The organism is Lysinibacillus sp. NPDC093190, from assembly GCF_050280425.1.
Taxonomy (GTDB): domain Bacteria; phylum Bacillota; class Bacilli; order Bacillales_A; family Planococcaceae; genus Lysinibacillus.
Genome location: NZ_JBNNVG010000040.1, coordinates 1 through 40,525 on the forward strand (window position 1 = coordinate 1; position 40,525 = coordinate 40,525).

The following is a 40,525-nucleotide window of genomic DNA, read 5'->3' on the forward strand; positions in this document are numbered from 1 at the left end:
CTATATCAACAACCGACCAAGAAAATGTCTTGGTTGGAAAACTGCAAACGAGGCTTTTAATGAGCAATTGTTGCACTTAATTTGACAAATCATCTGTTTAATAAATCCTTTCTTGACACTCCTCGAACCTTTCATAACTAAATTCATTGACACAGATTGCTTGATGGGAGCTACAAAGTCTTGTGTTAAGCTACTGGAGTGATTGAGAAAGCATAACAAAAGGACTTGCATATATGAAGATTAATCATACACGCTAGTCCTATTCTTATTAAGGAAGGCTTTCGTTTGTTTAAGAAAAAAGCCTCCAAGTGAATTTAAAAACAGGGTTTTATTGACTCCAAGATTAATAATTCTCGAATATGTTAGACTAAGAAATTACTATTCATAATTCCCCTCTAATACTTCTTCCGTTAATCTTTTCGCATATGGCATTAGTGGCTGAATAATACCTAAATTTCGATTACCGATAAACATAGCAATAACATCTTGTACGGATATGTGAGATACTTCATTTTTCTCGCCTGCTTCAAATAAGATACCAAGAAAGCTTACTTCACCATCTCGCTTGATTGTTCGAATTGAGCCATAATTAAATGCTCCACCAGTAATCAACTTCTTTAAAGCTTTATTTGCTTCATTCCAATCAGCAAATATTTTATCTAGTCGCCCAATTTCTGTTCCGCCATTTCTTCTACTAAATAATACAACCTCGTGAAATTCAACTTCATCTTTATAAGTAGGCTCTGAAAAATAACTTACTCCTATAATAACCCTCATTATACATAATTTGTATTTCGATTAGGATACCATAAAATTGAATGTATTTGTTAAACTAAGCTACGCTACGCTGTTAGAATAATTAGTTGTTTGATGAAGAGAAGCATGTTTGCAAGTGTTGGAGAGGGATGAATGTGTGTGGTACAACAAACACACATCGCTGTTACATTTTGAGCGATACGAGCGTGTTTAAATACTTTAGAAGCTTATTCATTAATTATCCATGATGACACACAGAGGAAACTTGAATAAATTGCCCTATTGGTTAGAGGTTCATAGAGTAGTATTTTGAAGGTCTAAATGTATCAAATTTAAAGTATGTGATTATGTGCAGATAATATAGTAGAGAAACTAGGGTCTTTTCGGCAGGATTTTGAATATTGCTAAGATAATGATGCGACAAGGAGTTATTAACCCAATAAATCCATTATAATGTAAAATAAGGTTTTGTTTTGGGAATTAAGGAGGATTAAGTTTTATGAACGAAAATCGTGTTTTAGTTTGGGTTACATATACTTCAATAGCTACATTGCTAACGTTAATTTTAATGATAGTTTATTTAACACTTCTATTTGTTTTAATGATTGATCCAACTTCTTTGACAGTTCATTATTTTGCTGATTTGAATGAGCCAATTGTTGCTCAAGTAATTGAATGAATCGTTCATTTTGGTTAGAAGACACGTTACCCACTGTATTCACCACATTTCGTTCAGTATAAGTCATGGATGATTATACCACTTTGGTGTATAGATTTAAAAGACACCTTTTTCTGATTTCGCAATTGCCTTTGGTTGCTGAAGTGATAAGCCTTCCAACAGCCAACGAAGCTCCTGTTGTGAAAGATTACGCACTTCCTTTTCATCTTTTGGCCATTGCAGTTTACCGTTATCTAATTGTTTATAAAGCATTGCGAAGCCATCACCATCAAAGTACAAACATTTATAGCGGTCTTTGCTCCACCCAGAAAATAAGAAGATGGAATCACTATATGGATCAAGTTTAAAAGAATCCTGAATGAGCGTTGCGAGACCGTCAATACCTTTACGCATATCGGTCTTGCCGCAAATAATGTAGATGTTCTGCACGCTCGTAAAATCATGCTTCATTGATTATTCAACTCCTTAAGGATCGTTTGGATGATGCGCTCATCTACGCCATTAAATAAGCAAATTTTAGCACCAGTTGTTTTAATGATGCAGCTCGGCTCAGGAGCATTTTGTGGTGAAGTTGTTGATGAGGAGTTGTCAGTGATAGGATCTAGTGTCACAGGGACAATTGTTAGTTTGGTAGTTGACATAAAGAAGCACCTCCTTTAATTGATACATTTATCGTACCGGAGGTGCCTGGTTATTTATATGCGTTATTTGATTACGGGCTTACTGTAAAACTTTATATCTTTCTCGAAATACTCTGATACTTGTTGAAATAAACTTTCTTTAATCAGCTTGATTTTTATGATGATTTTTACGATTAAGCTCAGAAAGATCTTTTATAGAAATTAATGAATAGTCATCTCTAATTTTCACTTCAAAAAAGTAATAATTTTTAGTTACTATATCTTTAACTTCTATTTCAAACAACGCCATTCCTCTTCGGTAATTGTTTTTTTTAGATTTTAAATCTTCTCTACCAATGCCATAGTTAGTTTCAATATAGTTTTCCACATAGTTGTATACGATAGCGTTTCGAGATTTAGAATTAAAATAATTGTAACTAACAAAAATAACTACTATACAAAATAATAGATTAAAGATAATTATTTTTTTTTTCATTTTCCTCTCCTTCCGCCATATCAAGTATCAAGACTATATTTATTAATAATTACAATTTTTTAAACTATAAAAATTCGATTTTAGTGTCTTTACCTACCAATTTAACAATAAAGAAATTTTATAATAATACAATTGAGTTAATTTCATAATTCTAATCCCTTTAGCATCAGGGGTTCTGAAACAATAAAAAACGGGCACCTCCCCAAATTCGGTATAATGATAGCGACGAAACTAACATACTGAATGAGGTGAATGCCCTATGACTATTGTAAAACAAATGAGCCTATTTGACATCCAAGAATTATTGGAAATGGAAAGTTCCCGTCGTTTTGATGCGATTTTTGCCACTTTCGACTTACAACCTATTTTTCAGTTATTTTTAAAAAGGACATTGCGTGGTGCCCCTCGTGAACTAAACTATGGTGCGATGATCCAATCACTGATTATTCGCATTGTCGAGCGTATTCCAACAATCAAGGATTTAATCAAACGTTTGGTCAATGACCCTTTATTCCGCTTAGATTGTGGTTTTCTTGTTTCAGATGTTGTGCCTTCTGAAGCGTCTTATTCGCGTATGATCGACGTCATTAGTCAATCAGATGTCCTCGATTACATGCAAGATACATTGATTGAAACAGCCTTTATAGAAGGGTTTCTTTGTGATGAGCACCTCGCGATTGATGCCACGCATTTCGAATCACGCGATGCAGCGAAACCTTCTGAGAAAAAAGAACCTACACCACCCAAAAAACGGGGACGGAAATCAAAAGAAGAACGCGAGGATTGGCTTACGAAACAAGCGGAAATCGAAGCCAATCAATCGACTTATGAAAAAGAAATCAGGCATCAACTCGATGCACCACTGGAGACACTGTGGCAAAATGCGCCCATCGAACCGAATTGGGGCATCAAAAAGAACAGTGACGGCAAAAAAACGTTTGGTTTGGCTTTAAAGGTCATCTCGCCGTGACAACAAAAGGGCAATATATCGTTGGACGCCTCATGACATCTGCCAATTTGTCAGATAGTAAAGCCGCGATTCCTCTTTTAAAGAAAGTAGAGAACCAATTTCCTGAACATTTCACGACCGCTATATTCGATGTAGGGTATGATTATGAACCAATGTACCGTCAACTACATAAGTATCAAATGCGTGCAGTCATTCCCTATAATGTCCGTAATGAAGGCGAATATCCTTGGATTTGATGAGAATTTCAGACCGACATGTGTACGTGAACATAGCTACCGTTACGACAGCTTCGATGAAAAGTACCGCACACTAAAATTCACAAGACCAAAGGAATGTGCAACCTGTCCGTTACGATGGTATAGAACATAATAACGAAAAACCACCTTCATATGAGCGATGTTTAGAATTATTAGATGTTGTATGGTACTTTTTAAAATCAACTGATTCGATGGTGCAATTTGCTGTAAAAGATTTAGCATTTGAGCTTGATGAGGAAAGTGATAAACCATATTATTTTGGCTTAAAATATGTGCAGCAGGAAAGAGATATATTTATTATTAATGGTAAGATACCTGAAAAGTTAATTTATGATGAACCTACACCTAATTCTATTAAAGTAGTATTGGGCGAAGTTAAGGGAGTTAAGGATATAGGTCTTTCTATGGCATATGCAGAAAAAGTACATGAACTACCTCTTGGTTCTATTCATGGAGAAATAATTCTTAGTGATTGCAAAAAAATAAGAATTATCAATAAATTCGCATTCCCCTATTGAGTGAGCAGATGTAAGTATAACAGAATTCTAGTGCAATGCCATAAAATGCCTTGTGAGCGTTTCTGTGAAGTCAACTGAACAATTGGTCAAGTTAGTTCTATTGAGCGTACAGAGCAGGCTCAAGTGTTAAGGAAGCAATAGAATAAGAGAAGCAAAGGAGCGAGGTAAACCAAGTGTCTATCTCGTTTTTTAATTTGAGATGAGTGGGAGCTAAATAAGAAGACGTGAAGAATCGCTCTTTTATTATCGTTGAAATACTTGCTGAAATTGTGTATAGTTTGGAATTAAGAAGGTAAAAAACTTAGTTCTAATTTAGTTTTTTTTTCGTTTATTTCGGAGAACCCATGATATTAGTGATTTCAGAGACAACCGTTAAAGTCTATTTTTTGGTAGCCACCCAGGAACAATCCGTGGTGACTATGCAACAACTGTTTCTCACAACATCATTCACGGTTCTGACTCTCTTGCTTCTGCAGAGCGTGAAATTGGCTTATTCTTCGGTGAAGATTTAGTTTAATTCGCAAAGTTTAATTTGCAAATAGATTAAGCAATCTCAATTTAGTTTGAAATTGCTTTTTTTGTGCTTCGAAATGGAGTGAAGGATAGCTTTGTTAAAGTAACAGATAGAACCCAAGAAACTAAAATACCTACTAAAACAGTGGATAGAATCTTCTAGATACATATAGAATTGTTAAATACTTCTTAGTCATGTAAAATAAAAGATACAATATTCTGATAATTAAGGTTTTTGAATAGTTTATTATTAAGAATATATTTCATAACATTTAAATACATTGGATGATAGGAAACGAGAGAATTGACAATGCAAAGGGGTTTTTTTATGAGAGAAGTAGTGATTGTATCAGCTGTTCGTACAGCAGTTGGCAGGAGTAAAGGGGCATTAAGCAATGTTCGAGCAGATGACTTAGCGGCAGATGTTCTGCAAGAAGTGGTGCAACGGGCAGGCATCAACAAGGATCAGGTGGAGGATGTTATTTTTGGCTGTGTGACGCAAACTGCGGAACAAGGAGCAAATATAGCCCGTACTGCTTTATTAATGGCAGGCTTTCCGGAAAGTGTCCCAGGTGTGACAATCGATCGTCAATGTGGCTCAAGTCAGCAGGCTGTACATTTCGCCGCACAGGCTATTTTAGCAGGCGATATGGACATTGTTATTGCTGGTGGAGTTGAAAGCATGACGAGGGTGTCAATGGGGTCTAACATGAAGGGTGCTCACGCGGGTAAACGATTACAAGACAACTATACAATTATACATCAAGGGTTATCAGCCGAGAAAATAGCGGAAAAATGGAACTTATCAAAGGAGCAACTAAATAACTATGCTTACAATAGCCATAGACGAGCATTAGCTGCAATTGAGGCGGGCCATTTTAAAGAGGAAATACTGCCTGTCCAAGTTATGCAAGAAGACGGCGCAGTTACAACGTTTTCTGTGGATGAGGGACCTCGGGCAGAAACGACAGTTGATAAATTAAATGGACTAAAAACCGTTTTCCAAGAAGATGGTGTGATAACAGCTGGTAATGCAAGTCAAATGAGTGATGGTGCCTCAGCAGTAGTTATTATGTCTTTAGAAAAGGCACAGGAGCTTGATATCCAACCGCTTGCTAAAATTGTTACAAGGGTTGTTGTTGGCTCGGATCCGACGTTAATGCTAACTGGTCCAATTGAGGCAACTAGACAAGCACTAGAACGTTCAGGTCTTACGATAGAGGAAATTGATACGTATGAAGTGAATGAAGCTTTTGCGCCAGTACCACTAGTTTGGTTACATGAAATTGGAGCAGATCAAAATAAATTAAATCCAGATGGAGGAGCAATTGCTTTAGGGCATCCATTGGGAGCGACTGGTACAAAACTGTTAACAACGATGCTATACAGAATGGAACGAGAAAATTTACGTTATGGCTTACTTGCAATTTGTGAAGGTATGGGAATGGCGAATGCCACTATTATAGAAAAAATGTAAAAGGGGTTGTGTTTGATGAATGAAGTAATAGCAGTTGTAACAGGGGGAGCATCTGGTTTAGGAGAGGCTACTGTTCGTAAAATTGTTGTGGAGGGTGGCAAAGCAGTAATTTTTGATCTTAATGACGAGCGAGGACATGCGCTAGTAGAGGAGTTAGGGGAGAATGTCCAATATGCACGTGTTAATGTCACAAAGGAAGCTGATGTAGCGGCAGGGCTTGAGCAAGCAGTAGCAAGATTTGGGTCCATTAATGTCACAGTGAATTGTGCTGGAATTGCTGATGCAAGTAAAGTACTTTCAAAGCGTGGTGTACATGCCCTCGATTTATTCGAAAAGGTAATTTCGGTAAATTTAATTGGTACTTTCAATGTTATTCGCCTAGCAGCTGAGAAGATGCAACATAATGAGCCAAACGAGGATGGTCAGCGTGGCGTTATTATTAATACTGCATCTGTGGCAGCATTTGATGGACAAATAGGACAAGCTGCATATAGCGCATCAAAGGGTGGTGTGACAGCGATGACGTTACCGATTGCCAGGGAGCTTGCTGAAATTGGTGTACGTGTTATGACTATTGCTCCAGGATTAGTAGAAACACCAATGTTTGCATCGTTACCAGAGCCAGCAAGAACAGCGCTTGCCCAAATGACTCCATTCCCTAAACGACTTGGGAAGCCATCAGAATACGCGCTATTAGTCGAAAGTATTATCCAAAATGGTTTATTAAATGGTGAAGTAATCCGCTTGGACGGCGCGATTCGTATGCAGCCGAAGTAGGGATAAACTTGAAGGTGCTCGACTCCAGCAAAATAAGCTAGATAAAAATGACCGAAGGCTAAAATCACCTTCCCGTGATTACGCCTTCGTGAAGCTCTGAAGTGAAAAGTGCTTGTCTGCGGATAGCGAGCCGAAAAAGTTAGCTTGTTTCGTATGTAATTATGGTAGTAGCAGTCAGCCTTGGACGATTCAAAAATTTATGAACAAAGGGGAGCGTTTTTATGCATATGATGGATACACCTTTATTATTAACAAGCTTTTTGGATCGAGCAGAACGATTTTTTCATGCGAAAAAAATATATTCGCGGACAAGTCCTACAACAATTCACGAGTTTACTTATAAAGAATATGTAAAACGAACTCGTAAGCTAGCAGATGCCCTTACAAAGCTGGGAATGGAGCGAGGTATGAAGGTAGGTACCTTTGCTTGGAATCACCATCGCCATTTAGAAGCATATTTTGCAGTACCATGTGCGGGAGCTGTATTGCATATGATTAATATTCGATTAGCACCTGAGCATATTGCTTATGTTATTAATCATGCAGAAGATGAAATATTACTAATTGATGATAACTTAGTACCACTTATTGCACCAATTGTCTCACAGCTTAAATCGGTTAAGCATTTTATCGTAATGGGAGATGCTGTCAAGCTAGAAAACATCCCATTACCGAATGCTCTTTCTTATGAGGCATTACTCGAAGAGGCGAATGATAATTTTAGATTCCCAGAAGATTTAGATGAAAATACACCTGCTGGCATGTGCTACACAAGTGCAACTACAGGAATGCCAAAGGGTGTAGTATATACTCATCGTAGTATTGTCCTCCATACTATGGCAGCAGGAATTTCCGATAGTATTGCAATAGGCGAGGCTGATGTTTTACTACCTGTCGTACCAATGTTTCATGCGAATGCGTGGGGATTTCCGTTTGCTGGTGTATTATTTGGTGCTACACAGGTGCTTCCTGGGCCAATGTTTACACCGCAGCTATTACTTGATTTATTTGAAACATATAAGGTAACGTTGACTGCTGGAGTACCGACAATTTGGCTTGGGGTATTACAGGAGCAACGCAAAAATCCTCGTGATTTGTCTTCAATACGGTTGATTGTATGTGGTGGTTCAGCATCGCCGCTCGGTCTAGTTCGCGGCTTTGAGGAGGAGCTAAAAATTCCTTACATGACGGGCTACGGTATGACCGAGACGTCGCCACTTGTTAGCGTATCGACGTATTTAACACATATGCAAGATTATACGATGGATGAAAAAATGGACGTTCGTATTACGCAGGGAATAACAGTGCCGCTTATTGAGACACGCGTAGTCAATGAAAACGGTGAAGTACCTTGGGATGGCAAAACAATGGGCGAATTGACAATTAAGGGCCCATGGATTGCTGCAGAGTATTATAACGATGAACGAACAAATGAAGCCTTTAAAGATGGCTGGCTCTACACTGGTGATATTGCTGTAGTGACAGTAGATGGTTATATCAAAATTACAGATCGGACAAAAGATTTAATTAAAAGCGGTGGAGAATGGATTTCTTCAGTAGAGCTTGAAAATGCTTTGATGTCACATCCTAAAGTGTTTGAGGCTGCTGTTATAGCCATTCCTCACGAAAAATGGATTGAACGACCTCTAGCATGTGTTGTACCAAAGCCTGAATTTAAGGATTCCATTACGAAATCAGAGCTACTAGAAGATTTACGATCGCAATTCCATAAAACATGGATTCCTGATGATGTTGTATTTTTAAATGAAATACCGAAAACCTCTGTAGGAAAATTCATGAAGGTAAAATTGCGAGAAGAATTAAAGGATTATAGAGTAGAGGTTTAGGAGACTAAAAAATTTTGAAGGTGGTGACTAACTACCTTCATTTTTTACGTAAAAATTTAGGGGATATAGGCTCATCACGTTTAACAAATGGCAATGAGAATATTTTAGCTAAATTAATGAAAGAATGAAAAGAAAAATGAAACTATTTTTTCCATATTGCCGTATAATCATTATTAATGAGAGGATGTGGATGTATTGTCAATTGCGACGATTGCGATTATTGGAGGAGTAATTATTAGTTTAGCAGGGATTTTTACAGATGCACATACAAAAAAACAAAAAATTAAATTAAAGGCTATTGAGATGGAAGTAGAGCTAGAAAAGCTTAGATTAGAAACGTATACGGTGGAGACAGAAAAAATGCGTCTAGAATTAGAGCAGTCCAAAGTGTTATTATTAGAGGAAAAACAAAACTCAATTAAGTAACTTGGATTACATGTGAAAGACTATTTCAGGAATGGCACTTTTCCGCTATAATGGAAATACGTCGTTAGAGGGGAAGAAGACCGCATGTCTGATTATGAACAGTTTATAGAAGGTATAAAGCGCAAGACAGGAATAGATTTAGCGCTATATAAAGAAGCGCAAATGAAAAGACGATTAACATCTCTGTATGAGAAAAAGGGACATCGTAATTTTGTGGGCTTTCTAAAGGCGCTTGAACAAGATCGTGATTTAATGAATGAGTTTTTAGATCGCATGACGATCAATGTTTCCGAATTTTATCGCAATGGGAAGCGTTGGGAAGTGTTACAGAAAAAAATATTTCCGAAATTATTGCAATCTAATAAACGTTTAAAAATTTGGAGTGCTGCTTGTTCAACGGGTGAAGAACCATATTCTTTAGTCATGGTATTATCGCAATTAGTGCCATTATCTCAAATTCAAATCATTGCAACTGATCTAGATGAGAATGTCATTCAAAAGGCGAAATTAGGTGTGTATCCAGAGCGCTCATTAGCTGAAGTGCCGAGTGATATTAAAGCCAAGTATTTTGAGCAAGAAGGTTCCTTTTATAGGGTCAAGGACGAGGTTAAACGTTGTGTGACTTTTAAGAAGCATAATTTACTTAATGATCAATACGATTCTAATTATGATTTAATTGTCTGCCGCAATGTTATGATTTATTTTACTGAAGAAGCGAAGGATCAGATTTATACGAATTTTAGTAAAGCATTGCGCAAGGATGGGATTCTATTTGTTGGATCAACAGAGCAAATCTTTAATCCATCTCGTTATGAGTTTGAAGTCGAAGATACATTCTTCTATAGACGAAAATAGTTAATAATATGAGAAAAGCATTCGTACAATAGACAATATGAATGTCATGTACATATTTTTAAAGCTTTAGACATAGATGAATCGTACGCTTTTCGCTTGTTTTAAGCAAAAAGCGTATTTTTTATTAGTTATCTCGCAACAATGGGCAGTAAGACTCCAACCTCAAAATTTAGCGAAAGCTTAGGTAGGGAATTAACTGATCGGTGAAGACTAATAATAAGTGATGAGATGAAGAATCTATCTTTTTTCAAACAAATCGTTCAGAATATTCTAATTTAATGAAGTGCACTAAAATAACTTCAAAAATGATAGAAGTTGCTGGAATAATTCGAAATTTGCGAACAATTAAAACGAGTCTTAAAAGACATTTGCAAAAGGACTGTTTTTTTAGAGAATATATGTTATAGTGAAAAATACATACTTTAGCGAGTTGAAGGGAGAAAGTGTTTATGCGTTACTTAACAGCGGGAGAGTCACATGGACCCCAATTAACAACAATTATTGAGGGCTTACCATCGCTCTTACCAATTACAACAGAAAAAATTAACCACGATTTAAAACGTCGTCAAGGAGGACATGGACGAGGTCGCCGGATGCAAATTGAAACAGATACAGTGGAAATAGTCGCTGGTGTTCGTCATGGACAAACACTTGGTTCTCCCGTAGCACTCGTAGTCACAAATGATGACTGGAAGCATTGGACAAAAATTATGGGAGCAGAACCGTTAGCAGAAGATGTGAATCCTGAAGATATTAAGCGTCAAATTTCACGCCCTCGTCCAGGACATGCAGATTTAGTTGGAGGCATGAAATACGGACACCGTGATTTACGTAATGTGTTAGAGCGTTCCTCAGCTCGTGAGACAACTGTACGTGTTGCAGTAGGTTCTGTTGCAAAAGCACTATTAAATGAACTAGGCATTTCCATTGTGGCACATGTAACAGAAATCATTGGTATTAAGGCAGACACTTCCTTAGTAGAAGGAAAATCTGCAGATGAAATTCGTGCCATTGTTGAAGCAGATCCTTGCTATTGCGTTGACCCAGAGGCTTCTGCAAAAATGGTAGAGGCAATTGATGAAGCGAAAAAAGCGGGAGACTCAATTGGTGGTGTTGTTGAAGTCATCGTTGAAGGAATGCCAGCGGGTGTTGGTTCATATGTTCATTATGATCGTAAGCTAGATTCAAAATTAGCAGCTGCAATGCTATCTATCAATGCATTTAAAGGTGTTGAATTTGGTATTGGGTTTGAAATGGCACGCCGTAAAGGCTCTGAAGTACATGATGAAATCATTTGGTCAGAGGAAGAAGGCTATACACGTGCAACAAATCGACTCGGTGGTTTAGAAGGTGGAATGTCTACTGGAATGCCAATTGTCGTACGTGGTGTAATGAAACCAATTCCTACATTATATAAACCGTTGCAAAGTGTTGATATTGAAACGAAAGAGTCATTTAAAGCTAGTGTAGAGCGCTCGGATAGCTGTGCAGTACCAGCAGCATCAGTTGTTGCTGAGCACGTTATTGCCTGGGAAATAGCGAATGCAATATTGGAACAATTCCATAGCGATCAATTACCTCAACTAAAAGCTCAAATCGACGAACACCGTCGTTATACAAAGGGGTTCTAATATGCGAGTACCAGTAGCAACGAAATCGCACCAATATGAGGTTGTCCTTGGTCATAAATTTTTAGCAGAGGCAGTAAAAGCATTTGATGATAAGCTTCAAAAAGCGGATAAGCTCATTGTTTTTACGGATGCTAATGTATGGGCAGCGCAAGGAGATTATTTCAAGGCTAATTTCCCTTATCATTTTGAGATCTTTGTCTTACCAGGTGGTGAGGCATGTAAAACCTTCGAACAATACAATGCAGCACAAACATTTTTACTTGAACAAAAATGCTCGCGTAAATCATTTATTTTTGCATTTGGTGGGGGTGCTGTAGGTGATTTAACAGGCTTTGTGGCAGCCACTTATATGCGTGGAGTGCCGTTTATTCAAATCCCAACGACGATTTTAGCACATGACTCAGCAGTAGGCGGTAAAACAGCTATTAACCATCCACTAGGTAAGAATATGATTGGTGCGTTTTATCAACCTGAGGGAGTTATTTACGATACTGTATTTATCGAAAGTTTACCTGAGCGCGAGGTACGTTCAGGAACAGCAGAAGTGATCAAGCATGCGATGATTTCTAATGTAGCGTGGTTAGAGGAATTAATGGCTGCAGAGACAGTTATTCATTTCAACACAGAAGAATTAGCAAAGCAGCTTAGAAAAGGTATTGAAGTGAAGGCGCAAATCGTAGCAGAGGACGAAACCGAGCAATCCGTGCGGAAATTTTTAAACTTAGGCCATACTTATGGGCATGCCATTGAAGCGGCCGCTGGTTATGGAAAAGTAGCGCATGGAGAGGCTGTAATGATTGGTCTCGTATATTGTTTATTATTAAGTGAACGATACGGTGAATTAGACCGTAACTTCACTACAGCATTTTTGCAATTTGCAGTGAAGAATGGCTATCCATTTGAAGCTGTGAAAGAATATACCTTTGAACAGTTAACAGAGTATTTAATGAAAGATAAAAAAGCGGAGTATGGTATTTTACAATTTGTATTGCTGGATAAAATCGGTAAACCGTTCATACAACCAATTGATTTAGCAGAGTGCAGAGAAGTAGATGCCGAATTCCGACAGCTATTAGCGGAGGTGCTTGTATGATTCGTGGACTTAGAGGAGCAATTACAATTGAATCTGACAAGCCAGAGCATGTATGGGATGAGACAGCAAGGTTAGTGCGTGAAGTAGTAGCAGCAAATAATGTGGAAATAGATGATATTGCTTCTATACTAATATCCACAACACCTGATATTACGTCAGCATTTCCGGCACGTGCTGTACGGTTAATGGACGGATGGCAATATGTACCTGTCATGTGTACGCATGAAATGGACGTGCCAAACGCATTGCCACTTTGTATTCGTGTATTAATCCATGCGAATGTGGAAGTGGCACAAAAGGATGTAAAACACTTGTATCTCAATGATGCAGTGAAATTAAGACCAGATTTAGCCCAAGCTAAATAAATAGAGGAGATGTTTGAGATGAAATGGAAACAACAATTGGACGGTATGCAAGCATATAAGCCTGGTAAACCAATTGAAGAAGTGCAACGTGAATATGGCTTACAAGAAGTCGTAAAATTAGCATCTAATGAAAACCCATTTGGGTGCTCACCTAAGGTAACTGCTTATTTACAAAATAATTCAGTAAATCATGCTATCTATCCAGACGGCTATGCGCAAAATTTACGTACAGCTGTTGCAAATCATCTAGGTGTCAAAGAAACACAGCTTCTTTTTGGTAACGGCTCCGATGATATCATTGCAATTATTACTCGTGCATTGTTGTATCCAGGTGTAAACACAGTGATGGCAGACCCATCCTTTTCTCAATACTGGCACAATGCTGAAATAGAAGGCGCAGAGATACGTAAAGTTCCTTGTATCGAAGGTGCACATGATTTAGATGCAATGGTAGCTGCAATTGATGGTAACACATCGATCGTTTGGGTTTGTAGTCCAAATAATCCAACAGGTGTGGTGATACCTGATGTTGAATTGCGTGCATTTTTAGCTAAGGTTCCAAGTGATGTGCTAGTAGTATTAGATGAAGCATATATCGAATACGTAACGAATCCTGGTCACAAAGATACTCTACCGTTAATTGATGAGTTTCCGAATGTACTATTAATGCGTACATTCTCAAAAGCATATGGTCTTGCGTCTTTCCGAGTTGGTTATGCAATTGGGCAACAAGACGTGATTGCTAAACTAGATCCAGTAAGAGCGCCATTTAATAATACAATTTTAAGTCAAGCAGTTGCGACAATCGCGTTAAGTGATCGAGAATATATAAAAGCTTGCCGTGAAGCAAATGAAATAGGTAAAAAACAATATATTGAATTCTGCGAAAAACATAATTTGAAATACTTCCCTTCTGATACGAACTTTATTTTCTTTAATACGAATACTGATAGTGATGTTGTTTTCAATGAGCTAATGAAACGAGGCTTTATAGTCCGTAGCGGAAATGCGTTAGGATTACCTGGGTTTATCCGCGTGACAATCGGAACAGAGGCTCAAAACGAAGCGTTGTTAGGTCACCTTGAAAACGTCCTAAAAGAGCAAGGAGTTTTTGCATGACACGCAACGTGCTCGTTATTGGGCTAGGTCTAATTGGAGGCTCAATTGCCTTGGCATTGCAAAAGGCACCAGAAACAAAAATTATTGGCTATGATATGGATGCGAAAACACGTGAACATGCGAAAACATTAAATATTGTTCATGATATTGTGTCAGACCCCAGAGAAGTTGCAGCCGACGTGGATGTTATCATTTTTGGCACTCCCGTCAACGCAACACTTGAATGGATGGAACAATTAAAAACATGGCCGTTAAAAAATAAAGTAATCGTAACAGATACAGGCAGTACAAAAAAGATGATTATGCAAAAGGCTGGGGAGCTACGTGAGTTAGGCATTACCTTTATTGGAGGACATCCAATGGCAGGCTCACATAAAAGCGGTGTTTTAGCTGCAAAGGCTCACCTTTTTGAAAATGCGTATTATATGTTAACACCGCTCGCCGGTGAAGAAATTGTTAAAATGGCACAGCTTGAAAGTCTATTAAAGTTTACACATGCAAAGGTTGTAAGTGTATCTGCTCGTGAGCATGATCATATGACAGCTGTAGTTAGTCATTTTCCACATGTCGTTGCTGCTTCTCTTGTGCATCAGTTGGGCGGAGAAAATGGGGAATATCCGATGACACGTTCACTTGCTGCAGGTGGCTTCCGTGATGTAACGCGTATTGCCTCGTCCAATCCGATTTTATGGCGAGATATTACATTGCAAAATCGAGATGAGCTTATTGCACAGCTAGAAGGCTGGGAAAAGGAAATGAGTCGTGTAAAGGAGCTGCTTTTAAATGGTAGCTCGGATGACATAGAAACATACTTTGCGGTTGCCAAAGAAGTAAGAGATGAATTACCGATTAGTGCAGGAGCAATGTTCACATCATTTGACTTATATGTTGACGTTCCTGACTATCCAGGGGTTATTTCTGAGGTGACAGGCTTACTTGCAGACGAAGCGATTAGTATTACGAATTTACGTATCGTAGAGTCACGAGAAGACGTTTTCGGGATTCTTGTTATTAGCTTACAAAGCGAAAGTGACCGTGAACGTGCAGCAGCGTGTATACAAAATCGTGCTAATTATGAAACATATATTTCATAGGCAGCCTCGGAAATCTGAATAGGAAATAACAGTTTAAAAGAAAGCGTCGGAATTACGGCGCTTTCTATCTTCATATTGGAGGGAAAAAACCAATGAGTGAAAAAGTATTACAATATGATAAACCTTCCTTACAAGGGACTTTAACGATTCCAGGTGATAAATCTATTTCTCACCGTTCCGTTATGTTTGGAGCTATTGCAACGGGTAAAACGACAGTTGACGGCTTTTTATTAGGTGAGGATTGTTTGAGTACAATTGATTGTTTCCGAAAGCTTGGTGTAAAAATTGATGTGGAAGGAACAAATGTATCCATCGACAGCCCAGGTATTGAGGGTTGGCAAGAGCCTACAGAGGTACTATACACAGGAAACTCTGGTACGACGACACGCTTAATGCTAGGGATTCTAGCTGGATCTAATGTACATTCAGTGATGACAGGGGATGCGTCAATTGGAAAGCGACCGATGCGCCGTGTTATTGATCCGTTACGTCAAATGGGTGCTCACATTACCGGAAGGGCAGATGGGCAATATACGCCATTAGCCATTCAAGGTACGACAGTACAAGCTATTGATTACCACATGCCTGTTGCAAGTGCACAGGTAAAGTCAGCTATTTTACTTGCGGGTTTACGTGCTGAAGGTACTACAATTGTGCGAGAAACTGAAGTATCTCGAGATCATACTGAGAGAATGCTACGTCAATTTGGTGCACAGGTTGATGAGGTGGATGGTGTTATTTCATTAAAAGGAGGGCAAACTCTAACAGGGACGCATGTTTCTGTGCCAGGTGATATTTCATCTGCTGCCTTTTTCTTAGTAGCGGGAGCTATCTGTGAAGATAGTAAAATAACGTTAGAAAATGTCGGAATTAATCCTACACGAGATGGTATCATCGAAGTGCTTCATAATATGGGAGCATCTATAACACTTATGCCGAATGAAGTTAGCCAATCAGAGCCGACAGCAACAATTACAATTGAAACGTCAACATTAAAAGGAACTACAATTGCGGGAGATATGATTCCTCGTCTTATAGATGAAATCCCGATCCTTGCTTTATTAGCAACGCAGGCAAACGGTAAAACTATTATTAAGGATGCCGAGGAGTTAAAAGTGAAGGAAACAGACCGGATAACGGCTGTAGTGGATGAATTGAAAAAACTAGGTGCTAATATTGAAGCAACTGAGGATGGAATGATTATTGAAGGGCCAACTCAATTACGTAGTGCTAGCCTTCAAACCTATGGTGATCATCGTATAGGAATGATGGGCGCTGTTGCAGCACTAATATCAGATGGGTCTGTTACTTTAGATGACGCAGAATGTATTGCGGTTTCTTACCCATCGTTTTTCGAGCATATAGAGGAAGTAATATAAATCTATGCTTGACTCTCCAAGTCTTTTGGGGAGTTTTTTCTTGTTTCGAAAGAAAATGTTTTGTAGCATAAAGGTATTAATGAAAGAATAGGTGAATGACTGTGAACAATGCGATGACTGAAATGATGCAAGCACTTGAACAAGGGGACTTAGCATTAATTGAACAGCTACTTGAAACATTTTTAACGAAGGAGCTACCTGAGGAAATTTATGCGCTATCTGAAGTTTTTATGCAGTATGGATATATGAAGGAAGCTGACCGTGTACTGGAGCATTTACAATTTTTATTCCCAGAAGAGGCACAGTTAAAAATTGATCGTGCAAACGTCTTAATGGAACTTGGCGATGAAGATGAAGCGTTAGATTTTTTATTAGAAGTAGAGGAGTCATCTCCAGAATATCCTCAAGCATTATTAGTATTAGCGGATTATTATCAAATGCAAGGATTATTTGAAGTAGCAGAAATGCGCATCAATGAGGCACTATCTATATTACCAGAAGAGCCATTATTACAATTTGCTAAAGCGGAGCTTTTATTTGAAACGGGTCGTTTTTTAGAGGCTGCGAGATTGTATGAAGATTTGTATGAACAACAAGTTGAATTTGCTGGGGTAAGTCTTGTTGAAAGACTTGCTGAGGTGTATCGTGCAGGAGCTGCCTATGAAACGGCTTTAGATTACTATTTAAAAGCACTTGATGATGAAGTAAAGCCAGATGTTTTATTTGGTGCTGCATATTCAGCCTTTCAATCACAAAAATATGAAATGGCCATTAAACAATTAGAGGAATTAAAAGAATTAGACCCTGATTATTTTTCTGCCTATTTATTACTTGCTGAAAGCTATGCTATGACGGAGGACAATAAAAAAGCATACGCTGCCATTCTGGAAGGATTAAAGCGTGACGAATATGATAAGTCCTTATTCTTATTCGCTGGTAAAATGGCTTTAAAAACTGGCTTGCCAGCTGAAGGCGAGCAGCATCTACGTGAAGCCATTGCTTTAGATCCTGAATACATGGAGGCAGTATTAGCATTAATCTCCGTGTTGTCACAACAAGAGCGTCACGAGGATGTAATAGAATTATTTGAAACGTTGCAAAAAAATGATTTTGAATGGAGCACTTTATACCCATTTGCTGCGGTTGCATATGAAAATTTAGAATTGTACGACCGTGCATACGAATTTTACCGTTTGGCATATAATGATTTTAAGGAAGATGCAGTATTTTTGGAAAGATATGTTTATTTCTTATTAGAGGAAGGAAAGCGTTCAGAAGCTAAAGAAGTACTCGGTCAATTAATAACTATTCAGCCAGGTGAACTTGAGTGGCAAGAGAAGTTAGAAACCTTAGAATTTGAGTAAAGGAGGGAGTGGGTATGACTGCTTCTGTATCAGTTGTCGATAAAAAAGCATTTGTTAGATGGTTTTTAAAAAATTATCAATTGAAACGTCGTGAGTGTGTATGGATATTGAATTATTTATTAAGCAACGATGAGTTATTAACACGAATTCGATTTGTTGAAGAAGCCCACTATTGCCCTAGAGCAATGGTGATGTCAACAGTTGACTCAACAGGTGTGCCATTTCGTTTTTACAAAGGAAATGTAATGACAGCAGATGCCGAGAAATCTTTCCACGATTTACGCTTACATGAACATGAAGATATGTATATACAATTGAATTTTCCAAATGTACCACCAAGTGCACAATACTTAGCAGTTCTTGAAGAAAACCCTTATATGCCGGAAGCACTCATTGTCAGTGAAAAAGATCGTTTACTGGCAGAAGAGCTGCTTTCCAACAGCTTACTCGTATTCCAAGAAGAAAAATTACTCGCGCAAATTGATGAAGCCCTCGATCAGGGAGATGAAGAGCGCTTTTATGAATTGTCTAATTTGTTACAAGCTTTAAAGGAAACGGCTAATTTACATTAGTTTTAGGTAAAAATTGAATGTCCTTTATCTACCTCGATATGATAACATAACAAGTGAATGATTGTTTTCACTTTTTATTGGCTATCCTATTGAAGAGTGGAGAAGGGCATTTTTTTATCTTCATTCAGTGGTACCAAACACCTACTGAACGAAGATAACAATTACTCCAAGGGAAATTGATTTATGCAACATGAGGAGGTTTATGAGATGTATTTTAATGCAAGCGATGTGACATCGTTTATGGCACAGAAGGAATTTATCGATACAGCAATTGTCCCACTCGTAACCATCGATTTAACTTCTGAAAAAATGAAACAGAGTGGTACAGAGGCAGATTTTTTGTTATCGCTCACATCTTTTATCGAACAACAGTTTAAAGGCCGTCTATTACTGATGCCACCATTTTCGTATAGTGCAACATTAAAAAACGAAGATATGCCAAAGCAATTAGAGGCACAATTACATAATGCTGGTTTTAAGCATGTGTTCTTCATTACTTGTGACCATTTTTGGACAAATATTGGAGATGAAGTAAATGTTATTTGGCTACCAGCGATTCCGTTAGAAAGTATGGATAAAGGCGTGAAAAACTCCATTCTCGAAGATCAATTGCGACAAGTGATTCCGATGTTTTCGACCAAATGGGCACAGATTTAACAATTTGTTTCAATAAATGTTCACATTCTCCAGCTTTCCACAGAATGCTATATTGACCAAGCTATGGAGTTGATATATCATAGATATGTCCTAGTATTACTATTTGTAAAAGAATGTCCGTTGGACTGACCTTTAAGTTAGAGGGGGGAAAAAAATGAGTAATAATCGAGTTTCACGTCGTCAATTCCTAAGCTATACACTAACTGGTGTAGGTGGCTTTATGGCGGCAGGTATGCTGATGCCGATGCTTCGTTTTGCAGTTGACCCATTATTACAAAAACATGATGGTGGGAATTTTATAAAGACAGAGCATAAAATCGCTGATATTACTGACAAACCAGTTAAAGTTGACTTAAAATTTGAACAAGTTGACGCATGGTACAAATCAGAAGTAACAAACGTAGCTTGGGTTTACAAAGATGGCGATCAAATCGTTGCATTATCTCCTGTTTGTAAACATTTAGGATGTATGGTGGGCTGGGAGCAAGATTCAGCACATCCGAATCAATTCTTCTGTCCTTGTCACGCTGGACGTTACGAGAAAAATGGTAAAAACGTACCAGGTACACCGCCTACAGGTCCGTTGGATGAATACGAAGTTAAAGAAGAAGATGGTTACTTATCGCTTGGTCCAACTAAAGCAAATACTCTAGTTAAGTAAGGGGGTACAAAACAGTGCTAAATAAAATTTATGATTGGGTCGACGAACGCTTAGATATTACACCTATTTGGCGTGATATTGCCGACCACGAAGTGCCAGAGCACGTGAACCCTGCACATCATTTTTCAGCATTCGTTTACTGTTTCGGAGGATTAACTTTCTTCATCACAGTTATTCAAATACTATCAGGTATGTTCTTAACAATGTACTATGTACCAGACGTAGTGAATGCTTGGAAATCAGTTTATTATTTACAAAACGAAGTAGCATTTGGTGAAATCGTACGCGGTATGCACCACTGGGGAGCTTCATTAGTAATCGTAATGATGTTCTTACATACTCTTCGTGTATTCTTTACAGGTTCTTATAAGAAACCTCGTGAATTAAACTGGATGGTTGGTGTAGGTATTTTTGGTGTAATGATGGGTCTTGGTTTTACAGGATACTTATTACCATGGGATATGAAAGCATTATTCGCTACAAAAGTAGGTATCGAAATTGCTGCATCTGTACCGTTTATCGGTGAATGGATTAAAATCTTATTAGCGGGTGACTCAACTATTCTTGGTGCTCAAACGTTAACACGATTCTTTGCGATTCATGTATTCTTCTTACCTGCAGTATTGTTTGGGTTACTTGCAGCACACTTTATCATGATTCGTCGTCAAGGAATTTCAGGGCCGTTGTAATAGTTCTTGACGGTTCGATGATTTTTTAAAGGAGGGGACATAATGCATCGCGGAAAAGGAATGAAATTTGTTGGTGATTCTCGTATTAAAGCGAATCACAGAATGCCGAACGTTCCAAAGGATTATTCCGAATATCCAGGTAAGACGGAAGCTTTCTGGCCGAACTTCTTACTAAAAGAATGGATGGTTGGTGCTGTATTTTTAATAGCTTATTTAATATTAACAGTTGCACATCCATCACCTCTTGAAGGACCAGCTGATCCAACAAGAGCATACGTGCCATTACCAGACTGGTACTTCTTATTCATGTATCAATTATTAAAATACTCATATGCTTCAGGTCCATATAATGTTATTGGAGCAATTGTAATTCCAGGTCTTGCATTTGGAGCGCTATTATTAATGCCATTTTTAGATAAAAGTCCAGAGCGTCGTCCATCTAAACGCCCATTACCAACAGCGTTTATGTTATTAACTTTAGCTGCTATGTTCTACTTAACATGGGAGTCAGTTGTTAACCATGACTGGGAAGCTCAAAAAGCAATGGGTGCAATTATAGAAGAAGTTGATGTTGATATTGATGAATCACTACCAGGTTTTGCAATTTGGAACGGTGACTCAGGTGATCAAGCTAAAACTTGTATCGGCTGTCACGCTGCTGATTTAAACGGTGGCCCAGCTGCTCCAAAATTGCTTGGTAATACACTAACGGCTGATGAAGTTGAAGATATTATTCATAATGGTCGTGGTGGAATGCCAGCTGGTCAATTCCACGGTACAGACGAAGAAGCGAAGCAATTAGCTGAATTTATTGCGAGCTTAAAGGCTAAGGAATAAGATTTGTTTTAAAAGAGTCAGGAAACTGGCTCTTTTTTTCTGCTAGTCTAATATTGTGACTGTTACAGCTTCAAAAAAGTTCCCGCAAAATATATTTTAGTTCTATAATATTTATGAGGATATACATACTATTTAAGATAGAGGCATATGCCCTACCACTATTGCCGGAAAATTGGCGATTCAAGACCACACAGTGTTTGTGTGAACAAACCGAGGAGGCTAGGCAGTCAGTCGGCGATTATAGAAAAATTGTGGCAAATTAAAGACTAGTTTATACATAATAACAATTAAAAAAGGCATCTTAGTAAAGACAGAAGATAAAGGAGTTTTAATTATGCAAATTTCACGTGCTAACATCTGGTATCTCCTTACGCATAAGTCATTTTTAATACTATTACTTATTATCAATCTATTAGGTACTATTTACGGTTATTATTGGTATGGATGGCAGCTTGCCATCACGAAGCCAATTTTTTATATTTTTGTGCCGGATAGCCCAACAGCGAGCTTATTCTTTTGCTTTGTATTGATAGCTTGGATTATGGATAAAAAATGGCCGTTAATGGAAGTGCTAGCACTTATTACGTCGGTGAAATATGGAATCTGGGCTGATGTGATGAATATTTGGACGTTGATTGAAACTGGATCTATTGGTTGGCAAGGCTGGATGCTTGTGGGCTCGCATTTTGCGATGGCTGTCCAAGTAATTTTGTATCTCGGTAAATATGTTTTTTCATATTGGCATATTGCCGTGGCAGCGGTATGGACATTGCATAATGATGTGATTGATTATGTATTTGGCCAAATGCCTATATATCGAGATTTAGCAGATTATACAAGCTATATTGGCTATTTTACTTTTTGGTTATCAGTTACATGCATTTTCCTAGCCATCTTCTCAATTAGGTGGCGCAAATATTTGCCGAATTAGGTAATTGATTATAGAATTATAGTATCGAAGTTGAAAGGGGTTAGAAAATTGTCAACAAGTATGTATATTGTTTATTTTGCAATAATAATGCTACTACCGCTTTACGCACAGATGAAAGTAAAGGGTACGTACAATAAGTTTGCAAAAGAACGTACAATGAAGGGACAAACTGGTGCAGAGGTAGCGCGTGCGATTTTAGATGCAAACGGCTTATATGATGTACGAGTTGTTCCAACACAAGGTGTGTTGTCTGATCACTATAATCCGGCAACAAAAACAGTGGCTTTATCGGAAAGTAACTTCTACGAGGCGAGTATTGCTGGTGCAGCAGTTGCTGCCCACGAGGTTGGCCATGCCATCCAGCATAAAGAAGCTTATTCAATGCTGACATTACGAAGTAAGCTAGTTCCCGTTGCAAATATTTCATCAAATATGTCTTGGATATTTGTGATGATTGGTATTTTTGCAAGTAGCGCAAATATGTTACTTTTAGGTATCGTATTATTGGCAGCAGGTGTAGTTTTCCAATTAGTAACGTTACCAGTAGAGTTTGATGCATCAAAGCGTGCGTTAGTGCAGATGAATTCTCTGGGGATTATTACAAATGAAGAAGAGCGCCCAGCACGAAAAGTGTTAAGTGCTGCAGCATTAACATATGTTGCCGCAGCAGCAGTAGCAGTATTAGAATTATTACGTTTAGTATTAATTTTTACAAATATGCGAAATGACGACTAATTAATAAACTTGTTGTAGTGGTATTTCACTATAGCAAGTTTTTTAATCCGTTAAACAATGTTTACAATTGATTATATAAAAAAAGCCTACATCCATCGAAAAAGTAAAATGTTTTTTCGTGAGAGTAGGCAGGTTGTTAATGTTAATGGAGCGGTTGTTTTTGGTCGTCTAGCGTGAAGCCTTCTCCTGCAACATCTCGTACTTCTATAATAGATACGAAGGCGTGTGGATCAACCTCATGAACAATAGATTTTAAGCGTACAACTTCATTGCGGCCAATGACACAATAAATAACTTCTTTTTGTTGCTTTGTAAAATGGCCATGACCTTCAAGTATAGTAATGCCGCGTTCCATTCGTAAGGCAATCATCTCAGCAATGGTGCTAGATTTTTCAGAAATAATAAGTGCTCCGCGTGCTGCATATGCTCCTTCTTGAACAAAATCAATGACGCGCGCACCAACAAATACCGCAACGAGGGTATACATCATAGAACGTGCATCTAAAAACGTTAGCCATGATAGGATAATGACAATTGCGTCAAAGATGAACATCGTTTTCCCCATACTCCAGCCAAAATATTTATGCCCAAGGCGAGCCAAAATATCTACACCGCCAGTTGTACCACCGAAGCGAAAGACGATACCGAGCCCTAGTCCAACAAAAACCCCTGCAAAAAGAGCAACAAGTAACATATCGTCCTCTAAATGAATAGTAAATTGATACTTTTGGAAAACTTTAAGGAACACTGAAACAGATAAAGTTCCAACAAGCGTATAAATAAATGATTTTTTCCCAAGTAAACGATAACCAATAATAAACATAGGAATGTTTAAAAGTAAATTCATTAAGGCAGGGTCCCAGCCAAGTGTAAAATAAAGTATGAGTGTAATCCCACTTAGGCCACCTTCACCAAGTTGATTTTGCATGTTGAAGTGGACGAAGCCGAAGCTAAAAATTGCAGCTCCGAGCATTATTGCGATGATATTGCTGATTTTGATCTGTTTTAGCATATGACCTCCTGAAGTTCCAAACAAATGAAGTAGTGCTATCTATTATCTGATATTTTATTGTTTTTGACAACAATGGTGTAAATTTTATACGATGGTAAGTAGGAGTGTGATTTAGATGACAGAACAAGTGACAATGCATGCTTTACAGCAGCGTGTGGATGATTATATAGGACAATTTAAAGAAGGCTATTTCCCACCATTTGAATTACTGGCACGTCTAACCGAGGAGCTTGGTGAATTGTCTCGCGAGGTGCAGGACGTTTACGGGCAAAAGAAGAAAAAGAGTACAGAGGAAACAAACAGTATTGAAGAAGAATTAGGTGACTTTTTCTTTGTTTTAGTGTGCTTTGCAAATGCGCAGGGCATTAAATTAGATGAAGTACTTTTACGCGTTATACATAAATTTGAAACAAGGGATAAAGATCGCTGGACTAGAAAGGATGGAGAATAATGTCAATTCGTGTAGTAATAGCAGGACCTAGGGGAAAAATGGGGGCTGAGGCTGTACATACGGTCATGAAGCATGACAAAATGGAATTAGTAGCTGTACTAGATTATAAGGAAGTAGGAAAAACATTAGCTGATCTGGAGATGTTTCCGGCAAGTTATACGGCTCCAATCTTTACAGATATGTCTGAACTTGTAGAGGCGACTGCACCAGACGTATTGGTAGATTTAACAAGCCCACATGCAGTATATAAACATACTAAAGAGGCCTTGAATTTGAATGTACGACCTGTAATTGGTACAACAGGCTTTACAGATGAACAACTAGTGGAATTATCAGCAATTGCTAAAGAAAAAGAGCTAGGCTGTATTATTGCTCCAAACTTTGCGATAGGGGCAATCCTTATGATGAAATTTGCTAAGGAAGCGGCAAAATATTTACCTGATGTTGAAATTATTGAAATGCACCACGATCAAAAGCTGGATGCGCCATCTGGAACAGCTGTTAAAACGGCACAATTGATTCAAGAGGTGCGAGCACAAAAAATGCAAGGACATCCAGAGGAAAAAGAAACAATTGAGGGTGCAAGAGGGGCAGAATTTGATGGCATGCGTATTCACTCTGTTCGTTTACCAGGTTTAGTGGCACACCAGCAAGTGTTATTTGGCGGAGATGGGCAGCTATTAACAATTCGTCATGATTCGTTAAATCGTAATTCTTTTATGTCGGGTGTAGCATTCTGCGTAGAAGAGGTCATGAAAATGGATCAACTTGTATATGGTTTAGAAAACATCATCTAAAGATTGGGATGGAAGCATTATGAAAATCGCATTAATTGCACATGATCGTAAAAAAGATAATTTAGTACAGTTTGCTATTGCATACCGAGATATTTTAAATGAGCATAAGTTGTTTGCTACGGGTACAACAGGAGAGCGTGTTATTGAAGCTACAGGCTTAGAGGTCACACGTTTTCGTTCAGGACCACTCGGTGGCGATCAACAAATTGGCGCAATGATTGCCAATAATGATATGGACATGGTCATTTTTTTCCGTGATCCTTTAACAGCACAACCACATGAGCCAGATGTTTCTGCACTTATTCGTCTTTGTGATGTTTACCAAGTGCCACTGGCCACAAATATGGGAACAGCAGAAATATTACTAAAAGGCCTACGAGAAGGCTTTGTGGATTGGAGACTGATTCAAGAAAGACGAAATTAAAAAAAGACGTGATTTAGAAAGGATGATAATCGAATGAAAAAGCTAAAAATCGGCATTACCTGTTATCCAACTGTTGGAGGCTCTGGTGTTATTGCAACAGAATTAGGAAAAATGCTTGCAGAGAGAGGACACGAGATTCATTTCATCACCTCAAGCGTACCATTTCGATTGAATAAAATTTATCCAACCGTCTTTTTCCATGAAGTAGAAGTTAACAATTATTCAGTATTTCAATATTCGCCATATGATATAGCATTAGCGAGTAAAATGGCGGACGTGATTAAGGATGAAGAACTAGATGTGCTTCATGTGCATTATGCAATCCCACATGCTGTCTGTGCTGTTTTAGCACGTGAAATGAGTGGGCGTGACATTGGGATTGTCACAACGTTACACGGTACAGATATTTCGGTGCTTGGTCAGGATTCCACTCTTTCACAGGCAATTAAGTATGGCATTGACAAATCTGATATCGTTACGACAGTATCAGAGGCATTAAAGCAACAAACCTATGAGCTTATTGATACAGTAAAGCCGATTAACACGATTTACAACTTTGTTGATGAACGTGAATACTTCCCGCGCAATTCAGGTAACTTAAAGGAGCAATTTGGGATTCAAGAGGATGAAAAAGTGATTATTCACGTATCTAATTTCCGTAAAATTAAGAATCTGCCGCATATAATAGACGCCTTTATGAAGATTCGTGCAAACATGAAGGCAAAGCTGTTACTTGTGGGAGATGGTCCAGAAAAGCATCGTGTAATGGATCAAGTAAAGGAAAGTCCTTACGTGCAGGATGTTCTATTTTTAGGCAAACAAGAAAATTTGGCTGAATTGTATGCGATAAGTGACCTGAAATTATTACTATCACAGCAGGAATCATTCGGGCTAGTCTTACTTGAAGCAATGGCTTGTGGTGTACCTTGTATTGGATCAGCTGTAGGCGGTATTCCAGAAGTCATTGAGCATGGTATAGACGGCTATATAGTGGAATTAGGTGATACGGACGCAGTAGCAGAATATGCCGTGAACCTATTGAATGATGAAGAGAAATTACAACGTTTCCGAGAAGCAGCTATCCGTGCTGTTGATGAAAAATTCCATTCATCTAAAATTGTAGAACAATATGAAAAATTGTATGAAAAGGTTGCTGAAAGAAATCATGCAAAACAATAAAGAATGGCAAGCAGCCTATTCAGTTATTGAACAACTAGAACACGCAGGCTTTGAAGCAGTAATCGTTGGTGGTGCAGTACGAGATGCTATACTCGGTCGTCCAGCCCACGATGTAGATGTTGCAACAAATGCCATGCCAGACGAAGTAAAGTCTGTCTTCAATCACACGGTTGATATAGGGATTCAGCATGGGACGGTACTTGTTATCGTGCCAGCTGGATCGGTGGAGGTAACGACATATCGCACAGATGGTGAATATACGGATCACCGTAGACCAGAGGAAGTGCAATTTGTACGTTCGCTAAAAGAAGATTTACAGCGCCGAGACTTTACGATGAATGCCATTGCGATGCGTCGTGATGGCTCTTATGCTGATTTTTACGGAGGACGCCAAGATATTGAAGCTGGCGTAATTCGAGCTGTTGGTGACGCGCAGAAACGATTTTCGGAAGATGCATTACGAATGCTACGAGCCGTGCGTTTTTCGGCTCAGCTTGGTTTTCTAATCGAATCAGAAACCTTGAAAGCAATGAAGAACAAGGCTGATAATATTTCTTGGATTGCGAGGGAGCGCATAAAGGCAGAGCTCGATAAGCTATGGGTAGGGAAAGATGTTTTTAACGGTATAAGGAAGCTTGAGGAAAGTAGCTTAGTGAATTATTTGAATGGTACTTTTCAAGCTGATGACTGGTATGAATTTAACACGCAGGATAAGCTATTAGGCTGGGCATATTTTGCGGTTTTACAGGGTGATCATTGGCGAGAAGTGCTAGGTGACTATCGTTTATCGAATAAGGAGATGGCATTTGTAAAAGCTGTGTTAGAAGCTTTAAAAGCTTTAAAAAATGGCTGGACGAAAATGGATTACTTTTTATATACACAACAGGAACTAGAGACAGCTTGTTATTTTGCAAAGCTGAGACAGCTTGACGTTCAAATACCACAGCAAAGTATTCATGAAATACAGACGAAGCTTCCCATTAGACACAAGCGAGAGCTCATTGTAAGCGGTACAGATTTAATAAAATGGTCTGGAAAAAAAGGTGGACCATGGGTAAAAGAAGTGTTGCAGGCGATGCTTGAAGCAGTTGTGAATGGCAAGCTTGAAAATGACCGACAACAGATAAAGCATTGGATAGAACAAGATTATTTCAAAAAAGAATGATAAACCTTTATTTTTATCACTTCTGTATTACAAGGAGCCGTCTTTAAAAACAAATAAGACGGTTCCTTATTTATTTAAGCTCTATTTTTTGATTCTATAATATTTTTTTGCTTATCACCAAAAGTTGGAGGTGACATTTGTTAAAACCCTTACCATGAGTATAAGTTGATTGGAGTGGAGGCTGGGCGACTTCTTGGAGATTAGCAATAGAGGAACGAAGGCTAAAATCATCACGTCCTGTGATAACGCCTTCGTGACCAACATCGGTGCCGCTGCCGCTTCGTTAGCACTACGCTTTCGCGCAGAAAACATCTGTTGCCCCAAGCGGCTCATCGGACGCCCCCAGGAAGCTTTGCTCTGCGCGAAAGAGAAGCATCAGCGACAAAGTGCCTAGCCAGAACGGAAATCAACCATTTGTTATGACGGTGATCCAACGATAGTTAAAAATAACGAATAACTAGTGTGTAAAAGATATTTGTTGATAGATTGTGGTTAATTGTCATAATTTAAAGTATGATTAATACAATTGAATCAATATTATGTAAGCAAATAAAAATATAGCAGAGTTTAATAAAGGATTGATTAGCATGAGTATTTCTATGAAGGATGAAATTTTAAAAAGAATATTAGCTGCTAATGGTGAAGCGGTTTCGGGTCAGGAGCTAGCAGATTCTCTTGGAGTATCACGTACAGCTGTATGGAAACATATGCAAACACTGCAGGAGGAAGGCTATACATTTGAAACTGTAAAGAAAAAAGGCTATGTGCTGACTGGCGTGCCAAATAGCTTAAGTCCAACACAAATTGAACTATTTTTAAATACGGAACGTTTTGGACGTGAAATTCATTATTTTGATGTTGTAGATTCAACACAAACAATCGCCCATAAGCTTGCACAGGAAGGCGCTCCGCATGGCACGATTATAATCGGGGAGGAGCAAACTGCTGGTCGTGGTCGTATGGCGCGTCCATGGGAATCTGCAAATGGTACAGGTATTTGGATGACCGTTATAGTAAGACCGGATGTTACTCCTCAGCAAGCTTCATCGTATACGCTTGTCGTAGCAATTGCGGTTACGATGGCTATTAAAACATTATATAAACATATTGAACCAGCCATTAAATGGCCAAATGATTTACTCATTAACGGTAAAAAGTGTACAGGTATATTAACGGAAATGCAGGCTGAGGCAGACCGTGTACAAGCACTGCTGGTAGGTATAGGTATTAACGCAAACCAAGTCGAATCAGATTTCTCTCCAGAAATTACTGATATTGCGACATCTTTACGTTTAGAAGCGGGTGAGGAAATTAATCGTGCAGCCCTTGTTGCATCTATTTTACAATATTTAGAACAATTCACGGATCTATACGTGAAGGAGGGCTTTGCTAGCATTAAAAATCTATGGGAACAAATGTCATGTACCATCGGACAACGTATTGAAGTCACGACTTTACGCGAGCGCTTTGAAGGTATTGCCAGTGGGATTACGGATGAAGGTGTACTACAGCTAACAGAGGATAATGGCACAGTCCGGACAATTTATGCTGGAGATATAAAAATTTTATAGAACATAAACTACAAGCATACTCTGTAAATAGTAGTTGAGTACTTGCTTCTCTGTTTTAATTAAACAAGAACGTATATTATCGATCTGAGAATATACGTTCTTTTATATTTTTCGAGAAAAAAATATTTAAATAGCTCTCTATTTTATTTTTTCTGTAACTTTATTAACATCATTCCATACGTAAATAAGCTCTTCTACTATTTTTCCACCAATTTTTATTTCTATGTTATTGACATATTGTGCACCATAATATTCATAGAAATCACGTGTTTTATTTTCGGCTAATACTTCAACAAATACTTTTTCGTATCCTTTTTGTTTAAAATAGGCGAACATTTCTTTGAGTAGTTGCTTCCCGATTCCCTTTCCTTGATATTCCTCTAAAAGATATATAGAAGTTAAATCAGTTGCATTGGGTATTGAATTAGTTTTGCGCGTGCCACCAGTTGCAAAGCCGATTATTTCATTTTGTTCATTTTCTGCCACCAGTACATAATTCGTAGCATCTGAAATATTTTTCTTCCAAAGTTCTGTTCGCTGCTCGTAAGATAAGTTATTCAAAAAATCATCTGGAAGAATGCCTTTATAAGTTGTTCGCCAACTGTCAACATGTACTTTTCCGATACCTATAGCATCTTCAATGTTTGCTTTTCTAATTTTCATATTGATCACCTCGAAAGTCGCATTTTATTTCCAAGATGAGGGACGTATCTGACCCGATTCACCTCAGATTCTGCTTTAATTAAATATATATTTCTAAAATATGAGTATAGAATATAATAAACAGAAAATTCTTACTAACTTTTAGAGGGAAGAACTGAATCATAAAACTATAAAGGCAGAATCACAAGGGTATAAATTCTACCTTCATAGTGTTTAAAATCAAAATGGTCAAGGAAATCTTTATGATGTTGTGGCACTTTTAATGAGGTGAGTTCTGTCCTAGACTACTCACCATAATCGAACAGAAGTGACAATTAACAGTGACGCGAATATTGGCTACGCTTTTGCACAAAAAGACATCTGTTGTTGCTGTCGCTACGTTAGTACTACGCTTTCGCACAGAAAACATTTGTTGCCCCGACGCCCTCAGGATAGCACCTAGTCGGAACGGGAATCATCCCTTCTTTTTTGGGCTGAGCCATACAAATGCATTTCTGATATTTGGTCCATTATTGTACGTTTGGGATGACATTTTGACTAAAACCTATGTCATGTGAAAAAAGTTGAGTGGAGGCTAGGCGACTCCTCGGGGATTAGCGTCACAGATGAGACCCTGGAGCGAGCACATAGGGGAACGAAGGCTAAAACCATCACGTCCTGTGATAATGCCTTCGTGACCAACATCGTGCTGCTGACGCTTCGCTTTCGCGCAAAAAACATCTGTTGGCCCAAGCGGCTCATCGGACGCCCCCAGGAAGCTTTGCTCTGCGCGAAAGCGAAGCGTCAGCGACAAAGCGCCTAGCCGGAATGGAAATCAACTCCTCGTTTTGCCAAAGCCCTTTATTTTAACCTTAACTGTAAGTCACCGTGTGAAACTGTTACTTTTAGCTGGTTATCACCCTTATATAATTGTGATACTTTGTCGTTTTGATCTTTCTTATCAATTGTAAGATCCCCGAAGTCCGTTTGTAATTCAAAACCAAGTTCACTTTTTTTATTTTGTAAATGAAGTGTAGCATCTCCAAAGTTAGACGTAATAGTGGATTGACCATTTAATGTTCCATCAATGTTAATATCACCATGTTCACTTTCGGCAACGAAGCCATTACTTGAAAATTGTTGTAGCTTCATATCACCAAATGATTGTGTAATCTCTGTTTTATCACCAGTAGTGTCTTTAAATATAATGTCTCCAAAATCTTCAATTAGATTTAACTCCTGATATTTCAAACCACGAATGGTTGTATCTCCAAAATTACTATCAAGGACAACGATTTTCAATTTTACATCTGAAGGAACATAGATTTTGATGGAAGGAGATCTGAAGCTACCAAATCCGAACTCTAAACCATTCTTCTTCTTAGCCTTTGTTTCAACAGTTAATGTATTATCTTTAATACTGTACGTCACATCATCATTATTAATAACATTTGTTTCTAATGCAAAACGATCACTAGTAACAATTTCAACATCACCATAGTGATTGTAAACATTGAGATTAGTGAAATCATCTAGTTTATAGGAATTGTTTACTAGTTTATTGTTCTCTGGTAATTGAATGCCCTCATCATTTAACATAAAACTCCATTTCCCACCAGAGAAATAACCAACTAGAGCTAACAGTATACCAAAAGCAATCATAGTAATGGCAATATGGGTATGTCGAGACGTCATTAGTATCCCTCCTTCCGTTTCTTCATCATTTTATGGAATAGTTTACCTAATGCTTCAACACAAACAACAACGATTGTTTTGATCAAACGAGCAACGATTGGGAAAAGCAGAGTGCCCAGACCTGTTACAATAAAGCCAACGCCCATAAAGAGTAACGCTGTCGGCCAATGCTGAGTTAAAATGAAGAAACCTGAAATAAGTGCAACAATTCCACCGAAAAAGATACTCAATACAGTTGCGATAATCGCAATGATAACACTGAATATAACTGCTCCAAATGAAAAAATAAGTGCTATAGCGACTACAAGTAACGGTAATGAAAGTGGTGCAGATATTATAGCTAGAATGATAAGCCAAATCGCAGACACATTCTTCTTAGTCGAAGTTGAGGTTGCTTCTAAATCCTTTAATGCATAGTCCGCCATTATTTGTGATGCAACATGAGAAGGGGAGCCTAGTTGTTGAATGACCCGCTGTTCGTTTTCCTCTCCTGCTTCATCGAAATATTCCTCATAATAGGCAAGCGCAGCATCAACCTCATGCGCTGGAAGACGTTGTAATTTCCCCCGTAGCTTTTTCAAATAGCTTGCTCTATTCATCATATTTCCCTCCTATAAGTACACAATCAATCTTTTCTTTATACTGTTGCCATTCTTTTAAGAGTTCCAGTAATCGAACTCGACCTTGCTCGGTAATTTGGTAATATCGTCTATTTCTGCCTTGGTAGGGCTGATCGTAGGTTGTTAAGCAATTTGCTTTTTGTAAACGACGTAATACTGGGTACAGCGTAGATTCTGATATATCCATCACGGATTGTATTTGCTGTGTTAATGAGTAACCATAAGCATCCTCTTTATCGACGATGGCAAGTACACAAGCGTCAAGTAAAGCTGAGCCAAGTTGAAATGTCATCTTCTCTCACCTCACAATGTAATACCTATACAAGGTTTTATATTATATGCCGTATAGTATGGTGGAAGTATATTACATATCACATTGAATTGTCAAATTTTAATCAATTATACCTCGGCATAATTGCGTCCGAAATCGGCTTTGTGCTTGCACAAAGAACTCTTTTCCGATTTCCGTGACATCCGCCGGAGGCTTTAACTTCTTTCAGCGGATGTTTGTACACTTGCTGAAAGAAGTTAAAAAGTTCAAACGGAAATTAAAAATGATAGTAGTGTCATTTTTAAATTGACAATAAAAGGTATATGAATTACGATAAAAATGACAATGGTGTCATTTTAAATGTTTGGAGGTAGAAATAATGCCAAAGGTAAGCCATGAATATGTACAGGAAAAGAAAAACAGCATTTTAGAAGCAGCTATAACAGTATGTAAAGTTAAGCCACTTTATGACATTTCGATGAGGGATATTATTAAAGCGTCAGGAGTAAGTCAGGGTGGGATTTATCGTTATTATTCAGACCTGGATGAAATACTTATTGAGGTTATTAATCAAGTAAATGTTAATGCAGACTATAAACATATTATCGATGAAATTACGGATACGAGTAATTCTCCCACAAAAACAATCATTAAATTATTTAATTTTCTTGGAGAGTACATGAAGGAAAACGTATCAACAGTTGGCAAAATCCAATTTGAGCTTACAATTTTATTTGCTAACAATCCAGATAGAGAAAAGAAAATTTTATCGAGCATTTATGAGAGTGAAAGTGGGCAATATTTTATGCAACAAATTTTTCATTCAATCCATAAGGGTATTTCTTCAGGTTGTTTTCAACTTGAGATTTCGATAGAGGATCTATCTACTTTTATAATGACGTCCATTGATGGCATTGTGAGAGACGTTGTCTTGCAAAAATGTTACGGGGTGTTCTCGAATGATCAAGTGCAGTTTGATGAGATTCGTTTGATGAATACACTTTGCAAATCCGTATTATTACTATTGGGTACGAAAGAAGGAGAGGATTAAAGTTGGGAATAGAGGTAAGAAGATTTCTATTTTATACTTTTGCAACGTCTTGGATAATATGGGGCAGTTTAGCCTTCTTAACACAGCTAAATTTGCTGAAGTTTGGCAATGCAATATATATGCTATTGTTTATTCTCGGCGGAATTACTCCTGCAATTTGTGAGATTTGGTTGAAAAAGAAATATTCGACTAAGGAGGAGTTCAAATCATTTATCCATAATGTAAAAAATCTTAAGCATCCTGTATCTTGGTACATATTTGTAATCGGATTGGCATTTGCAGCTTTTTTTTTACCAACGCTATGGGGTGGAGCAACTATGGAGAATCCAATGTATCTGGCGTTACTTGAATTGCCGATCATGATTATTGGAGGAGGGGTAGAAGAAATCGGCTGGCGTGGTTTTTTACAGCCTACATTACAAAAAAGATGGTCTCCCTTCACGAGTACAATTATTGTGGGCGTTATTTGGGCAGTCTGGCATCTGCCATTATGGTTTGTCATTGGATCAAATCAAATGAACATGAACTTCCTATGGTTTTCTCTAATAACTTTAGCGTTATCCTTTTTATTGACGATCATTTACCTATCTACTAAAAGTATTTTTCTCTGTATTATTTTCCACGCTTTAACCAATTCATTTTGGGATGTTTATGTACCAGTTACAAACGTATCGTCTGGTTTATTCACATTATTATTTGCTCTGTTTCTATTTACAGTGTTTGAAGTTTATCGAAAATCAAACTTTCAGAAACGAATGGTTTGAATTTGGTAATAGTTATTGATCGTAATTATTAGAAAATAATATTTGAAGATTACTAGGGGAATCTGTTATAGTATGTGCGAAGGGCAGTATCCTTTTGTGAACGGCACCTTCAAAACGTAAGAACTATTTACAATAAATATCTGCCTTGATCTTTATATGACAGGGACGGAAGAAAACAAGCGTTCAAAAATATAACTTGATTCAATGGAATGGGCAATTCTCTCAAAGAGATTTGATTACGTATCCCATTATTAAGTTATGGCCTCTACTCAACAACAAGAGGTGATTTTTGATAACGAACGAAACACTACCCTTCTGTCCATTTTAGGAACAGAGGGGTTTTTCTGTTTTCTTTCCTTAAAAAAGGGGGACTACATGATGAAAACAACTTCAGATTTTTTAAAGATGAAGGCAGCAGGTGAGAAAATCGTTATGCTCACGGCATACGATTATCCTGCTGCAAAATTTGCCGAGGAAGCAGGCGTCGATATGATTCTAGTGGGAGATTCACTAGGTATGGTAGTACTAGGCTATGATTCTACAATGCCAGTAACAGTAGCCGATATGGTCCATCATGCAAAAGCAGTACGTCGCGGTGCAAAGGATACGTTTGTTGTTGTGGATATGCCATTTGGTTCGTACCACGGTGATGTACACGAGACGTTGAAAACGGCTGTATCCATGATGCAGGAAACAGGAGCAGATGCACTAAAGTTAGAGGGTGCAGACGATGTTCTACCAGCAATTCGTAAATTAACGTCAGCTGGCATTCCGGTGGTAGCTCATTTAGGTTTACTACCTCAATCAGCAGGAGTACTTGGTGGCTACAAAGTTCAGGGTAAAACAGCTGAACAGGCAACGAAACTCATTGAAGATGCAAAAAAATGTCAAGAGGCTGGAGCGTGTGCAGTCGTCTTAGAATGTATTCCGCATCAGCTAACAGAGATGGTATCCGCTAATCTCATTATTCCAACGATCGGCATTGGAGCTGGTGTAGAGGCTGATGGGCAAGTTTTGGTTTATCATGACATGTTAAGCTACGGTTCACATCATGTGCCAAAATTTGTGGAACAGTTTGCTAATATGGGCCAAGAAGCAAGTCGTGGAATTGCTAGTTACGTAGAAGCGGTCAAGGCAGGTACATTCCCTGCACCGAAGCATTTCTTCACGATGAAAGAGGAAGCATTGGATCAGCTATATGGGGGCGTAAAGTAATGAAAGTCGTAACTACAATCCAAGCACTAACCGTAGAAATCCAAGCAGCTAAGCAAGCTCAAAAAACTATTGGACTCGTTCCAACAATGGGTTACTTACATGAGGGCCATTTAACATTAGCGAAAACAGCTCGTGCCGAAAATGATTTAGTCGTTATGAGTATCTTTGTAAACCCAACACAATTTGGGCCAAACGAAGACTTTGAAAGCTATCCGCGTGATTTGCCACGGGATACTGCTTTGGCAGAGTCTGTCGGTGTAGATATTGTTTTCGCACCGAGTGTTGAAGAAATGTATTCGCATGATGGTGGTATTCGTATTCATGCGGGTGAACAGGCAACAATTCTTTGTGGAGCGAGCCGTCCAGGACATTTTGATGGCGTTTTACAGGTCGTATCAAAATTATTTCACCTAGCACAGCCGACACGAGCTTATTTTGGACAAAAAGATGCACAGCAGGTTGCTATTATTGCTACGATGGTACGCGATTTTAATTTCCCTTTAGAAATGCGAGTAGTACCCATTGTACGGGAGGAGGACGGTTTAGCGAAATCCTCTCGTAATGTGTATTTAAGTGAAGCGGAGCGTCTTGAAGCACCAGCAATTAATGAAGCGCTACAGCTTGCTCGTGATAGCTTTTTAGCGAATGGTGATGCAGCGAATGCGCTTGCTAAAGCAAAGGCACACATTGCAGCACGTACACATGGCCATATAGATTATATTGAACTATTAGCGTATCCGGATTTAATACCCGCAACTACTGAGACGGAGCAAGTGCTTTTAGCAGTAGCTGTCTATATTGGTAAAACTCGTTTAATTGATAATTGTATCTTTAATGTGAAGGAAGGATTGTAATATGTTACGAATGATGATGAACAGTAAAATCCACCGTGCTACAGTGACACAAGCAGATTTAAACTATGTTGGATCTATTACGATTGACAAGGATATTTTAGATGCAGTAGGGATGTTACCAAACGAAAAGGTGCATATCGTCAATAACAACAATGGCGCACGTTTTGAAACTTACATTATTGCTGGGGAACGTGGATCAGGCGTTATTTGTGTGAACGGTGCAGCAGCACGCCTAGTACAACGTGGAGATATTGTGATTATTATTTCTTATGTGTATGTAGATCATGAAGAGGCAAAAGATCATAAGCCAACAGTGGCCATTATGGGCGAAGACAATACAATTAAAGAAATGATTACCTATGAACCAGAAGCAACGGTGATGTAATAGGGAGGAAGCATGTACAAATTGTACATGCTTCTTTTTGTGTTCAATCTAAAGAGGCGAAGGGATGCCGATGAGCCAAATATGTGATAAAATTCATCTATCTAATGTGAACTGTGAGTTGAGATGTATGATGGAAAGTCAAAAGTATGCAATTGTTGATTTAGAGACGACTGGTCATTCACCGGCAAATGGGGACCGAATGATTCAAATAGCAATTGTTATTATGAAAGATTGGGAAATTGAGCGCACCTTTACGAAGTTTATTTATCCAGGTAAAGCTATTCCAACTTTTATTCAGGATTTAACGCATATTACGGATGAGGATGTAAAGGATGCCTTGCCGTTTGAGGCACATGCCGACTACATATATGAACTGCTTGCTGATTGTGTATTTGTCGCGCATAATGCGGATTTTGACTTATCCTTTTTACAAGCAGAATTCAAGCGTGCAGGTTTACCGAAATGGCAAGGTAAAAAGATGGACACGGTTGAGCTTGCCAAAATATTATTTCCAATGTCACTTAGCTTTAAGCTAGGTGATTTAGCGGCAGATTTAAATATAGAGCTAACAAATGCACACCGAGCTGATGACGATGCCCGTGCAACGGCTGAGCTCTTTAAACATTGCTGGAGGGAGCTACTCAGTCTCCCACAGCTAACTCTTGAACAAATGCATAAACGCTCATTCAGATTAAAATCAAATTTATCCCAGCTTTTCTTCGAGGCTCTTCAAATTAAACGACAGCATGTAACTGCTAATGAGAATGTCTCCTACTATCGCAATTTGGCCATTTCTGATGGACGAAAAAAGCGTACAAATAACTCGGACATTGTATCGTACCCGCAAACAGCAGCTGACAAAACAGCATTAATGACAAAGGCGATGCCAAATTTTGAGCAACGACCTGCACAATTCGAAATGATGGACACTATTTGGCAGGCGCTAAACGACAAAAGGGAGTGCGTGATAGAGGCCTCAACAGGTATTGGTAAAACAGCGGGCTATCTACTCCCTGCGATTTTATATGCTCGAGCAGTCGATAAAAAAATTGCGATTAGCACATATACGTCACACTTGCAGGAGCAGCTTGTTGAGGAAGAGCTCCCAAAGATTGAAAAAATCCTTGGTACTAAAGTAAATATTGCTGTTCTTAAGGGCATGCAGCATTATATTGACGTTGCACGCTTTGAGCAATGTATGGCTTATGCTGATGAAACTTATGATGATACATTTACGATTTTGCAGATTCTCGTTTGGCTGACCAAAACAGAAACAGGTGTGCTAAGTGAGCTTAATGTATCTGGTGGTGGACAACTATTTTTAGAGAAAATCCGCAAAATGCCCGATGAAAAACCTTCAAAGGGCTTTGATTTCTATGAGCAAGCGTTAAAAAATAGTGAATTTGCCGATTGCATTGTAACCAATCATTCTATGGTACTCAGTGATTTAGTCCGTCAAACACCAATCTTTACACAAATTGACGGATGGATCATTGACGAAGCACATCAATTTATACAATCTGCTATGCAGCAAGACGAAATTGTCTTCTCCTATACGCAGTGGAAGTACATTTTCGGTCAAATAGGAACGATGGAGGAAACTGCTTTGTTCCAGCAATTTAGCCAGGCAGCTAAGAAAAAACAACGTGTTTCTATGCAAAGCTTACAACGACTAGATGCACAATTTATACGCCTGCAACGGACATTCGATGACACTATTCAGCGGGCTGTTCAAAAAATGCAGCAACAAATAAAAGGAAAAAGGGCTAGTAGCAAATGCACTTTATTTTTAGAGGATGTATCGCTAGCAAAAGAACCGCTTTTACAAGTGAGTAAGCTTACACAGCAGTGGCTTGACCTTGCGACGGAAGTAGGGCAGGGTTTTGAAAATAATATTGAGCAACTAGATAAAAATGAGCTCTATATATTATCGGAATGGCATTATTGGATCCGTGAATTAAAAGTGAAAATCGCTGAATGGGAGGAAATTTTCCTATTGCCACAGGATGATAATTCAGTGTGGTTAGAATTTGATTTACGGAGCGTTCCAGGGAGTTTGCACGTCTTTAAAAAGCCTGTTAATATCACGCCTATCATTGAAAAAGTACTTGTACCACTTCGGAAGCAGGCAAGTATTGTGTGGACTTCAGGTACTTTAACTGTGCCAGGCAATGAACGTTTTGTGACGCGTCAACTCGGTATTTCTGATAGTGTGCAAGTAAGAAAGCTCCAAGCGCCACCATCCTATTATGCAGGAGCGAAGGCATTTATTGTCACAGATATGCCCGATATTCAACATGTGTCACAGGATGAATATATTGAAGCGGTCGCCCATGCCATTACACGTACAGTACGGATGACGGAAGGACGTTGTTTTGTCCTATTTACTGCACAGGACATGCTTCGAAAAACAGTGGAGCTTATTCAAGATAGTGAACTCCTTGATGACTATATGCTCTTTGCACAAGGCGTCACAGGTGGTAGTCGTATGCGAATCTTGAAATCATTCCAAAAGTTTAGTCACTCCGTTCTTTTTGGTACTAACAGCTTCTGGGAAGGTGTAGACGTTCCAGGTAATGCACTTGCATCGGTTATTGTTGTACGCCTGCCGTTCTCCTCACCAGAAGAGCCTGTATTTAAGGCACGAGCAAAGCATATTACAGCACAAGGTCGCAATTCCTTTAATGAGCTATCACTACCGGAAGCCATCATGCGTTTTAAACAAGGCTTTGGTCGTTTAATCCGTTCATCACAGGATAAAGGAGCCTTTATCGTTTTAGACCGCCGCATTTCAACAAAGTCGTACGGTAAGGAATTTGTCAAGGCGTTACCACCGATTGATGTTAAGAAATTGCAGCTACCTGAGTTGTTAAAGGAACTTAATAATTGGCAGAAATAGCTGGACCCCCTTTTAGCAGTTTTGTTAAAAGGGGTTTTTCGGATAGGTGGAGGTAGGGAGCGGAGCGAATAAAGAAATCCAAGCTGCAACCAGAGCATAAAAAAGCCCTCGACAAATTGGAGGGCACTGAAAAACTTACGTTTTCATAAAAGCGAACCTTTCTCAGATAAAAATAAGGCACTTCTTGTTCGATTTTGAACAGGAAGTGCCTT

At 38.5% G+C, this 40,525-nt stretch carries 45 protein-coding genes and 1 pseudogene; 36 read left to right on the forward strand and 10 right to left on the reverse strand.

The window, feature by feature from the left end:
- Window positions 1-378: 378 nt before the first annotated feature.
- A complete protein-coding gene (locus ACQKOF_RS22300; protein ID WP_427561895.1) occupies window positions 379-777 on the reverse strand; it encodes a hypothetical protein in 399 nt (132 codons plus the stop codon).
- Window positions 778-1,255: 478 nt separating this feature from the next.
- On the opposite strand from ACQKOF_RS22300, the gene ACQKOF_RS22305 reads away from it, so the two are divergent.
- Complete coding sequence (locus ACQKOF_RS22305) at window positions 1,256-1,435, forward strand: hypothetical protein (RefSeq protein ID WP_427561897.1); 180 nt, start codon at window positions 1,256-1,258, stop codon at window positions 1,433-1,435.
- Window positions 1,436-1,531: 96 nt separating this feature from the next.
- On the opposite strand, the gene tnpB is transcribed toward ACQKOF_RS22305, so the two are convergent.
- From tnpB to ACQKOF_RS22320, 3 genes are all read right to left on the reverse strand, one after another.
- On the reverse strand, window positions 1,532-1,885 hold the full coding sequence (tnpB, locus tag ACQKOF_RS22310) for an IS66 family insertion sequence element accessory protein TnpB (protein ID WP_427561900.1): 354 nt from the start codon (window positions 1,883-1,885) through the stop codon (window positions 1,532-1,534).
- Entirely contained in the window at window positions 1,882-2,076 is a 195-nt protein-coding gene (locus ACQKOF_RS22315; protein ID WP_427561903.1) for a hypothetical protein, read from the reverse strand. Before ACQKOF_RS22315 ends, tnpB begins: the two co-directional genes overlap by 4 nt.
- A 139-nt stretch (window positions 2,077-2,215) precedes the next feature.
- Window positions 2,216-2,551: a histidine kinase gene (locus ACQKOF_RS22320; RefSeq protein ID WP_427561906.1), complete on the reverse strand. Its 336-nt coding sequence runs from the start codon at window positions 2,549-2,551 to the stop codon at window positions 2,216-2,218.
- A 259-nt stretch (window positions 2,552-2,810) separates the two neighbouring features.
- On the opposite strand from ACQKOF_RS22320, the gene ACQKOF_RS22325 reads away from it, so the two are divergent.
- The 23 genes and pseudogenes from ACQKOF_RS22325 to ACQKOF_RS22435 all read left to right on the forward strand — a co-directional run bounded on the left by ACQKOF_RS22325 (window position 2,811) and on the right by ACQKOF_RS22435 (window position 23,318).
- Entirely contained in the window at window positions 2,811-3,521 is a 711-nt protein-coding gene (locus ACQKOF_RS22325; RefSeq protein WP_427561909.1) for a transposase, read from the forward strand.
- Entirely contained in the window at window positions 3,518-3,757 is a 240-nt protein-coding gene (locus ACQKOF_RS22330; protein WP_427561912.1) for a transposase, read from the forward strand. Before ACQKOF_RS22325 ends, ACQKOF_RS22330 begins: the two co-directional genes overlap by 4 nt.
- Window positions 3,758-3,855: 98 nt before the next feature.
- Window positions 3,856-4,296: a hypothetical protein gene (locus ACQKOF_RS22335; RefSeq protein ID WP_427561915.1), complete on the forward strand. Its 441-nt coding sequence runs from the start codon at window positions 3,856-3,858 to the stop codon at window positions 4,294-4,296.
- Window positions 4,297-4,687: 391 nt separating this feature from the next.
- A pseudogene (locus ACQKOF_RS22340) lies at window positions 4,688-4,813 on the forward strand (nucleoside-diphosphate kinase); the annotation flags it as partial.
- 324 nt (window positions 4,814-5,137) lie between these two features.
- Window positions 5,138-6,286: a thiolase family protein gene (locus ACQKOF_RS22345; RefSeq protein ID WP_427561917.1), complete on the forward strand. Its 1,149-nt coding sequence runs from the start codon at window positions 5,138-5,140 to the stop codon at window positions 6,284-6,286.
- Window positions 6,287-6,301: 15 nt separating this feature from the next.
- Window positions 6,302-7,063 (forward strand): 3-hydroxyacyl-CoA dehydrogenase, encoded by a 762-nt coding sequence (locus tag ACQKOF_RS22350; RefSeq protein WP_427561920.1) that lies wholly within the window; start codon window positions 6,302-6,304, stop codon window positions 7,061-7,063.
- Window positions 7,064-7,284: 221 nt separating this feature from the next.
- Window positions 7,285-8,910, forward strand: a complete 1,626-nt coding sequence (locus ACQKOF_RS22355; RefSeq protein WP_427561923.1) for a long-chain fatty acid--CoA ligase — start codon at window positions 7,285-7,287, stop codon at window positions 8,908-8,910.
- A gap of 195 nt (window positions 8,911-9,105) precedes the next feature.
- Window positions 9,106-9,336: a hypothetical protein gene (locus tag ACQKOF_RS22360; RefSeq protein ID WP_427561925.1), complete on the forward strand. Its 231-nt coding sequence runs from the start codon at window positions 9,106-9,108 to the stop codon at window positions 9,334-9,336.
- 84 nt (window positions 9,337-9,420) lie between these two features.
- Window positions 9,421-10,191, forward strand: coding sequence for a CheR family methyltransferase (locus tag ACQKOF_RS22365; protein WP_427561928.1), 771 nt, complete (start codon window positions 9,421-9,423; stop codon window positions 10,189-10,191).
- A gap of 449 nt (window positions 10,192-10,640) precedes the next feature.
- Complete coding sequence (aroC, locus tag ACQKOF_RS22370) at window positions 10,641-11,822, forward strand: chorismate synthase (protein ID WP_427561931.1); 1,182 nt, start codon at window positions 10,641-10,643, stop codon at window positions 11,820-11,822.
- A 1-nt stretch (window position 11,823) separates the two neighbouring features.
- The gene (aroB, locus tag ACQKOF_RS22375; protein ID WP_427561934.1) at window positions 11,824-12,915 is read left to right on the forward strand and encodes a 3-dehydroquinate synthase; all 1,092 of its coding nucleotides are present in this window, start codon (window positions 11,824-11,826) and stop codon (window positions 12,913-12,915) included.
- Window positions 12,912-13,280, forward strand: coding sequence for a chorismate mutase (gene aroH / locus ACQKOF_RS22380; RefSeq protein ID WP_427561937.1), 369 nt, complete (start codon window positions 12,912-12,914; stop codon window positions 13,278-13,280). The genes aroB and aroH overlap by 4 nt, the downstream gene beginning before the upstream one ends.
- A gap of 18 nt (window positions 13,281-13,298) precedes the next feature.
- Window positions 13,299-14,399 carry a histidinol-phosphate transaminase gene (gene hisC / locus ACQKOF_RS22385; protein WP_427561939.1) on the forward strand — a complete coding sequence of 367 codons (1,101 nt, stop codon included), beginning with the start codon at window positions 13,299-13,301 and terminating at the stop codon, window positions 14,397-14,399.
- Complete coding sequence (locus ACQKOF_RS22390) at window positions 14,396-15,493, forward strand: prephenate dehydrogenase (protein WP_427561942.1); 1,098 nt, start codon at window positions 14,396-14,398, stop codon at window positions 15,491-15,493. The genes hisC and ACQKOF_RS22390 overlap by 4 nt, the downstream gene beginning before the upstream one ends.
- Before the next feature lie 92 nt (window positions 15,494-15,585).
- Window positions 15,586-16,872: a 3-phosphoshikimate 1-carboxyvinyltransferase gene (gene aroA, locus ACQKOF_RS22395; protein ID WP_427561945.1), complete on the forward strand. Its 1,287-nt coding sequence runs from the start codon at window positions 15,586-15,588 to the stop codon at window positions 16,870-16,872.
- Between the two features lie 95 nt (window positions 16,873-16,967).
- On the forward strand, window positions 16,968-18,236 hold the full coding sequence (locus tag ACQKOF_RS22400; RefSeq protein WP_427561948.1) for a tetratricopeptide repeat protein: 1,269 nt from the start codon (window positions 16,968-16,970) through the stop codon (window positions 18,234-18,236).
- A gap of 14 nt (window positions 18,237-18,250) precedes the next feature.
- The gene (locus tag ACQKOF_RS22405; RefSeq protein ID WP_370047958.1) at window positions 18,251-18,808 is read left to right on the forward strand and encodes a ReoY family proteolytic degradation factor; all 558 of its coding nucleotides are present in this window, start codon (window positions 18,251-18,253) and stop codon (window positions 18,806-18,808) included.
- A 207-nt stretch (window positions 18,809-19,015) separates the two neighbouring features.
- Window positions 19,016-19,465 (forward strand): DUF2487 family protein, encoded by a 450-nt coding sequence (locus ACQKOF_RS22410; RefSeq protein WP_427561951.1) that lies wholly within the window; start codon window positions 19,016-19,018, stop codon window positions 19,463-19,465.
- A gap of 154 nt (window positions 19,466-19,619) precedes the next feature.
- Complete coding sequence (locus tag ACQKOF_RS22415) at window positions 19,620-20,126, forward strand: ubiquinol-cytochrome c reductase iron-sulfur subunit (protein WP_427561954.1); 507 nt, start codon at window positions 19,620-19,622, stop codon at window positions 20,124-20,126.
- A gap of 14 nt (window positions 20,127-20,140) precedes the next feature.
- Window positions 20,141-20,815 carry a menaquinol-cytochrome c reductase cytochrome b subunit gene (gene qcrB, locus ACQKOF_RS22420; RefSeq protein ID WP_049666761.1) on the forward strand — a complete coding sequence of 225 codons (675 nt, stop codon included), beginning with the start codon at window positions 20,141-20,143 and terminating at the stop codon, window positions 20,813-20,815.
- 42 nt (window positions 20,816-20,857) lie between these two features.
- Window positions 20,858-21,652, forward strand: coding sequence for a c-type cytochrome (locus tag ACQKOF_RS22425; RefSeq protein WP_427561957.1), 795 nt, complete (start codon window positions 20,858-20,860; stop codon window positions 21,650-21,652).
- 334 nt (window positions 21,653-21,986) lie between these two features.
- Window positions 21,987-22,583 (forward strand): DUF1405 domain-containing protein, encoded by a 597-nt coding sequence (locus tag ACQKOF_RS22430; protein WP_427561960.1) that lies wholly within the window; start codon window positions 21,987-21,989, stop codon window positions 22,581-22,583.
- A gap of 60 nt (window positions 22,584-22,643) precedes the next feature.
- A complete protein-coding gene (locus tag ACQKOF_RS22435) occupies window positions 22,644-23,318 on the forward strand; it encodes a zinc metallopeptidase (RefSeq protein WP_427562006.1) in 675 nt (224 codons plus the stop codon).
- Window positions 23,319-23,460: 142 nt separating this feature from the next.
- Here the strand turns inward: ACQKOF_RS22435 and ACQKOF_RS22440 are convergent, their stop codons facing one another.
- Window positions 23,461-24,330, reverse strand: coding sequence for a YitT family protein (locus ACQKOF_RS22440; RefSeq protein WP_370047949.1), 870 nt, complete (start codon window positions 24,328-24,330; stop codon window positions 23,461-23,463).
- Window positions 24,331-24,445: 115 nt separating this feature from the next.
- Between ACQKOF_RS22440 and ACQKOF_RS22445 the strand changes: the two genes are divergently transcribed.
- The 6 genes from ACQKOF_RS22445 (at window position 24,446) to ACQKOF_RS22470 (ending at window position 29,917) form a co-directional block, all read left to right on the forward strand.
- Entirely contained in the window at window positions 24,446-24,781 is a 336-nt protein-coding gene (locus tag ACQKOF_RS22445; RefSeq protein WP_427561962.1) for a nucleotide pyrophosphohydrolase, read from the forward strand.
- Window positions 24,781-25,578: a 4-hydroxy-tetrahydrodipicolinate reductase gene (gene dapB, locus ACQKOF_RS22450; RefSeq protein ID WP_370047946.1), complete on the forward strand. Its 798-nt coding sequence runs from the start codon at window positions 24,781-24,783 to the stop codon at window positions 25,576-25,578. The genes ACQKOF_RS22445 and dapB overlap by 1 nt, the downstream gene beginning before the upstream one ends.
- Before the next feature lie 19 nt (window positions 25,579-25,597).
- Window positions 25,598-26,002, forward strand: coding sequence for a methylglyoxal synthase (gene mgsA, locus ACQKOF_RS22455; protein WP_427561966.1), 405 nt, complete (start codon window positions 25,598-25,600; stop codon window positions 26,000-26,002).
- Between the two features lie 33 nt (window positions 26,003-26,035).
- Window positions 26,036-27,181 carry an N-acetyl-alpha-D-glucosaminyl L-malate synthase BshA gene (gene bshA / locus ACQKOF_RS22460; RefSeq protein WP_427561969.1) on the forward strand — a complete coding sequence of 382 codons (1,146 nt, stop codon included), beginning with the start codon at window positions 26,036-26,038 and terminating at the stop codon, window positions 27,179-27,181.
- Window positions 27,168-28,346, forward strand: a complete 1,179-nt coding sequence (locus ACQKOF_RS22465) for a CCA tRNA nucleotidyltransferase (protein ID WP_427561972.1) — start codon at window positions 27,168-27,170, stop codon at window positions 28,344-28,346. Before bshA ends, ACQKOF_RS22465 begins: the two co-directional genes overlap by 14 nt.
- A gap of 587 nt (window positions 28,347-28,933) precedes the next feature.
- Complete coding sequence (locus ACQKOF_RS22470) at window positions 28,934-29,917, forward strand: biotin--[acetyl-CoA-carboxylase] ligase (RefSeq protein WP_427561975.1); 984 nt, start codon at window positions 28,934-28,936, stop codon at window positions 29,915-29,917.
- Between the two features lie 138 nt (window positions 29,918-30,055).
- Here the strand turns inward: ACQKOF_RS22470 and ACQKOF_RS22475 are convergent, their stop codons facing one another.
- From ACQKOF_RS22475 to ACQKOF_RS22490, 4 genes are all read right to left on the reverse strand, one after another.
- Window positions 30,056-30,580 (reverse strand): N-acetyltransferase family protein, encoded by a 525-nt coding sequence (locus ACQKOF_RS22475; protein WP_427561978.1) that lies wholly within the window; start codon window positions 30,578-30,580, stop codon window positions 30,056-30,058.
- 840 nt (window positions 30,581-31,420) lie between these two features.
- Entirely contained in the window at window positions 31,421-32,254 is an 834-nt protein-coding gene (locus ACQKOF_RS22480) for a DUF4097 family beta strand repeat-containing protein (RefSeq protein WP_427561980.1), read from the reverse strand.
- The gene (locus ACQKOF_RS22485) at window positions 32,254-32,853 is read right to left on the reverse strand and encodes a DUF1700 domain-containing protein (RefSeq protein WP_427561983.1); all 600 of its coding nucleotides are present in this window, start codon (window positions 32,851-32,853) and stop codon (window positions 32,254-32,256) included. The genes ACQKOF_RS22480 and ACQKOF_RS22485 overlap by 1 nt, the downstream gene beginning before the upstream one ends.
- Window positions 32,846-33,166 carry a PadR family transcriptional regulator gene (locus ACQKOF_RS22490; protein ID WP_427561986.1) on the reverse strand — a complete coding sequence of 107 codons (321 nt, stop codon included), beginning with the start codon at window positions 33,164-33,166 and terminating at the stop codon, window positions 32,846-32,848. The genes ACQKOF_RS22485 and ACQKOF_RS22490 overlap by 8 nt, the downstream gene beginning before the upstream one ends.
- 358 nt (window positions 33,167-33,524) lie before the next feature.
- Between ACQKOF_RS22490 and ACQKOF_RS22495 the strand changes: the two genes are divergently transcribed.
- The 6 genes from ACQKOF_RS22495 to dinG all read left to right on the forward strand — a co-directional run bounded on the left by ACQKOF_RS22495 (window position 33,525) and on the right by dinG (window position 40,313).
- A complete protein-coding gene (locus tag ACQKOF_RS22495) occupies window positions 33,525-34,196 on the forward strand; it encodes a TetR/AcrR family transcriptional regulator (protein ID WP_427561988.1) in 672 nt (223 codons plus the stop codon).
- Between the two features lie 2 nt (window positions 34,197-34,198).
- Window positions 34,199-34,960, forward strand: a complete 762-nt coding sequence (locus ACQKOF_RS22500; RefSeq protein WP_427561991.1) for a CPBP family intramembrane glutamic endopeptidase — start codon at window positions 34,199-34,201, stop codon at window positions 34,958-34,960.
- Between the two features lie 378 nt (window positions 34,961-35,338).
- Complete coding sequence (gene panB / locus ACQKOF_RS22505) at window positions 35,339-36,175, forward strand: 3-methyl-2-oxobutanoate hydroxymethyltransferase (protein ID WP_427561993.1); 837 nt, start codon at window positions 35,339-35,341, stop codon at window positions 36,173-36,175.
- Window positions 36,175-37,029, forward strand: coding sequence for a pantoate--beta-alanine ligase (gene panC / locus ACQKOF_RS22510; protein ID WP_427561996.1), 855 nt, complete (start codon window positions 36,175-36,177; stop codon window positions 37,027-37,029). Before panB ends, panC begins: the two co-directional genes overlap by 1 nt.
- 1 nt (window position 37,030) lies before the next feature.
- Complete coding sequence (gene panD, locus ACQKOF_RS22515; RefSeq protein WP_427561998.1) at window positions 37,031-37,414, forward strand: aspartate 1-decarboxylase; 384 nt, start codon at window positions 37,031-37,033, stop codon at window positions 37,412-37,414.
- 127 nt (window positions 37,415-37,541) lie between these two features.
- Window positions 37,542-40,313, forward strand: a complete 2,772-nt coding sequence (dinG, locus tag ACQKOF_RS22520; protein WP_427562001.1) for an ATP-dependent DNA helicase DinG — start codon at window positions 37,542-37,544, stop codon at window positions 40,311-40,313.
- Here the strand turns inward: dinG and ACQKOF_RS22525 are convergent.
- Window positions 40,294-40,525 (reverse strand): hypothetical protein (locus ACQKOF_RS22525; RefSeq protein WP_427562003.1); only part of this gene is annotated, 232 nt, incomplete at its 5' end. The two genes, dinG and ACQKOF_RS22525, sit on opposite strands and share 20 nt — an antisense overlap.

What these genes read in the sequence shown, in the direction of transcription:
- ACQKOF_RS22440 (WP_370047949.1), bottom strand. Translation starts at nt 24,330, where the DNA reads ATGCTAAAACAGATCAAAATCAGCAATATCATCGCAATAATGCTCGGA.
- ACQKOF_RS22490 (WP_427561986.1), bottom strand. Translation starts at nt 33,166, where the DNA reads ATGACATTTCAACTTGGCTCAGCTTTACTTGACGCTTGTGTACTTGCC.
- dapB (WP_370047946.1), top strand. Translation starts at nt 24,781, where the DNA reads ATGTCAATTCGTGTAGTAATAGCAGGACCTAGGGGAAAAATGGGGGCT.
- ACQKOF_RS22445 (WP_427561962.1), top strand. Translation starts at nt 24,446, where the DNA reads ATGACAGAACAAGTGACAATGCATGCTTTACAGCAGCGTGTGGATGAT.
- aroH (WP_427561937.1), top strand. Translation starts at nt 12,912, where the DNA reads ATGATTCGTGGACTTAGAGGAGCAATTACAATTGAATCTGACAAGCCA.
- panB (WP_427561993.1), top strand. Translation starts at nt 35,339, where the DNA reads ATGAAAACAACTTCAGATTTTTTAAAGATGAAGGCAGCAGGTGAGAAA.
- ACQKOF_RS22325 (WP_427561909.1), top strand. Translation starts at nt 2,811, where the DNA reads ATGACTATTGTAAAACAAATGAGCCTATTTGACATCCAAGAATTATTG.
- aroA (WP_427561945.1), top strand. Translation starts at nt 15,586, where the DNA reads ATGAGTGAAAAAGTATTACAATATGATAAACCTTCCTTACAAGGGACT.
- bshA (WP_427561969.1), top strand. Translation starts at nt 26,036, where the DNA reads ATGAAAAAGCTAAAAATCGGCATTACCTGTTATCCAACTGTTGGAGGC.
- ACQKOF_RS22475 (WP_427561978.1), bottom strand. Translation starts at nt 30,580, where the DNA reads ATGAAAATTAGAAAAGCAAACATTGAAGATGCTATAGGTATCGGAAAA.
- ACQKOF_RS22425 (WP_427561957.1), top strand. Translation starts at nt 20,858, where the DNA reads ATGCATCGCGGAAAAGGAATGAAATTTGTTGGTGATTCTCGTATTAAA.
- ACQKOF_RS22485 (WP_427561983.1), bottom strand. Translation starts at nt 32,853, where the DNA reads ATGAATAGAGCAAGCTATTTGAAAAAGCTACGGGGGAAATTACAACGT.
- dinG (WP_427562001.1), top strand. Translation starts at nt 37,542, where the DNA reads ATGATGGAAAGTCAAAAGTATGCAATTGTTGATTTAGAGACGACTGGT.
- ACQKOF_RS22435 (WP_427562006.1), top strand. Translation starts at nt 22,644, where the DNA reads ATGTATATTGTTTATTTTGCAATAATAATGCTACTACCGCTTTACGCA.
- hisC (WP_427561939.1), top strand. Translation starts at nt 13,299, where the DNA reads ATGAAATGGAAACAACAATTGGACGGTATGCAAGCATATAAGCCTGGT.
- ACQKOF_RS22345 (WP_427561917.1), top strand. Translation starts at nt 5,138, where the DNA reads ATGAGAGAAGTAGTGATTGTATCAGCTGTTCGTACAGCAGTTGGCAGG.
- ACQKOF_RS22320 (WP_427561906.1), bottom strand. Translation starts at nt 2,551, where the DNA reads ATGAAAAAAAAAATAATTATCTTTAATCTATTATTTTGTATAGTAGTT.
- panD (WP_427561998.1), top strand. Translation starts at nt 37,031, where the DNA reads ATGTTACGAATGATGATGAACAGTAAAATCCACCGTGCTACAGTGACA.
- ACQKOF_RS22430 (WP_427561960.1), top strand. Translation starts at nt 21,987, where the DNA reads ATGCAAATTTCACGTGCTAACATCTGGTATCTCCTTACGCATAAGTCA.
- ACQKOF_RS22480 (WP_427561980.1), bottom strand. Translation starts at nt 32,254, where the DNA reads ATGACGTCTCGACATACCCATATTGCCATTACTATGATTGCTTTTGGT.
- ACQKOF_RS22465 (WP_427561972.1), top strand. Translation starts at nt 27,168, where the DNA reads ATGCAAAACAATAAAGAATGGCAAGCAGCCTATTCAGTTATTGAACAA.
- ACQKOF_RS22315 (WP_427561903.1), bottom strand. Translation starts at nt 2,076, where the DNA reads ATGTCAACTACCAAACTAACAATTGTCCCTGTGACACTAGATCCTATC.
- ACQKOF_RS22495 (WP_427561988.1), top strand. Translation starts at nt 33,525, where the DNA reads ATGCCAAAGGTAAGCCATGAATATGTACAGGAAAAGAAAAACAGCATT.
- ACQKOF_RS22350 (WP_427561920.1), top strand. Translation starts at nt 6,302, where the DNA reads ATGAATGAAGTAATAGCAGTTGTAACAGGGGGAGCATCTGGTTTAGGA.
- aroC (WP_427561931.1), top strand. Translation starts at nt 10,641, where the DNA reads ATGCGTTACTTAACAGCGGGAGAGTCACATGGACCCCAATTAACAACA.
- ACQKOF_RS22410 (WP_427561951.1), top strand. Translation starts at nt 19,016, where the DNA reads ATGTATTTTAATGCAAGCGATGTGACATCGTTTATGGCACAGAAGGAA.
- ACQKOF_RS22365 (WP_427561928.1), top strand. Translation starts at nt 9,421, where the DNA reads ATGTCTGATTATGAACAGTTTATAGAAGGTATAAAGCGCAAGACAGGA.
- tnpB (WP_427561900.1), bottom strand. Translation starts at nt 1,885, where the DNA reads ATGAAGCATGATTTTACGAGCGTGCAGAACATCTACATTATTTGCGGC.
- ACQKOF_RS22400 (WP_427561948.1), top strand. Translation starts at nt 16,968, where the DNA reads ATGACTGTGAACAATGCGATGACTGAAATGATGCAAGCACTTGAACAA.
- ACQKOF_RS22300 (WP_427561895.1), bottom strand. Translation starts at nt 777, where the DNA reads ATGAGGGTTATTATAGGAGTAAGTTATTTTTCAGAGCCTACTTATAAA.
- ACQKOF_RS22405 (WP_370047958.1), top strand. Translation starts at nt 18,251, where the DNA reads ATGACTGCTTCTGTATCAGTTGTCGATAAAAAAGCATTTGTTAGATGG.
- mgsA (WP_427561966.1), top strand. Translation starts at nt 25,598, where the DNA reads ATGAAAATCGCATTAATTGCACATGATCGTAAAAAAGATAATTTAGTA.
- ACQKOF_RS22390 (WP_427561942.1), top strand. Translation starts at nt 14,396, where the DNA reads ATGACACGCAACGTGCTCGTTATTGGGCTAGGTCTAATTGGAGGCTCA.
- ACQKOF_RS22305 (WP_427561897.1), top strand. Translation starts at nt 1,256, where the DNA reads ATGAACGAAAATCGTGTTTTAGTTTGGGTTACATATACTTCAATAGCT.
- ACQKOF_RS22355 (WP_427561923.1), top strand. Translation starts at nt 7,285, where the DNA reads ATGCATATGATGGATACACCTTTATTATTAACAAGCTTTTTGGATCGA.
- panC (WP_427561996.1), top strand. Translation starts at nt 36,175, where the DNA reads ATGAAAGTCGTAACTACAATCCAAGCACTAACCGTAGAAATCCAAGCA.
- ACQKOF_RS22415 (WP_427561954.1), top strand. Translation starts at nt 19,620, where the DNA reads ATGAGTAATAATCGAGTTTCACGTCGTCAATTCCTAAGCTATACACTA.
- ACQKOF_RS22470 (WP_427561975.1), top strand. Translation starts at nt 28,934, where the DNA reads ATGAGTATTTCTATGAAGGATGAAATTTTAAAAAGAATATTAGCTGCT.
- aroB (WP_427561934.1), top strand. Translation starts at nt 11,824, where the DNA reads ATGCGAGTACCAGTAGCAACGAAATCGCACCAATATGAGGTTGTCCTT.